This is a genomic window from Humibacillus xanthopallidus, from assembly GCF_006717145.1.
Taxonomy (GTDB): domain Bacteria; phylum Actinomycetota; class Actinomycetes; order Actinomycetales; family Dermatophilaceae; genus Humibacillus; species Humibacillus xanthopallidus.
The window spans coordinates 1,781,426-1,838,220 of sequence record NZ_VFQF01000001.1; the positions used below are offsets into that span (position 1 = coordinate 1,781,426).

53 protein-coding genes and 3 tRNA genes (1 of these 56 cut by a window edge) are annotated in these 56,795 nt (G+C 70.6%); 29 read left to right on the forward strand and 27 right to left on the reverse strand.

What is annotated here, in order from left to right; translation table 11 throughout:
- The 4 genes from FHX52_RS07895 to FHX52_RS07910 form a co-directional block, all read left to right on the forward strand.
- Positions 1-448, forward strand: the 3' portion of a protein-coding gene (locus FHX52_RS07895) for a TetR/AcrR family transcriptional regulator (protein WP_141821391.1). It extends 152 nt beyond the left edge of the window; only the last 448 of its 600 coding nucleotides appear in the window; its start codon lies beyond the left edge, outside the window; its stop codon occupies positions 446-448.
- Positions 399-1,064, forward strand: coding sequence for a 2'-5' RNA ligase family protein (locus FHX52_RS07900; protein WP_246069670.1), 666 nt, complete (start codon positions 399-401; stop codon positions 1,062-1,064). The genes FHX52_RS07895 and FHX52_RS07900 overlap by 50 nt, the downstream gene beginning before the upstream one ends.
- 57 nt (positions 1,065-1,121) lie before the next feature.
- The gene (locus FHX52_RS07905) at positions 1,122-3,251 is read left to right on the forward strand and encodes an NAD(P)-binding protein (RefSeq protein WP_141821392.1); all 2,130 of its coding nucleotides are present in this window, start codon (positions 1,122-1,124) and stop codon (positions 3,249-3,251) included.
- A gap of 70 nt (positions 3,252-3,321) precedes the next feature.
- Complete coding sequence (locus FHX52_RS07910; RefSeq protein WP_185747115.1) at positions 3,322-3,774, forward strand: SRPBCC family protein; 453 nt, start codon at positions 3,322-3,324, stop codon at positions 3,772-3,774.
- Between the two features lie 4 nt (positions 3,775-3,778).
- Here the strand turns inward: FHX52_RS07910 and yczE are convergent, their stop codons facing one another.
- The gene (yczE, locus tag FHX52_RS07915; RefSeq protein ID WP_141821394.1) at positions 3,779-4,474 is read right to left on the reverse strand and encodes a membrane protein YczE; all 696 of its coding nucleotides are present in this window, start codon (positions 4,472-4,474) and stop codon (positions 3,779-3,781) included.
- Positions 4,475-4,535: 61 nt separating this feature from the next.
- Here yczE and yczR point away from each other — a divergent pair, with 61 nt between their 5' ends.
- Positions 4,536-6,023, forward strand: a complete 1,488-nt coding sequence (gene yczR, locus FHX52_RS07920; protein ID WP_141821395.1) for a MocR-like transcription factor YczR — start codon at positions 4,536-4,538, stop codon at positions 6,021-6,023.
- 30 nt (positions 6,024-6,053) lie between these two features.
- On the forward strand, positions 6,054-7,106 hold the full coding sequence (locus FHX52_RS07925; RefSeq protein ID WP_246069671.1) for a magnesium transporter CorA family protein: 1,053 nt from the start codon (positions 6,054-6,056) through the stop codon (positions 7,104-7,106).
- Positions 7,107-7,152: 46 nt separating this feature from the next.
- On the opposite strand, the gene ettA is transcribed toward FHX52_RS07925, so the two are convergent.
- The 8 genes from ettA to FHX52_RS07965 form a co-directional block, all read right to left on the reverse strand.
- Complete coding sequence (gene ettA, locus FHX52_RS07930; protein WP_141821396.1) at positions 7,153-8,835, reverse strand: energy-dependent translational throttle protein EttA; 1,683 nt, start codon at positions 8,833-8,835, stop codon at positions 7,153-7,155.
- Between the two features lie 90 nt (positions 8,836-8,925).
- A complete protein-coding gene (locus tag FHX52_RS07935; protein WP_141821397.1) occupies positions 8,926-9,867 on the reverse strand; it encodes a GNAT family N-acetyltransferase in 942 nt (313 codons plus the stop codon).
- Between the two features lie 67 nt (positions 9,868-9,934).
- Complete coding sequence (locus FHX52_RS07940; RefSeq protein ID WP_141821398.1) at positions 9,935-10,570, reverse strand: single-stranded DNA-binding protein; 636 nt, start codon at positions 10,568-10,570, stop codon at positions 9,935-9,937.
- A 170-nt stretch (positions 10,571-10,740) separates the two neighbouring features.
- On the reverse strand, positions 10,741-12,432 hold the full coding sequence (locus tag FHX52_RS07945; protein ID WP_141821399.1) for a YfjP family GTPase: 1,692 nt from the start codon (positions 12,430-12,432) through the stop codon (positions 10,741-10,743).
- A complete protein-coding gene (locus tag FHX52_RS07950; RefSeq protein ID WP_141821400.1) occupies positions 12,429-14,135 on the reverse strand; it encodes a dynamin family protein in 1,707 nt (568 codons plus the stop codon). Before FHX52_RS07950 ends, FHX52_RS07945 begins: the two co-directional genes overlap by 4 nt.
- 89 nt (positions 14,136-14,224) lie before the next feature.
- Positions 14,225-15,460 (reverse strand): glycosyltransferase, encoded by a 1,236-nt coding sequence (locus FHX52_RS07955; RefSeq protein ID WP_185747116.1) that lies wholly within the window; start codon positions 15,458-15,460, stop codon positions 14,225-14,227.
- The gene (locus FHX52_RS07960; protein WP_141821402.1) at positions 15,457-16,488 is read right to left on the reverse strand and encodes a glycosyltransferase; all 1,032 of its coding nucleotides are present in this window, start codon (positions 16,486-16,488) and stop codon (positions 15,457-15,459) included. Before FHX52_RS07960 ends, FHX52_RS07955 begins: the two co-directional genes overlap by 4 nt.
- Positions 16,485-17,474: a WcbI family polysaccharide biosynthesis putative acetyltransferase gene (locus FHX52_RS07965; protein WP_141821403.1), complete on the reverse strand. Its 990-nt coding sequence runs from the start codon at positions 17,472-17,474 to the stop codon at positions 16,485-16,487. The genes FHX52_RS07960 and FHX52_RS07965 overlap by 4 nt, the downstream gene beginning before the upstream one ends.
- Positions 17,475-17,599: 125 nt before the next feature.
- Here FHX52_RS07965 and FHX52_RS07970 point away from each other — a divergent pair, with 125 nt between their 5' ends.
- Positions 17,600-18,886 carry a glycosyltransferase gene (locus FHX52_RS07970; protein WP_246069673.1) on the forward strand — a complete coding sequence of 429 codons (1,287 nt, stop codon included), beginning with the start codon at positions 17,600-17,602 and terminating at the stop codon, positions 18,884-18,886.
- Here FHX52_RS07970 and FHX52_RS07975 read toward each other — a convergent pair.
- The 4 genes from FHX52_RS07975 to FHX52_RS07990 all read right to left on the reverse strand — a co-directional run bounded on the left by FHX52_RS07975 (position 18,816) and on the right by FHX52_RS07990 (position 22,634).
- Positions 18,816-19,745, reverse strand: a complete 930-nt coding sequence (locus FHX52_RS07975) for a glycosyltransferase family 2 protein (RefSeq protein ID WP_141821404.1) — start codon at positions 19,743-19,745, stop codon at positions 18,816-18,818. The two genes, FHX52_RS07970 and FHX52_RS07975, sit on opposite strands and share 71 nt — an antisense overlap.
- Complete coding sequence (locus FHX52_RS07980; protein ID WP_141821405.1) at positions 19,742-20,794, reverse strand: hypothetical protein; 1,053 nt, start codon at positions 20,792-20,794, stop codon at positions 19,742-19,744. Before FHX52_RS07980 ends, FHX52_RS07975 begins: the two co-directional genes overlap by 4 nt.
- Complete coding sequence (locus tag FHX52_RS07985) at positions 20,770-21,942, reverse strand: glycosyltransferase (protein ID WP_141821406.1); 1,173 nt, start codon at positions 21,940-21,942, stop codon at positions 20,770-20,772. Before FHX52_RS07985 ends, FHX52_RS07980 begins: the two co-directional genes overlap by 25 nt.
- Positions 21,943-22,160: 218 nt before the next feature.
- The gene (locus FHX52_RS07990) at positions 22,161-22,634 is read right to left on the reverse strand and encodes a VOC family protein (protein ID WP_141821407.1); all 474 of its coding nucleotides are present in this window, start codon (positions 22,632-22,634) and stop codon (positions 22,161-22,163) included.
- A 361-nt stretch (positions 22,635-22,995) separates the two neighbouring features.
- Between FHX52_RS07990 and FHX52_RS07995 the strand changes: the two genes are divergently transcribed.
- Both FHX52_RS07995 and FHX52_RS08000 read left to right on the forward strand, forming a co-directional pair.
- Positions 22,996-24,018 (forward strand): sugar phosphate isomerase/epimerase family protein, encoded by a 1,023-nt coding sequence (locus tag FHX52_RS07995; RefSeq protein WP_185747117.1) that lies wholly within the window; start codon positions 22,996-22,998, stop codon positions 24,016-24,018.
- Between the two features lie 451 nt (positions 24,019-24,469).
- The gene (locus tag FHX52_RS08000; protein WP_141821409.1) at positions 24,470-25,327 is read left to right on the forward strand and encodes a phosphotransferase family protein; all 858 of its coding nucleotides are present in this window, start codon (positions 24,470-24,472) and stop codon (positions 25,325-25,327) included.
- A gap of 129 nt (positions 25,328-25,456) precedes the next feature.
- Here the strand turns inward: FHX52_RS08000 and FHX52_RS08005 are convergent, their stop codons facing one another.
- The 5 genes from FHX52_RS08005 to FHX52_RS08025 form a co-directional block, all read right to left on the reverse strand.
- Positions 25,457-26,116, reverse strand: coding sequence for a LuxR C-terminal-related transcriptional regulator (locus FHX52_RS08005; protein WP_141821410.1), 660 nt, complete (start codon positions 26,114-26,116; stop codon positions 25,457-25,459).
- Complete coding sequence (locus tag FHX52_RS08010; protein ID WP_141821411.1) at positions 26,107-27,333, reverse strand: sensor histidine kinase; 1,227 nt, start codon at positions 27,331-27,333, stop codon at positions 26,107-26,109. Before FHX52_RS08010 ends, FHX52_RS08005 begins: the two co-directional genes overlap by 10 nt.
- The gene (dctP, locus tag FHX52_RS08015; RefSeq protein WP_141821412.1) at positions 27,326-28,765 is read right to left on the reverse strand and encodes a TRAP transporter substrate-binding protein DctP; all 1,440 of its coding nucleotides are present in this window, start codon (positions 28,763-28,765) and stop codon (positions 27,326-27,328) included. Before dctP ends, FHX52_RS08010 begins: the two co-directional genes overlap by 8 nt.
- Positions 28,762-30,018, reverse strand: a complete 1,257-nt coding sequence (locus FHX52_RS08020; RefSeq protein WP_141821413.1) for a sensor histidine kinase — start codon at positions 30,016-30,018, stop codon at positions 28,762-28,764. Before FHX52_RS08020 ends, dctP begins: the two co-directional genes overlap by 4 nt.
- A gap of 661 nt (positions 30,019-30,679) precedes the next feature.
- Positions 30,680-31,471, reverse strand: coding sequence for an IclR family transcriptional regulator (locus FHX52_RS08025; protein WP_141821414.1), 792 nt, complete (start codon positions 31,469-31,471; stop codon positions 30,680-30,682).
- A gap of 60 nt (positions 31,472-31,531) precedes the next feature.
- Between FHX52_RS08025 and FHX52_RS08030 the strand changes: the two genes are divergently transcribed.
- The 5 genes from FHX52_RS08030 to FHX52_RS08050 are packed head-to-tail and all read left to right on the forward strand — an operon-like array spanning position 31,532 to position 36,964.
- A complete protein-coding gene (locus FHX52_RS08030; protein WP_141821415.1) occupies positions 31,532-32,884 on the forward strand; it encodes an MFS transporter in 1,353 nt (450 codons plus the stop codon).
- A 38-nt stretch (positions 32,885-32,922) separates the two neighbouring features.
- Positions 32,923-34,083 (forward strand): cupin domain-containing protein, encoded by a 1,161-nt coding sequence (locus FHX52_RS08035; RefSeq protein ID WP_141821416.1) that lies wholly within the window; start codon positions 32,923-32,925, stop codon positions 34,081-34,083.
- A complete protein-coding gene (locus FHX52_RS08040) occupies positions 34,080-34,922 on the forward strand; it encodes a fumarylacetoacetate hydrolase family protein (RefSeq protein WP_141821417.1) in 843 nt (280 codons plus the stop codon). Before FHX52_RS08035 ends, FHX52_RS08040 begins: the two co-directional genes overlap by 4 nt.
- The gene (locus tag FHX52_RS08045) at positions 34,922-35,632 is read left to right on the forward strand and encodes a maleylpyruvate isomerase family mycothiol-dependent enzyme (protein WP_141821418.1); all 711 of its coding nucleotides are present in this window, start codon (positions 34,922-34,924) and stop codon (positions 35,630-35,632) included. The genes FHX52_RS08040 and FHX52_RS08045 overlap by 1 nt, the downstream gene beginning before the upstream one ends.
- 27 nt (positions 35,633-35,659) lie before the next feature.
- On the forward strand, positions 35,660-36,964 hold the full coding sequence (locus FHX52_RS08050; RefSeq protein WP_141821419.1) for an FAD-dependent monooxygenase: 1,305 nt from the start codon (positions 35,660-35,662) through the stop codon (positions 36,962-36,964).
- A gap of 509 nt (positions 36,965-37,473) precedes the next feature.
- On the opposite strand, the gene FHX52_RS08055 is transcribed toward FHX52_RS08050, so the two are convergent.
- Positions 37,474-37,546, reverse strand: a tRNA-Arg gene (locus FHX52_RS08055).
- Positions 37,547-37,602: 56 nt separating this feature from the next.
- On the reverse strand, positions 37,603-38,796 hold the full coding sequence (locus FHX52_RS08060; RefSeq protein ID WP_246069675.1) for a PrsW family intramembrane metalloprotease: 1,194 nt from the start codon (positions 38,794-38,796) through the stop codon (positions 37,603-37,605).
- A 102-nt stretch (positions 38,797-38,898) separates the two neighbouring features.
- On the opposite strand from FHX52_RS08060, the gene orn reads away from it, so the two are divergent.
- The 5 genes from orn (at position 38,899) to FHX52_RS08085 (ending at position 42,071) form a co-directional block, all read left to right on the forward strand.
- On the forward strand, positions 38,899-39,498 hold the full coding sequence (gene orn, locus FHX52_RS08065) for an oligoribonuclease (protein WP_141822110.1): 600 nt from the start codon (positions 38,899-38,901) through the stop codon (positions 39,496-39,498).
- 188 nt (positions 39,499-39,686) lie between these two features.
- A tRNA-His gene (locus tag FHX52_RS08070) sits at positions 39,687-39,762 on the forward strand.
- Positions 39,763-39,959: 197 nt separating this feature from the next.
- Complete coding sequence (locus FHX52_RS08075; RefSeq protein WP_221630517.1) at positions 39,960-40,505, forward strand: universal stress protein; 546 nt, start codon at positions 39,960-39,962, stop codon at positions 40,503-40,505.
- Between the two features lie 88 nt (positions 40,506-40,593).
- Positions 40,594-40,666, forward strand: a tRNA-Lys gene (locus tag FHX52_RS08080).
- A gap of 415 nt (positions 40,667-41,081) precedes the next feature.
- Positions 41,082-42,071, forward strand: a complete 990-nt coding sequence (locus FHX52_RS08085; RefSeq protein WP_185747118.1) for a TolB family protein — start codon at positions 41,082-41,084, stop codon at positions 42,069-42,071.
- Between the two features lie 310 nt (positions 42,072-42,381).
- Here the strand turns inward: FHX52_RS08085 and FHX52_RS08090 are convergent, their stop codons facing one another.
- On the reverse strand, positions 42,382-42,912 hold the full coding sequence (locus FHX52_RS08090; protein WP_141821421.1) for a cupin domain-containing protein: 531 nt from the start codon (positions 42,910-42,912) through the stop codon (positions 42,382-42,384).
- Between the two features lie 202 nt (positions 42,913-43,114).
- Between FHX52_RS08090 and FHX52_RS08095 the strand changes: the two genes are divergently transcribed.
- The 3 genes from FHX52_RS08095 to FHX52_RS08105 all read left to right on the forward strand — a co-directional run bounded on the left by FHX52_RS08095 (position 43,115) and on the right by FHX52_RS08105 (position 45,398).
- The gene (locus FHX52_RS08095; RefSeq protein WP_141821422.1) at positions 43,115-43,927 is read left to right on the forward strand and encodes a CPBP family intramembrane glutamic endopeptidase; all 813 of its coding nucleotides are present in this window, start codon (positions 43,115-43,117) and stop codon (positions 43,925-43,927) included.
- A 299-nt stretch (positions 43,928-44,226) separates the two neighbouring features.
- Entirely contained in the window at positions 44,227-44,709 is a 483-nt protein-coding gene (locus FHX52_RS23785; RefSeq protein WP_185747119.1) for a hypothetical protein, read from the forward strand.
- A 188-nt stretch (positions 44,710-44,897) separates the two neighbouring features.
- A complete protein-coding gene (locus tag FHX52_RS08105; protein ID WP_141821423.1) occupies positions 44,898-45,398 on the forward strand; it encodes a GNAT family N-acetyltransferase in 501 nt (166 codons plus the stop codon).
- A gap of 179 nt (positions 45,399-45,577) precedes the next feature.
- On the opposite strand, the gene FHX52_RS08110 is transcribed toward FHX52_RS08105, so the two are convergent.
- From FHX52_RS08110 to FHX52_RS08120, 3 genes are all read right to left on the reverse strand, one after another.
- A complete protein-coding gene (locus FHX52_RS08110) occupies positions 45,578-46,216 on the reverse strand; it encodes a hypothetical protein (RefSeq protein ID WP_141821424.1) in 639 nt (212 codons plus the stop codon).
- Positions 46,217-46,508: 292 nt separating this feature from the next.
- A complete protein-coding gene (locus FHX52_RS08115; protein ID WP_221630518.1) occupies positions 46,509-47,195 on the reverse strand; it encodes a maleylpyruvate isomerase family mycothiol-dependent enzyme in 687 nt (228 codons plus the stop codon).
- A 12-nt stretch (positions 47,196-47,207) separates the two neighbouring features.
- The gene (locus FHX52_RS08120) at positions 47,208-47,840 is read right to left on the reverse strand and encodes a mycothiol-dependent nitroreductase Rv2466c family protein (protein WP_141821425.1); all 633 of its coding nucleotides are present in this window, start codon (positions 47,838-47,840) and stop codon (positions 47,208-47,210) included.
- A gap of 81 nt (positions 47,841-47,921) precedes the next feature.
- Here FHX52_RS08120 and FHX52_RS08125 point away from each other — a divergent pair, with 81 nt between their 5' ends.
- Both FHX52_RS08125 and FHX52_RS08130 read left to right on the forward strand, forming a co-directional pair.
- Positions 47,922-48,356 (forward strand): MarR family winged helix-turn-helix transcriptional regulator, encoded by a 435-nt coding sequence (locus tag FHX52_RS08125; RefSeq protein ID WP_141821426.1) that lies wholly within the window; start codon positions 47,922-47,924, stop codon positions 48,354-48,356.
- A gap of 223 nt (positions 48,357-48,579) precedes the next feature.
- Complete coding sequence (locus FHX52_RS08130) at positions 48,580-49,152, forward strand: mycothiol transferase (protein ID WP_141821427.1); 573 nt, start codon at positions 48,580-48,582, stop codon at positions 49,150-49,152.
- Between the two features lie 294 nt (positions 49,153-49,446).
- Here FHX52_RS08130 and FHX52_RS08135 read toward each other — a convergent pair whose 3' ends face one another.
- The 3 genes from FHX52_RS08135 to FHX52_RS08145 all read right to left on the reverse strand — a co-directional run bounded on the left by FHX52_RS08135 (position 49,447) and on the right by FHX52_RS08145 (position 51,966).
- Positions 49,447-50,193 carry a hypothetical protein gene (locus FHX52_RS08135; protein ID WP_141821428.1) on the reverse strand — a complete coding sequence of 249 codons (747 nt, stop codon included), beginning with the start codon at positions 50,191-50,193 and terminating at the stop codon, positions 49,447-49,449.
- A gap of 177 nt (positions 50,194-50,370) precedes the next feature.
- Complete coding sequence (locus FHX52_RS08140; protein ID WP_185747120.1) at positions 50,371-50,808, reverse strand: nitroreductase/quinone reductase family protein; 438 nt, start codon at positions 50,806-50,808, stop codon at positions 50,371-50,373.
- Positions 50,809-50,985: 177 nt separating this feature from the next.
- Entirely contained in the window at positions 50,986-51,966 is a 981-nt protein-coding gene (locus FHX52_RS08145; RefSeq protein WP_221630519.1) for a transposase, read from the reverse strand.
- Positions 51,967-52,439: 473 nt separating this feature from the next.
- Between FHX52_RS08145 and FHX52_RS23790 the strand changes: the two genes are divergently transcribed.
- The 5 genes from FHX52_RS23790 (at position 52,440) to FHX52_RS08165 (ending at position 56,739) form a co-directional block, all read left to right on the forward strand.
- Positions 52,440-52,586, forward strand: coding sequence for a hypothetical protein (locus tag FHX52_RS23790; protein ID WP_185747121.1), 147 nt, complete (start codon positions 52,440-52,442; stop codon positions 52,584-52,586).
- A gap of 62 nt (positions 52,587-52,648) precedes the next feature.
- Positions 52,649-54,475, forward strand: coding sequence for a CHAT domain-containing protein (locus FHX52_RS08150; RefSeq protein ID WP_185747122.1), 1,827 nt, complete (start codon positions 52,649-52,651; stop codon positions 54,473-54,475).
- Positions 54,476-54,807: 332 nt separating this feature from the next.
- Complete coding sequence (locus FHX52_RS08155) at positions 54,808-55,707, forward strand: NADP-dependent oxidoreductase (RefSeq protein WP_141821431.1); 900 nt, start codon at positions 54,808-54,810, stop codon at positions 55,705-55,707.
- A 143-nt stretch (positions 55,708-55,850) separates the two neighbouring features.
- Positions 55,851-56,321: a UPF0158 family protein gene (locus FHX52_RS08160; RefSeq protein ID WP_141821432.1), complete on the forward strand. Its 471-nt coding sequence runs from the start codon at positions 55,851-55,853 to the stop codon at positions 56,319-56,321.
- 157 nt (positions 56,322-56,478) lie between these two features.
- Entirely contained in the window at positions 56,479-56,739 is a 261-nt protein-coding gene (locus tag FHX52_RS08165; RefSeq protein ID WP_141821433.1) for a hypothetical protein, read from the forward strand.
- The last annotated feature ends 56 nt before the right edge of the window (positions 56,740-56,795 follow it).

Here is a 56,795-nt window from a genome sequence, read left to right on the forward strand (position 1 = left end):
GCACTTCGGCTCCAAGGAGGAGCTGCTCTTCAACCTCAGCCGCAGCGGCCACGAGTCAGCCCTGCGCCTGCTGCGACGTGCGATCAGCGAGGGCTCGACGCCGACCGAGCAGCTCGAGACGCTGATGGCCCGCTTCACCGAGTGGCACGTCGAGCAGTACCAGGTGGCGCGCGTCGTGCAGTACGAGCACCACCACCTCACGCCCGAGCACCATGCCGAGGTGCTGGCGCTGCGCAAGGAGATGGACTCCCTCGTGCGCGACGTGCTCGACCGGGGCGTCGCCGACGGCACCTTCTCGGTCGACGACAGCGCCGACACCGCTCTCGCCCTGCTCTCCATCGCCGTCGACGTCGCCCGGTGGTACTCCCCCACCATCAAGCGCACCCCGACCGAGATCGGTGCGACGAACGCCGCGCTCGCGCTCCGCCTCGTCGGCGCCGGGCGCTGACGGCATCGACGGCGGTGCCGGCATCGACGGCGGTGCCGGGGTCGGCGGCGGTGCCGGAGTGACCGGCCACACCGGCCACACTGTCCTCCTCGTGCCCGTGCCCGAGCTCGAGCCGTTCGTGCGGGCCCGGACCGAGCACTACGACCGCGACTACGTCTCGCCCGACCCACGTTTCGTGCACGCCCACGTCACCGCTCTCGGCCCCTTCCTCCACCCCGACGACCTCGACACCGAGAGCCTCGCCAGGGTTGCCGAGATCGCCACTGACACAACGGCATTCGACTTCACCTTGGACGAGGTTGGCGTCTTCCCCAACGGCATCGTCCACCTGCTCCCCCGACCGCTGCGTCCCTTCGAGGCGCTCACCGAGCGCCTGTGGCGGGCCTTCCCCCACTGCCCGCCGTATGCCGGGGAGTTCGGTCGCGTCGTGCCGCACCTGACGCTCGACGCCCTCTCGCACTCGGTGACGCAGGAGTCGACGCGCTCCCTCGTCGCGCAGCACCTGCCCGCGCACTGCCGGGCGGAGCGTCTCGACCTCGCTTGGTATGCGCCCGGTGACTGCCGGGTCCTGCACTCCTGGCCCCTCACGAGCAGATCGGTGTTGACGAAGTCGTGACGGAACGCCCCTAGCCTGCGCCGGGAACGACGACGTTCACAGACAGAGGGAGAGACCGTGTCCGACAACGAGCACCAGCAACCACCTCCCGGCCGGCCCGCCGGCCGGCGCAAGGGCATCACCCGCCGACAGTTCCTCGACGGCGTCGCCATCAGCGGTGCCGGCCTCGCCTTCGCCGCCGCCTCGCCGGGCATGACGGGCGCCGAGGCCGCGACTCTCGCCCGGCGCTCCGCCTCAGGGGCGCTCCCGTCCGGCTACTACCCGCCCCGCTCCACCGGCATCACCGGGGAGCCGGATGCCGTCATCCAGCGGGTCATCCAGGTCGACGGCCTTCCGCAGCCGACCGACGTGCACAGTGCCGTGGGTGGCCCCGGCATCAAGCGACCGAGCAAGAACGTCAAGGAGACCTACGACTGCGTCATCGTCGGCGCCGGCGTCAGCGGCCTCGCAGCCGCCAAGTACTACCGCGACCGCTTCGGTGCGAGCTCCACGATCCTGCTCCTCGACCCTCTTGCGGACTTCGGCGGGCACGCCCACCGCAACGAGTTCCACGTCGAGGACGCCACCAACGGCGCCGACGTCATGATGCTGCGCAACGGCGGCGCCGTGAACTTCGACAGCCCGAACACCTGGGGCAGCACCTCCGGAGCCCAGCTCGACGTGCCGCCCAGCCAAGCGGCGCTCGACCTCATCAACTACCTCGGCGTCGATCTCAAAGCGTTCCCGTCCACTCAGGGCCCGGGGCTGCCGAGCAGCTACGGCCTGACCAACCGCCTGCTCTTCCCCAAGGAGGACTGGGGTGCCGACACGGTGCAGCGCACGCGGTTCGAGCCCAACACCGCCGCCGGGTGGACCGCGTACGTCGCCAGGCTGCCCTACTCGCAGGCCGCGAAGGACGCCATCGTCCGGATCCAGACCGACACGACCACCGACTGGATCGCGGCGAAGCACGGACCGGGCATGACGCCGGCCCAGCGCCTGCACCTGCTGACCACGATCTCCTACACGGGGTGGCTGACCGACTACCTCGGGGCTCCGGCCGAGGCCGTGGTCGAGTACCAGCGTGGCTCTCACGGGCTGCTCGGCGCGGGTGCCCAGTGCACTTCGGCCGCCGACAACTACATGCTCGGCCGGCCCGGGTTCTCCGCAGCAAACCTCCTGCCGGACCCGGAGGAGGTCGCGAACACCGGCTTCCCCGGTCTGGGGCGCACCCCGCAGATGGACAACCAGACCGGCACCGACCTGCCGGGTCGGGCGTGGCCGGACGGCAACGCCTCGCCGGCCCGCATGCTCGTCAGCCGTCTCATCCCGGCGAGCTTCCCCGACGGCACGCCCGACCAGGAGAACGTCGTCACCGCGAGGTGCGACTACTCCCAGCTGGACCGCCCGGGCCAGCCGGTGCGTCTGCGGCTCAACTCGTTCGTCTACCAGGTCAAACCTGCCGAGCGGCGGGGCGACCTGGCAAAGGTCGAGTACGAGGACACCGTCACGGGCGCGGCCTCCTTCGTCCACGCGACGCACGTGGTCATGGCCTGCTGGAACCGCGTGACGGCGCAGGTGGTCAAGGGACTCGGCACGCAGCAGGTGGCCGACCTCTGCTACGCCCGCAAGGTCCCCCTCATCTACGGGCGAGCCTCCCTCAACAACTGGAGGGCGTTCGCCGATGCCAGGGTCAGCAACATCAGCCCGCGAGGCAACAGCCTCTTCTGGGACAGCATCAGCCTCACGGTCGGCTCGCGCTTCGGCTCCGTCTACGGCCCCACACCCAACACCCCCTCTCAGCCGGCCGTCCTCAACTTCCAGGTCGTGGCCACCGGCCACACGACGACGCCACAGCTCGGCGCCTACGAGGTCGGGCGGCAGAAGCTGCTCGGGATGAGCCTCGCCGACCTCGAGTCCTCCCTCTACGACATGATCGGCCGCGTCGTGAACACCCAGGGCGGTGACTTCGACCCGGAGCGCGACATCGACGAGCTCATGGTCAACCGCTGGAACTACGGCTACGCCCACGAGCTCACCTCGCTCTGGGACCCCTCGCTCTACGGGGCGTATGCCGACCAGCCGCAGCGCCGCGGCAAGGCACCGTTCCGCAACGTGGCCATCGCCAACGCCGACTCGCAGGGCTTCGCCTACTTCCACTCAGCGGTCCAGGAGGGCTATCGCGCGGTCAACGACCTGCCCGCCTGAACCCGCCCCGTGCGGCCGGTGCGGCCGGTGGCCGCGACCGGCCTCAACCGGGCTCGGCTACGTTGGGGCGATGGTCTGGGAGCGCACCGCCGGCGAGGACTTCGCCTGCCCGCCGTCCGTGCTGTGGGGTGTCGTCGGGGACCCACGGCGCTGGCCCGAGTGGTGCGACGCCGTCGGACCGGTCGTCATGACCGAGCCGGTGACGGTGGGGGCGCGCCTCAGGTACGAGCCCGCGGGCCGCCTGTCCGGCGCGCTCCACCGCCGCACGGCGCCGCCGATGCGGGTGACCGCGCACGTGCCGGAGCGTCGCCTCGCCATCGAACAGCCGATCCCGTCGGGGGCGATGACCGTCGAGTGGACCGTCGACCCGGCGACGACCGCCGGTGGGGAGCCGGGCTGCCGGCTCGGCCAGCGCATCGTCGTCGACGGGTTGCTCTCACCTGCCGTCGTCCTCGGCGTCGCCTCCGGTCTCGCGGCGTCGTGGCCGAGGTCGGTCGCGCGGTTGCACGCGCTGGTGGCCTGACGGCTCAGGCGCGGTCCTCGAGCAGGATCATCCCGCGGTCCGTGACGGCCGGGGTGATGTCCGGTCCGAGGTCGACGGTCAGCCGGGGCAGGAAGAACTGGACGAGCGGGCCGATGGTCACGGCATACAGCACGGTGCCGAGGCCCACGGGCCCACCGAGCAGCCAGCCCACCCCGAGCACGACGACCTCGATCGTCGTGCGCACGAGACGGATCGACAGCCCGGCACGGCGGGCGAAGCCCGTCATCAGGCCGTCGCGGGGGCCGGGGCCGAGCTGGCTGCCGATGTAGAGCCCGCCGGCGACACCGTTGAGCACGATCCCCGACCCCAGCATGAGCGCTCGCGACCACAGCGCCTCCGGCGGTGCGATGAGGGCGAGCCCGGCATCGGCCGCGAGCCCGATGACGACGACGTTGGCGATGGTGCCGAGGCCGGGCCACTGGCGCAGGGGCACCCAGAGGAGCAGCACGAGGACACCGACGATGATCGTCACCTGGCCGAAGCTCAGCGGCACGTGCGTCGCGATGCCGGCGTGGAAGACGTCCCACGGGTCGAGCCCCAGCGTCGAGCGGATCATCATCGCCATCGAGACGCCGTAGAGCGTCAGCCCGACGAGCAGCTGCACGAGCCGCCGCGGCAGCCGCCCGGCACGGAGCTGCTGGCGTGGCGAGAGGTTGCGCAGGGGGACGTGGCGTCGCATGACGACCAGTCTGACGCGGAGTGGTCTCGGAATTAAGGGCCAATCGTGCGACAGTGGTCTGGTGCGCACCGTCTCCGCCCGCTCACTGGCCCTCCTCCTCGGGGCCGACCCCTTGCCTCGTCCGGCCTACCGCGGCCTCGCCGACGGCATCCGGCGCCTCGTCTCCGACGGGCGGCTCCTCGTAGGCACCCGGCTGCCGAGCGAACGCACCCTGACGACCGAGCTCGGCCTGTCCCGCACGACCGTCGGCGCGGCGCTCGACGCCCTGCGCGACGAGGGCTTCGTCGTGACCCGGCGCGGCTCCGGCAGCGTCGTCTGCCTGCCGGCGGGCCCGTCCGGACTCGCACTGTCGCAGGCAGGCCTCATCCCCACCGACGTGCCCCCCGACGTCATCGACCTCACGTATGCCGCCCTCCCGGCCGCAGCGGGAGTCACCGCGGCCTACGAGCGCGCCCTCTCGGAGCTGCCGCGCCACCTCGCGACGGCGGGCTACCACCCCCACGGCCTGCCGGAGGCGCGCGCCGCCGTCGCTGCGTGGTTCGAGGGCCGCGGGCTGCCGACCACCCCCGAGCAGGTGGTCATGACGTCCGGCGCGCACGCGGGTCTCTCCGCGGTGCTGCGGGCCGAGCTGGAGGTGGGTGACCGGGTGCTCATCGAGAGCCCCACCTACCCCAATGCCATTGTGGGAGTGCGGCGTTCGTCCTACCGAGCGGTGCCCACCCAGCTGACGCCTCGGGGGTGGGACGTCGGCTCCATCGAGCTCGGCCTGCGTCAGAGCGGGGCGCGGGCGGCATACCTCATCCCCGACCACCAGAACCCCACGGGACTGCTGATGCCGGCCACCACCAGGCGGGCGGTCGGCGACGTCCTGCGAGCGGCGCGAGCCGTGCCGATCATCGACGAGACCTTCGTCGAGCTGAGCCTCGACCCGGGCATCGACGAGGGCGCTGACGACGGCGGTGCCGCCGCGGCGGCGAACGGGCAGGGACGGGAGCTGCCCTTCGCGACCGCCGCCCCCGAGGCCTACACGCTCGGCAGCGCCGGCAAGACGTGGTGGGGCGGGCTGCGGGTCGGCTGGGTCCGTGCTCCGCTCGGCTCCGTGGAGCGGGTCATCGAGGCGCGGCACAGCCTCGACCTCGGCACGGCAGTCCTCGAGCAGCTCGTCATCGTCGACCTGCTGCGTCAGGGTGAGGCCCTGCTCGTCGAACGGCGCCGCGAGGCGCGGGCCCGCCGCGACGCGATCGTCGATGCGCTGCGGAAGCACGTGCCGCAGTGGCGCTTCACGGTGCCGGGCGGCGGTCTCAACCTCTGGTGCGAGCTGCCCGAGGACCGCGGCGACGACCTCGCCCGCGTCGCCGAGTCAGCGGGGGTGCGGCTGGCCCGCGGTGGCCAGTTCGGTGTCGAGGGCGGGCTCGGCCGGTTCGTCCGGGTGCCGTTCTGCGTGGCGCCCGACCAGGCAGACGAGGTCGGGCGTCGCCTCGCCGCGGCCTGGGCCCTGGCGCTCGGCGAGCGGTCCACGACGCGCCAGGTCACCCCCCTCATCGCGTGACGCGCCCGGCCCTGGGTGTAGGACTGGGGCGTGGGCACGAGCAGCGGCACGGAGACGGGCGCGACGGACGGGCGGCCAGGCATCACGACACGTCGCTGGGAGGACGGCAAGGTCGTCGAGCAGGACTTCGCGCTGGACGAGGTGTCGGAGCTGTTGGAGCGCGAGGGCTCGCTCGTCTGGGTCGATCTCTGCGAGCCCGACCACGGCGACCTGCTGACGCTCGCCCGCGAGCTCGACCTCGACCCGCACGCCGTCGAGGACGCCATCAGCAGCGGCGAGCGGCCCAAGGCGACGCGCCACGCCAAGCACACCTTCCTCACCGTCTATGCGACCGAGCTCCAGCCGGACGACGAGGTCGACGTCCTGGGCTCGCGCGAGTCCCGGCTGCACACGAGCCGCATCTCGGCCTTCGTGCTGCCGCGCGGCGTCATCACCGTGCGCAGCACGGCACGCTTCGACATGGACCCCGTGCTCGAGCGCTGGAACGACGACCCCGAGCTGCTCCGGCTCGGCGTCGGCGCCCTCGTCCACGGCCTGCTCGACACCGTGGTCGACGGACACTTCGAGACGATCCAACGCCTCGACGACGCCATCGAGAGCCTCGAGGACCAGCTCTTCGACGAGCGCGGCCAGACCCATGCCGTCCAGGTGCGCACCTACCGGCTGCGCAAGGAGCTCGTCGAGCTGCGCCGGGTCGTGCTGCCCATGCGCGATGTCGTCAACGCCGTGCTGCGCCACCGGGGCGAGCTCGCCGAGCGGCGCACGGAGCTCGACGGCTTCTACGACGACCTCTACGACCACGTGCTGCGGGCATCGGAGTGGACCGAGTCGCTGCGCGACATGATCACGACGATCTTCGAGACCAACCTGTCGCTGCAGGACGCGCGCCTCAACACGGTGATGAAGAAGCTGACGGGGTGGGCGGCCATCATCGCCGTGCCGACGGCTGTCACCGGGTGGTTCGGCCAGAACGTGCCCTACCCCGGCTTCGGCCAGCCGACCGGGGTGCTGCTCAGCTCTGCCGTCATCCTCGGCGGCGGAGGCCTGCTCTACGTCGTCTTCCGCCGCAAGGGCTGGATCTGACGGCGCAGGGCCCCGGCCGAAGCCGGGGCCCTGCGAGGTCCACCACTCAGTCGCGCGTCAGCTTGCGGTAAGTGACCCGGTGCGGACGGGCCGCCTCGGGGCCGAGCCGCTCGACCTTGTTGGCCTCGTAGGACTCGAAGTTGCCCTCGAACCAGTACCACCTGGCCGGGTCGGCCTCAGTGCCCTCGTAGGCGAGGATGTGCGTCGCGATGCGGTCGAGGAACCACCGGTCGTGGGTGATGACGACGGCGCAGCCCGGGAACTCGAGCAGGGCGTTCTCGAGCGACCCGAGCGTCTCGACGTCGAGGTCGTTGGTCGGCTCGTCGAGCAGCAGCAGGTTGCCGCCCTGCTTGAGGGTCAGGGCGAGGTTGAGGCGGTTGCGCTCGCCGCCGGAGAGCACGCCGGCCAGCTTCTGCTGGTCGGGGCCCTTGAAGCCGAACTGCGAGACGTAGGCGCGCGACGGGATCTCGACGTGGCCGACCTTCATGTAGTCGAGCCCGTCGGAGACGATCTCCCAGAGGTTCTTCTTCGGGTCGAGGCCCTCTCGGCCCTGGTCGACGTAGGAGATCTTGACGGTGTCGCCGATCTTCACCTCGCCGGAGTCGGGCTGCTCGAAGCCGACGATCGTCTTGAAGAGGGTCGACTTGCCGACACCGTTGGGGCCGATGACGCCGACGATGCCGTTGCGCGGCAGCGAGAACGACAGGTTGTCGATGAGGACGCGGTCGCCGAAGCCCTTCTTGAGGTTCTTCACCTCGATGACAGTGGACCCGAGCCGCGGACCCGGCGGGATCTGCAGCTCCTCGAAGTCGAGCTTGCGGGTGCGGTCGGCCTCGGCCGCCATCTCCTCGTAGCGAGCGAGGCGCGCCTTGCTCTTGACCTGTCGGCCCTTGGCGTTGCTGCGCACCCACTCGAGCTCGGTCTTGAGGCGCTTGGCGAGCTTCGCGTCCTTCTTGCCCTGGATCGTCAGACGCTCGGACTTCTTCTCGAGGTAGGTCGAGTAGTTGCCCTCGTAGGGGTAGAGGCGGCCGCGGTCGACCTCGGCGATCCACTGGGCGACGTTGTCGAGGAAGTAGCGGTCGTGGGTGACGGCGATGACGGCGCCCGGGTAGGACTCGAGGTGCTGCTCGAGCCACAGCACCGACTCGGCGTCGAGGTGGTTGGTGGGCTCGTCGAGCAGGAGCAGGTCGGGCTTCTGCAGGAGCAGCTTGCACAGCGCCACGCGGCGGCGCTCACCACCGGAGAGGTTGGTGACCGGCGAGTCCGGCGGCGGGCAGCGCAGGGCGTCCATCGCCTGCTCGAGCTGGCTGTCGAGGTCCCACGCGTCGGCGTGGTCGATGTCCTCCTGGAGCTTGCCCATCTCGTTGAGCAGCGCGTCGTAGTCGGCATCGGGGTCGGCCATCTCGGCCGAGATCTCGTTATAGCGGTCGAGCTTGGCCTTGATGACGCCGGCGCCCTCCTCCACGTTGCCGAGGACGGTCTTCTCCTCGTTGAGCGGTGGCTCCTGCAGGAGGATGCCGACCGTCGCACCGACAGCCAGGCGAGCCTCGCCGTTGGACGGCTGGTCGAGGCCGGCCATGATCTTGAGGATGGTCGACTTGCCGGCGCCATTGGGGCCGACCATGCCGATCTTGGCGCCCGGGTAGAACGACATCGAGACGTCATCGAGGATGACCTTCTCGTTGTGCGCCTTGCGGGCACGGGTCATGGTGTAGATGTACTCGGCCATGTCCCGAAGGCTATCGGCCCCGGCGTGTCACACCGAATCCGCACGTTGCCTGCGCGGTCGGCCTCCCCGCTCGTCGCGTGGGGCGGAGGGCTACCACGCCCGTCGCCACGACGCGCCGCTGTAGGACTCGGTGAAGCCCACGGAGTCATAGAGCTCACCAGCCGGGTTCTGGTCGCCCGTCGAGACGTAGACATCGGCGGCTCCCAGCGCCCTCACCCGCCGGATCCCCTCGAGCATGAGAGCGCGCGCCAGGCCGCGGCGCTGGTGACGAGGATCGGTGCACACCGGCTCGAAGATGCCCCGTCGGTTGATGCTGTCGTAGGTCACGCCGGCGTAGGCGGCGAAGGATCCGTCCGGCCCTTCTGCGACCAGATCGAGATCATGTCGGAAGGACGGTGAGCTCGAGGTGAACGCCTGATACTCGGCCGCAGTGTGGATGGTGCGGTCGAAGGCGGCGTTGAGGAGGTCTGCGATGCGCTGGGCGTCTCCGACCCCCGGCCGCGTCGTGCGCAGGTTGTAGCCGAGGGGCAGCTGCGCTGTCGGCACGGAGCGGTTGCCGAGTCGCAGGCGCCGCGTCACCGCTCCCCCCGGGAGCCTCTCGAACCCCCGACGTTCCAGGATCCTTCGACGGACAACGTCGTAGTCGAAGGCGAAGACGTTCAGCTGCCTGCCCGCCCCATCGCCCGTGGTCACGGCGAGGTGCTCCTCGGCCCACACGATCATCTCCTCCTCGATGTGGCGGTAGTCCGGGTGCAGCTCGAGAAAGGCGTTGCCGGCATCCTCCTCGTGAACCGCGCCGACGAGCCGCCCGCCATCGCCCTCCCAGAGATGAATACGTGCAGCTGCATCGGGGTCCGGGTCCTGGTGCTCGCGATAGAAGCGCTGTCCGTCCCAGCGCCGGATCTCCCAGTTGAAGTCCACGGGAGTGATCGGGTAGGTGTCGAGCAGCAGGCCACGCACGAGCCAGAAGTCGTCATCACCGCGATACGAACGGTCATGCACACGTGCGAGCAGGTCCGGGCCGCTGCCCACGTGAGATCTGCTTCGGTCCACGGGAGCAGTCTGGCCCACATCGGCCGGACACGCTTCGCACAGGACATCAGGCCGACAGGGGTGGCACCACCTCGTAGTCGTCGGTCTCGGGGTCTCCGAGCCCGGGGTCGCCCGCCCGGTCGTCGTCGTCGTCGGCACGGTCGTTCGCGTCGTCGCCGGTGGGCTCGTCCGAGTCACGGGACGGGTCGTAGTCGTCGCTGACGACGCCGTCGGCGTCGACGTGGGCGGGTCGGTGCTCGGGCCGTGCCTCCCCCGCCGCGATCGCGCGCACGGTCGCCTGGACGTCGGGGTCGGCCGTGCGGTCGTGGCCGAGAGCGGCTGCGCGGCTCACCCGCTCGAACGTGGCCCTGCCCCACGAGAGGTCGTGGCCGAGGTGGGCGGCCTCGATCTCGGCGGAGGTGCGCGGCTGGCCGTCGGGGCCGGCGTACTGCTTCACCGTCAGGTTGCCCTCGACGACGACCGGCTGCCCCTTGTGCAGGGCGACCGCTGAGTTGGCAGCGAGCGCGCTGAAGGCGATGACGCTGAAGTAGCTCGTCTCACCGTCGTAGTAGCGGCCGTCGGCGCCACGCCGGTAGGGCGTGTGCGCGAGCCGGAACGTCGTGAAGATGCTGCCGGTGCGGCCCGTGCGCTGCACCGGGTCGGACACGACGTTGCCGTGCACGGTGATGCGGGTCTCGTTCATGCGCAGTGCTCCTCGTCTCAGGTGGCGACGTGTCCCGTCGCCGGATGAGGACCACTCTCGGCCGGCCGCCGCGTCGGCAGAAGCCTGCGTTGCGAGGTTGTGGACGACGACGCCCTGCGCCTGGGGAGGTGTGGACGACCAGCTCCCCGCAGACCCGCGCAGCAACAGCCTCAGCGCGCGGCGATGTCGAGGTGCTGCCGGGTCTCGCGATGACGGGCGAGCACCTCGTCGACGGGGATGAGGATGCGCTCGTCGGCCACGGCCGCCACGGACTCGGTGAGCCGCCGGCCCACGACCGCACGTCGACGCCGTGCGCCGATGCGCGCCCACCAGCGCGAGACCAGTCCCAGCCCGAGCCCGAGCAGGACGCCGCCGAGGAGCATCAGCGACGGCACGGGCAGGATGCCGACCGAGGGGGTCTCGGGTCGCGGCACCCCGAGCAGGCCCACGACCCAGAGCACCGCCAGCCACACGAGGCCGGCGACGGCGATGAGCCCGAGGACCCACTGCACGATGTTGACGACCAGCCACCAGATCGGGCGCCGCGCCCGCAGCGACGTCGTGAGCATCGCCTGGTCGAGAGCATCCGCAAGGCCTCCGTCGCCCCCCTCCACGGCGTCCTCGACCGACTGCCGCCAGCGCACCGGCAGACCGTCTGACGCGTCGCGCACGAAGGAGCGGGTGGCGAGGTCGACGGCCGAGGCGGTCGCCGCGGTCGGGGTCGGGATGGAGGAGCGTCCGAGCACCGCACGCACGTCGGCACCCTCGATGTCGACGGGGATCGGCGGGCGTCCCCCGGTGCGGTCGAGGCGCAGGCGGCGCAGCGGGTCGGCCGCGAAACCCTTCGTCCAGCGGGCGAAGAGCCAGCCGGTGTGCGCGAAGGCCTCGCGGCGGTAGTCGCGCGCCACCGCGTCGAGCACGATCGGCACACCGGCCGAGCGGGCCAGGGCCGTGTCGAGCGCGGCCCGGTCGAGGCGGCCGACGTCGGGCTCGGTGTCGGCGATGCCACGACGCAGAGAGGACGCCGCGACCACGAGGTCCGAGCGCAGACGCTGACGGGACGCCGCATGTCCTGCAACGGCATTCGCCAGACGCTGGCGCAGGGTGTCGAGGCCTTCGCCGGTCACTGCCGACGTGGGCAGCACCGTGGCCTTCGTGACTCCGTCGGCCTCGAGCAGCGCACCGAGGTCACTGACGACGGCTTTCAGTCCTGCCGGCGACAGCCGGTCGCACTGGTTCAGCACCGCCAGGGTGACTGCCCCGTGCTGCGACAGGAGGGCGACGAAGTCGTCGTGGAGCCGGGCGTCCGCGTACTTCTGCGGGTCGGTGACCCAGACGAAGACGTCGACGAGCTCGAGGATGCGCTCGGCCTCGACCCGGTGCGCCACCTCGCGCGAGTCGAAGTCGGGTAGGTCGAGCAGCACGAGTCCGTCCAGCGCCCCGACCGATCCGCCCGAGCCCTCCTCGTCCGCCGCCGCGGTGTCGTCGACGACGTGCCGGGTGGCCACGCCGAGCCAGTCGAGCAGCTGGCTGGCGTCGGCGTCACCCCAGACGGCGGCCGACGGCAGCGCGGTCGTAGGCCGGCGCGCGCCGATCGTCGCGATGTCGGCGCCCACGAGGGCGTTGAAGAGCGAGGACTTGCCACTGCCCGTGGCGCCGGCGAGGGCGACGACGGTGTGGTCTCCGGCGATGCCGCCTCGCTCGCCCGCCTTGTCGACGGCGCGACGGGCCCGGTCGACCATCGCCGGCTCGAGCTCCGCGGCGCCGGTCAGCAGGGCCATCGAGAGCGCGCTCGTGCGCTCGCCCACCTCGGCCGACGACGCCGGCTTGACCTTGGCGCGGCCCTTCGTGATGGGGCTCATCGCGCGGCCCGCACGGCAGCAGCCGCCTTCTCGAGGTGTGCGGTCTTCTCGGCGTCGACGTGCACCGTCGTCACGGCTCCTTCGTAGCGCTCGCGCTCGGCGGCATACAGCTCCTCGACACGCGTCAGCAGCCGCTCACGGGCCTGGCGCGCGAGCTCGCGCACGGCCTGGTCGCCGAAGACGGCCTCGAGGAGCTTCTGCCCCACGACGGCCGTGCCGCCGGCGATGCCGATCTCGGCACCGGTGACACCGGCGGTGCTCGCGAACGTCACGAGCATGAGGACGACCCCGAGGCCGTTGACGCCGTAGGCCATGATGCGGGCGGTCGTCCGGCGGTCCCTGCCCTCACTGCGCACCATCTCGAGGATGTCGCCCTGCCAGTCACGCACGACACGCTCGGCCTTCGCTGCGGCCGCGTCGCTCGACCTCGCGAGACCCGGGTCGGCCGCGAGGAGCTGGTCGCCGCCGGGCAGGACCCGCCAGGCGCGGGCGGTCGCCGAGGCGGCCAGCTCTCCCCGGTTGGAGATGAGGGCCTCGACGCCGGACTGCAGCGCCTCGCCGAGGTTGTCGGCGCGAGCGGGCTCACCCTTGATGAAGGACGTGAAGCGGTCGCGGACGCGCGACACGGTCGACTCGACTTGGCGGAAGAACTCCCCCGTGCCGACGAACTCCTGCCAGCGCGCGAGCACCTCGCCGCGGAGCAGGCTGCCGTCCTCCATGCCTTCGTGCACCTGCGTCGTCGCGTCGGCGTATGCCGTCCGGGCGGCTTCGACGAGCGCGTTGCCCGCCGCTGCCTGGTCGGCGCCGGCGGCCAGCAGTGACCGGGTGCGCGCGTCGAGCGAGGTGAGCGCACCCTCGAGGGTCTGGCGCACCACGACGGCCCTCGCCTGGGCGTCGCCGGCGAGCGCGGTGAGCCACGCGCGGAGGCGCTCGACCTGGTCGTCCGGCAGGAGCCCGTCGACGAGCTCGGACTCGAGCACGGTGAAGATCGGCGCCTGCTCGAGTCCCTGCTCGCGCAGCATCGACGCGAGGTGGGTGCGGATCTCGTCGACAGCGGGGGCCGGCACCCGGTCGAGGACGACGGCGACGGCGGTGCCGCGCTCGCTCGCCTCGCGCAACAGGTCCCACGGCACGGCGTCGGCATACCGCGCCGCGGTGGTGACGAAGATCCAGAGGTCGGCAGCGGCAAGGAGCTGGCCCGCGAGCTCGCGGTTCGCCTCGACGACGCTGTCGATGTCGGGGGCGTCGAGCAGCGCGAGGCCTGCTGCGACCGACTCGCTCGAGACGAGGCGCACGGCGCCGGGGCCGTCGGACGAGGAGTGTCGCCCGGTGATCCGGGCGAGGCCGGGGAGGATGCGCTGGCCGGAGAACCAGGCGCCGTCCGAGGGATGGTGGACGAGGACCGGTGAGCGCGTCGTCGGGCGGAGGACACCGGAGAGCGAGACCTCGCCCCCGACGACCGAGTTGACGAGCGTCGACTTGCCGGCGCCCGTCGAGCCGCCGACGACGGCGAGCAGGGGTGCGTCGATCGAGGTGAGGCGAGGGATGACGTAGTCGTCGAGCTGGTCGAGCAGACGCGACCTCGTCGACCGGCCGGAAGCGGCCCCGGGGAGGTCGAGCGGGAGGGTGACCTCGGAGACGGCGGACCTCAGGTCCTGAACCGCCCCGAGCAGCCGGGCATTGCCCGCCCCTGATTCACCCACGTCGGCAATCCTCTCCTGTCAGCACGAACTCACCAAACCGAAACGCCCCTGCGCGGCGCCCGGTCCGGATCGGGGTCACGGGGCGACCCTCACCGGGGCGAGCGCGACTGCCAGTGCCGCTCGAGCACCGGTGTCTCGACCAGCCGCTCGATGCACACGCCTGCAGGAAGTTCCCGCGGCCGCAGCGGGTCCAGGCCCCGCCGGTGCCGGTTGGCGTCGCGGGTCGAGCGGAGGTGCAGATGCGGGCTCCGGACCGGTGCGGAGCGCGTCAGGTCGCGCAGCGTCGTGCCGTGCAGCAGGACGGCGTCGCAGTCGACGAGCCACCGCGCGCGGGCCAGTACGTCGCGCCCCGGCTCACCGGAGTGCACCCGCGGGTCCTCGATCGGGCTCGTGACGCCGTCGCCCAGCCACGCGTGCGCGTCGGTGCCTGCGAGCAGCGACTCGAGGCTCGCGACGAGCACGGCGTCGTCGGCTCCAGCAGCGTCGACGCGGACGACGACCTCCGGGATCGCCCACACGAGGTGGGTGCCACGCACGTCGGAGTCGGGCAGGCGGCGCGCGAGAGCCACCGTCTCGACGTTCTTGACGGACGTGAGGTCACCCCGGCCGGGCAGGTCGTGCCCGTCGTGCCACACGACGGCGTCGGCGAGCCAGCGCATCTCCGCCCCCGCCACGTGCGCCCGGTGGCCGTAGTCCCAGTCCTCGCCACCGTAGGCGCGCAGCGACTCGTCGAAGCCACCGAGCTCCTCGTGGAGGTGGCGGCTCACGCTGACCGCCGCCCCGAGCACGAGCTGGTAGGCACGGTCGTCGGGGCGGGTGAGATCGGCGGTGCGCTCGTAGCCGTCGAGGAGCCAGGCCGGCTCGTCGATGAGCGAGGGCGCCGGTCCGTCGCCTCCGAGCCACCCCCGCACGGCCGCGGGTGTCCAGCCGTCGAGCTCGGCGTGCAACCGGTGCCCCACCGTGAGATCCCACGCCGACGTCGTCACCGAGGCCACCCTCGCGAGGTAGTCGGGCGCGGGCACGCAGTCCTGGTCGATGAAGACGAGCACGTCTCCCCCGGCGGCCAAGGCCCCGAGGTTGCGGGCCGCAGCCGGGCGGAAGCCCTCGTCCGGCTGCCGCACGACCGAGGTCGCGTAGTCGTGCCCGCCGACCCGCGGCTCGACGCGCGACCCGTCATCGGCGACGACGACCTCGAAGTGGGAGGCCGGCAGCGTCTGCAGGTCGAGCCCGGCGAGCAGTCGGTCGAGCTGGTCCTGTCTCTCGAAGTAGGGCACGACGACACTCACCCGGTTCTCCGGGAGTGACTGTGGGTCAACGGGTTTCACGAGATGCTCCTCAGGACTTCTTCGTGCGCCTCGGCGCTCTCGGCCCACGACGGACCGAGCTCGACGTCATCGCCCACCCACGTGCTGTCGGGCGACTCCAGCGCTCTCTCGATCGCCGGGGCGAGCGCGTCCACGTCGTCGACGACGGTGACCGCACCGGGGAGGCGAGCGGCGAGCTCGCGGGTGTACGCACCGGCGAGCACGATCGGTCTGCGCCCCAAGGAGATCCACGAGTTGATCGACCCCGAGGCAGACACGTGCAGGTGAGCCGCGACGGGCACGTCCACGGCCCGCAGAACGTGGGCCAGGTCGGGCTCGGGCACGTAGCCGGTGACCGCGAACGTCGTGCCGGCCTGCCGCGCGCGAAGAGCGAGCTCCTCGACGAGGCTCGCGTGCCCGGTCGAGACCCCTCCGACGTTGACCACCTCGACCCCGTGGCCGCGCGCCACGACGAGACCGGCGGCATCGATGACGTGCTCCAGCCCCTTGCCGGGATAGAGGAAGCCGAGCACCGCAACCTGCGCCGGCTCGGCGCGTGGCGAATACCGTTCTGGCGCAGGCGTTTCCACCCGCTCGACGGGTAGTGGCAGCACGACCACCCGCGTGCTCATCTCGTGGTCGTCGAGGCACCGCCCGAGGAGCGCGCGCTCGTGCTCGCTCGCCACGACGACGACCGATGCGCTGTCGACGAAGCGCCGGTATGCCGTCCGGCGCCTGTCATGGCGAGCCTGCCCCTCCTCGGGCTGGGGGATGTCGTGCAGGCACAGCGCGAGGGAGGTGGAGCGAGCGAGGTCCTCGACGAGATCCGCGGCGTCATGTGCGGTGGTGCCGAGGAGGTGGTCGGTGACGTGGATCATCGCCCGGTCGTGGCGCGCTAGGGCACGACGCAGGTCGGTGGCGGCCGTCGCGACGTCGGGCGCGTCGATGCGGACGAGCGCTGCACCGAGACCCGGCGACGACGCTGCGAGACGGAGGGCGTGGATGACGACGCCGTGGCGGTCGGGCCCCACGACGGCATACGCGCTCATCGGGAAGGAGCGCCGGGGGCGCGCCCGGCGAGGAGGTCGAGCTGGGCACGGTGGCGGCGCACGATGTCGGCGACGACCCGGGGCCGGTCGACGAGCCAGGCCAGCTGGGCGCGTGCGACCTCGTCGGCGGGCACAGCCTCGCCGGAGACGAGCCAGTCCTCGCGGGCCGCGGCGGGGTCGAGACCGAGCTCGACGAGCACGTCAGCTGAGACGGGGGCGTGCAGGACGTCGAGGAAGCGACGGCCCGGGTCGACGGCGGTCGCCGGCAGGCCGAGCGCCTCCTGGAGCCGGCGGGCCAGGGCGACGAGGACCGGGTTGGCGGGGTGGTTGATCGTGCGCATCGCTCCCGCGCCGGCTGAGAGCACGAGGTCACTCACGGGCACGGCGCCGGCGGCCTTCTCGCGTCGGCGCAACTCGTCGACCGACCATGACGACACGGCGGCTGCCGCGCGGGCGTCGGTGGCCAGCTCGCTCCCCGCGGCTCGGAGCACCGTGCGCGCGTCGTGGTAGGGCACGAGCGGTGGGTCGCCGGCCTCGGCATCGTGGTGCACGATCTGCCACGGGTGCAGGCCGGCATAGAAGACGACCGGCCACACCACGGTGCGGGCACTGCTCGCGGCCTCGGCCACCTGTGCGGCGCCGAGCGGCATACCGCCGTAGTCGTCGGCGATCGGCTGGGTGAGCACGACGTCGGCACGCTCGAGCAGACGCTGCAGGAGGGATATCTCGTCGGCGGCGAGCTCGTGGACCGGGGGGATGCGCACGCTCGACCACGGGGATCCAGGAGCCTGCTGGAGCAGCTGGCGCAGCGACTCCGCCTGGCAGTTGCCGTGCACGACGAACAGGGGCCGGTCGTCGCCGGGCAACGGGTCGAGGCCGTAGAACTGGCCGTAGTGCCGCGCCCGGTCGGGGTCTGCGTCGATGGCTGCCACCGGGCGGGCGCCGTCCGGCGCGGGTGCAGCTGGGTCCGACGGGTCGCGAGTCACAGGGGTCACCTACCCGTCCGGGGCCACGGTCGCTCACCCCGTCCGTCCGGGGCCGTCCCCGGTTTCACCACCCGGGTGCGCGGGTAGGAGTGTGGGGTGACAGGCACCGACCAGAGTCCGGCAGGGTGATCGGCGACCCCTCGGTCCTCGCGCGCTCCGACGGTGCGGTGCGGGCCGGCAGCCAGCGGACCAGCACGCACCCCCGCTCCGTCAGCGTCGTTCGCGACCTCGTCAACGGGCGAGCGTCGGTGCCGCTGCGGATCGCCCTCATCGCTCCGTGCGACCACCCCATCCGCCAGCCCTTCGCCGGTGGGCTCGAGTCGCTCGTGTGGCAGCTGCGCCGCGCGCTCGTGGCTCGCGGTCACGACGTCACCCTCTTCGCCGCCGACGGCTCGGACGCGCTCGACGAGGAGCACGTGCTGCCCGCCGGCCCCTGGGCGCCATCGCGCACGGCGTCGGAGGACGTGTCGATGCCTGCCCCGGGCTTCATGGCCGCACACCACGCCTACCTGCGCCTCCTGATGTCGCTCGCGGGTCCCCGCGGCGACGACTTCGACCTCGTGCACAACCACGCCCTGCACCACCTCCCCGTGGCCATGAGCCCGCTCGTGGTACCGCCCATGCTCACGACGCTGCACACCCCACCCACCCCGTGGCTCGAGTCCGCGATCGAGCTGACGCGCGGTGATAGCGGTCGCGGTGAGTTCGCCGCCGTCAGCCGCTTCGTCGCGCGGCAGTGGCGCGTGCTGCAGCCCGACGACGAGGCCCACGTCGTGCCCAACGGCGTCGACCTCGACACGTGGAAGGCAGGCTCCGGCGGCAGCGCCCTCGTCTGGTCGGGTCGCCTCGTGCCGGAGAAGGCGCCCCACCTCGCGATCGAGGCAGCGAGGCGGGCTGGCTTGCCGCTCGTGCTCGCCGGGCCGGTCAACGACCCTGAGTACTTCGAGGCCATGGTGCGTCCGCGCCTCGGACGAGACGTCTCGTATGCCGGTCACCTCGCGACCCCCGATCTCGTCACCCTCATCGGGTCGTCGGCAGCCGCCCTCGTGACGCCCGTGTGGGACGAGCCCTACGGCCTCGTCGTCGCCGAGGCCCTCGCCTGCGGCACGCCGGTCGTCGCCTTCGCGCGCGGCGGCATACCGGAGGTTCTGCACGACCCGAGCGGCCCGCCTGACGGGGAGGCGGTGGGTTGGCCCGGTGACCAATCAACTTCAGAGGTGGGCCGGCTCGCGCGTCCGGGCGACGTGGGGGCACTGGCCGCGGCGGCCGCCGACGCGGTCCAGCTCGACCGCCGGAAGGTCCGACGGCATGCCCGTCAGCACCTGTCGCTCGACCGGATGGTCACGGCGTACGAGCAGCTCTATGACCGGCTGCGGTCAGGTGCCACCTGGGAGTCCGGCCAGCCAGCGTGATGAGCCCCTCGTCGGCGAACGCCGCGAGCCAGCCCTCCATGGGGAACCAGCCCCAACGCGCCGCGAAGCGGTTGCTGTTGCGCACGATGTCGACGAGGTGGCGCCGTGGCGGACTCTCCACCTCGTGGTGCTGGTGGTATGCCGGGGCGCCACCGACCCACCACAGCCGCCCACCCGCTCGCGCCAGCCCCATCGCGAAGTCGGTGTCCTCGCCGCCGTAGCCGTCGTAGCCCTCGTCGAAGCCCCCGACGCGATGCCACGTCGACGCCGTCACGGCGAAGGAGAGCGACCAGAAGAGCCGCAGGTCGTCGGCTGCGAGCAGGCCATCAGCCGGCGCGACCGGGCGCGCGGCGTGCGGCTGCGAGCGCTCGAGATCGCCTGCGGTGTAAGGCCTTCCGTGAGCTCGCGGCGAGAGGTAGTGCACGGCTCCCGACCACACGTCGGTGGCACCGCCGGTCGAGGACCGGGCGGCCTCGCAGTAGCGCTCGACGAGGCGCGTGCCCGGGATGCAGTCGACGTCGAGGAAGACGAGCAGCTCGGCTCCGGCCGCGATCGCGTGCTCGGCGGCCCGGTTGCGCGCCGTCGCGAGCGGCAGCCCCCACCGGTGCGCGCCGACGGAGAGGACCTCGGCGGGGAGCCCGGCAGGGGTGTGCTCAGCCACGACATCAGCCAACTGCGGGTCGTCCATCGCTGCCACGACGAGCAGGTCGGGTAGGACCGTCCCGGCGCCCAGTCCCCGCAGCAGCCACTCGAGATGGTGGTGCCGGCCGTGCGCCAGTGTCAGCAGGGCCGTGCGAGGTCGCTCGTGGCCGGAGGTGCTCGTGCCGGCCGCGGTGGCCGTGCTCGCTGTGCGCGTCATCGGGGGTCGCCGAGGGCGAGGGAGTCGATCAGGGCGGCGCACCGGTCGGCTCCCGCACCGTCCGTCCAGCGGCTCCAGCGGCCCACATCGATGCGGGCGGCGGACTCGAGCAGGTGCGGCCAGGCCTCCGGCTCGGGCCAGACGGGCAAGCCCTGGCTCACCCCGGCCGCCTCGAGCCCGCGGACGGTGAAGTGCTGCTCGTCGTGGGGCCGGCGCTGGGCGATGATGACCGAGCCACGCCGCGCGGCCGCGACCTCCGAGACGACGTTCTGGCCGGCGTGGCCGACGACGACGGCGGCGTCCTGCAGGCTCTCCCACAGGGCGTCGGGGCCCACGTCACGGCACACCGTCCAGCTCCAGCCGGCCGTCGCCCGACGGGCCTCCTCGATCTGCTGCTCGGTCACGTCGGTGCCGCCCGCGCCCCAGACGAGCGCGACGCTGCGGGCCTGCGGCGGCGAGACCGGCTCGCGGTCGTCGAAGCGTGAGAAGGACCCGAGCCAGGTCGTCTTGGGATCCCACCGGGGCTGCCAACCCCCGACGATGTCCGCCTCCTGCGGCCACGTCGCGATGAGCGCGGTGGCGCTGTCGTAGGCGAGCTGGTGCTGCCGGTCACCGCGGTCGCCAGGCTTGACGAAGGTCGCCACCGGCACACCGAGCAGTCGAACGAGAAGCGCGACCTCCACCGACACATCCGTCACGAAGACCGCGGGATCGTGCGCCGCGACCCACGCGGCAATCATCTGCATGCGCTCCTGAAAACCACTGTGCCGCAATGGCGCCCAGTGCAGGACACCGCCCGCGGTGTGGTCGTGACCTTGCGCGGCGTCGTCGCGCGGGAGCTCGACCCACCGGTCTTCAGGCCAGTCGTCCGGCCGGGCCGCCGAGCTGAGGATCGTCACGTCGGCCGCCATCCGGGAGCCCACGACGCGAGCCCGGGCGACGTGCCCGGCACCGAGGTGGTGGGCGTACCACCCGACGACAGCGCCGGATGCGCCGTCACCGTGACAGCCGCCCGCCACCGGCGTCACAGCGCCGTGGCCGGCTCGCACAGCGCACCGGTGGACGCCGCCACACCCTCGCACGGCACGAACGGCGCGGTGGCCGCGCGAGCAAGCAGGTCGGCATACAGCTGCTCGTGGCGCTGGCTGATGACGGCCTGCTGCTCGGCACGCGTCTGGGGGTCGGCCTGCCAGTGCGGGCGGTCCCAGAAGGCGAGCTGAACGGCCGAGAAGACCTGGCCCTCGTCGGGGTCCTCCCCCGCCCGCCAGCCGAAGGTGAGCATCGGCTCCTGCTCGACCCAGTAGCCCGTGCGCGGAGCGAGGACGGTCGTGCCGAGGTCGTAGCACGCCTCGACCCAGCCGGAGTGGGTACCGAAGGCATAGGGCAGCACGGCGAGGTCGAGCCCGCGCAGGTGCTCCCAGAGCTCCGCGTCGGAGCGGCGTTCGTGCACCGTGAGACGCAGGCGGCCGCGGCGCTCGAGGTCGTAGAGCGTCTGCAGGAGGAAGTGGTCGTGGCGCGGGTGGCGCGGGTCGAGCACGTCCGGGTGGAGGTCGACGACGAGCTCGGCGTGGGGCAGCGTCGACACGGCGTCCGACACGATGCGCACGACGGGCTCGGCGAGGACGTTGGCGCGCAGGCTCTTGAGGTCGATGCCGACGACGAAGGGCCGCCCGTCGTCGTGCGCCTCCGGCTTCGGTGCGCCGACGAGCTCGATCGGGGCGACGTGCGGGTGCGCGAGCACCTCGGCAGTCCGGCCCCAGCGCTGCTCGATCTCGGTCGCCGCACCGGGCGTCAGTGTGATGACGGCGTCGGCGGCCGGCACGAGCACGTCGAGGCGCGCCGCGTGGTCCCGTTGGTCGGTGAAGTGCGGGTTGACGAGGTCGTGGACGGTGAGGACGAGCGGGATGCCCTCCTCGCGCAGCGCGCAGACCCACCGGCCAAGGTCGTCCGGCGAGGCAGTGTCGAAGCCGAAGTGCAGGTGCACGACGTCGAGCTCACGAGCGTTGCGACGGACCCAGCCCGCGTCGAGAGCCGTCGGGGGCCACCACTGCCCTGACGGGGCGCCGGGCACGGCGGGATCGTCGAGGTGGACGACGCGGCTCGTGGCGGGTGTCGTGGAGCGCAGCCGCTCCGGGTACGGATGGGCGCTCGGAATGGCGAGCACGCGCAGCGCTGGGGTGAGTCGGACCGATGGCAACCGAGGCTCCTGGGTGAAGGGGTATGCCCGTCAGTACCCGTTCGCGGCCCACCCGCAACACGACCGGCTCACGAGCAGCTCGCGCGTTGCGCTGGGTGGATCCGGTCGCCACGGTCGTTGACTGGGTGGCGTCAGCCGACCGAGACGGCCTCGCTGCCGGGAACATCTCCGTGAATGCCTTGCGCGCCGCGCGACCCCCTCCCACCGACAGACTGGGGTCAGGCGCCGTCGTAGGCCGCCCGAAGCTCGGCCACGTCGATCTTGCCCATCTTCAGCATCGCCTGGCAGACCCGTTGGTTGGCCGCGGTGGTGTAGTCGCCCGACAGCTCCTCGAGCTCCCGCGGAATGACCTTCCACGAGACACCGAACTTGTCCTTGCACCAGCCACAGGGCCCGGGCTCGCCGCCGTCGGCCGTGAGAATCTCCCAGTACCGGTCCACCTCATCCTGCCCGTCGACGCGCAGATAGAACGAGAAGGCCTCGTTGAGCTGAAACTCCGGTCCTGCGTTGAGGCCGGTCACCTCGTGCCCGGCCACCGTGAACTCCACGACCTCGGCGACCTGCCTGTCAGGCTCCGCGCGCGGTGTGAACACTCTCGTCACGGCCGAGTTCGGTAAGTGCTCGGCATAGAACTGCGCCGCTTCGACGGCCATGCCGTTTCCGAACCACAGATGCGTCCGTACCAGAACCATCACATCACCATAGGTCCGAGCGACTCCACCCGACCCCAACGCTCGTCACCGCATACTCCGTGGGCGGCCCGCAGACTGCGATCGCTGGACCGAGGCGAGGCAACAAGGATCCTCAGTACCTCGGGCGGAGCGATTGGGTGCTGGAAAGCGACGGGCACCAGCCGTGCCGGTTCTGCACGGCAGTTGTTCGACTTTCACTTATACGCCATCCAACTTGTGTCTCACACTTGTCAGAAGTCCCTTCTCATGGTTACCGTCACGGGCAGGCAGTGGTCTGCCGTCCGCGGTAATGGCGCCGGGATCTCCAGGTGTCGTGCCGCCCAGCGCGGTTGCAGCCGCGTCGATACGAAGGAGACCGACCATGAGCGGTAAGCAGAGTCGTCGGATGATCTTGGGCGCCGGGGCTGGGGCCCTGGCCAGTGGCGCCCTCGCCACCCTCACGGGCCCGGCCGCGGCGTTCGGCGCCTCAGCCGCCTCGCAGCCGGCCGGAGGCCCCAACGTCATCCCCGCCGACCGCATCGGCCTGCAGATCTTCACCGTCCGCACCCTCATCGGCGCGGACTACAAGAACCTCGAGCTTGCCCTCGAGGCCGTCCACGACGCCGGGGTCCGTGAGCTGGAACTTGCCGGCACGTACTACGACAAGACGACCCCGGAGCTCAAGCGGATCGTCGAGGCCCACGGGCTGCGGATCGTCAGCAACCACTTCGGGCCGCGGACCCTCACCGGCGCCAACCCGTGGATGACCTACGAGGGCCGCATGCAGATCTTCGAAGAGGCCCAGAGCCTTGGGCGCTTCCCGTACGTCGGCACCGGCAGCCTCATCGGCTTCACCGGCCGGAACGAGGCGACTGTCGACGGCTACAAGCGCACCGCCGAGGAGTTCAACACCGCCGGCGAACACGCGGTCAGCCAAGGGTTCGGCGGTTTCTTCTTCCACAACCATGACAGCGAGTTCGCCCTCGTCAACGGCCGTCCGCTCTTCCACACCCTGCTGGAGAACACCAACCCCCGGTTCGTGAAGTTCGAGGTCGACCTCGGCTGGGTCTCGGTCGCCGGCGAGGACCCCTACTGGTGGGTGAAGAACTTCGGCCACCGCTTCGTCGGGTTCCACATCAAGGACCTCGTGTGGGACCCGAACGGCAACCGCACCGTCGCCGCAGGCACCCGGGCCGCCGGGCGGAAGTACCGATTCGCCGACGTCGGCAAGGGCGTCGTCGACTGGACGCGCACCCTCTCGGCCATCAAGGACCTGCGTGACTACCGCTTCTTCCTCGAGCACGACGACACGGGCAACCCCGACCTCAACCCCCTCGGCTCACCCAACACCGTCTGGCGCGGCTGCAGCCACCTCGGCTCGATCAACACCTCCGGCCGGAAGTAGCCCAAGCCAGGGAACCCCTCGAAGCATGGTCCGAACCCTCGACCGGACAGACAACTGACAGGGGAGGCACCGACGACGCATCGTCGGCGCCTCCCCTGTGCCAAAGACGCCACGAGAGGGCGCCCGACAGCCGGGTGTTTGCCCGGCCAACTACGAACGCTCGCCGCTCGGGGTCTTGTCGTGACTCATCCTCCGTAGCGCAGCTGAGAGGGTTACTCGGGCCTACGCCGAATATCACCCTCACGGCAAAGTCACAACGGCCGATGACCCGGGCTGGATCGACCGTCGCTTCACGTGTCGTGGCCCGATTTCCGGGAGGTCTGAGACGTGTCGATTGATCTGGGAACGAACGCACCAGAGAATTGGGTGACGACGCTGCGTCATACCGCCGTCTGACGGACGCGAAACACTGCCGGGTGTCGGTGAGCGAGTGAATGCGAGAATCCACGTCGTGGAGGCGGATGTCGTTCGGCGCGCGATGGCTGCGGCCACGGCGCTGGCCAAGGCTGCAGGGCTGCGGGTCGACGACATCGCCGTACTGCACAACTCGAACAAGCTCGCCCTCCGTCTGATCCCGTGTGAGGTCTTCGCCCGAGTGGCACCGTCGGGGCACCAGGTGGCCGCGCTCGAGGTCGAGCTCGCCCAGCAACTCGCAGCAACGTCAAGCCCCGTCGCGGTGCCCGAGCCCAAGGTGGCGCGCCGCGTCTACGAGCGCGACGGCTTCATCGTGACATTCTGGACCTTCTACGAGTCGGTGCATGCCGACTGGGGCTCCCCTTCCACCTACGCCGACGCGCTGCACCGCCTGCACGCGGGTCTGCGCAGCGTCGACATCGAGACGCCACACTTCCTGGACCGCGTCACCGAGGCTGAACGTCTGCTCGCCCACCGAGACAACACCCCCACACTTGGGGAGAGCGACCGGCAGCTCCTCCTGAACACGCTCCAGGACGCGAGTGAACGGATCCGGCGACGTGGTGCTACCGAGCAGCTGCTGCACGGCGAACCGCATCCCGGCAATGTCCTGCACACCCCCGGCGGCCTGCTGTTCATCGACTTCGAGACCTGCTGCCGCGGGCCCATCGAGTTCGACGTCGCGCACGTACCCATCGAGGTCAGCGCGCACTATCCGAACCTCGACCGCGTGCTGCTCGCAGAGTGTCGTCGGCTCGTTCTTGCCATGGTCGCCGCATGGCGCTGGGACGTCCGCGATGAGTTCCCGGATGGGCACCGACACGGCCGCGACATCCTGACCCTGCTGCGCCAAGGTCCGCCGTGGCCCGTACTCGGCGCTCTCGCCGCCGAGTAGTGGAACCCACCAACCAAGCCGTAACCGACTCGCCACCGCGTGGCGGCGCCGACTCTGAGCTTGCCCGCGCGTGACCCTCGTACGGCCGTTGATCTCGCCAGCTCGCTGGGTCGTGCTCTTGCAGGTGATTCACCTTGGACCTGCCACCGCAGACAGGTAGGCGATCGCCGCCGAGACACGACGGTTCACGTCCGGATCGTCACGGATGCCGAGCTTGGCGAAGACGTGCTGGGCGTGGACCTCGACCGTGCGGTCGGAGATGAAGAGTCGTTGCGCGATCGCGGCATTCGTCAGGCCTTCGCCGATGCCGCGGAGCACCTCGACCTCACGACCGGTGAGGTCATCGAGGACACCGTGCGACTCGCGCCGGGCGAGGAGCTCGGCGACGAGGGAGGGATCGATGACGCAGTCGCCTCGGGTGACGCGGCGTAGGCCGTCGACGAGGGTGGCTGGGTCGAGAAGCCGGTCCTTGAGCAGGTAGCCGATGCCGCCTCCGAACTCGGTGACGAGCCGGGTCGCGAACTCTGCCTCGACGTACTGTGAGAGGACGAGGACCGCCATCGGCGGCTGCCTGCGGCGCATCTGTTCGGCGGCCTCGATCCCTTCGCCGGTGAAGGTCGGCGGCAACCGCACATCGAGGACGACAGCGTCTGGTGCGTCGAGGGTGAGGGAGCGCTCGAGGCCGATCAGGTCACCGACGGCCGCGACGACTTCGATCCCGGCCGTGGAGAGGGTGCGGACGATGCCCTCCCGGGTGAGGAGCTGGTCCTCGACGATGGTCACGCGCACGGCAGGGTCACCTCTGTCAGGTCGCCGTCGCTGGTCATGGTGCCACCCAGCGCGGCGACGCGGTCGTGGATCGTGGCATCCAGGGGCGGGGCCGGGCCGGTGACAGCCAGCTCGAGCCGCCCGTCGCACAGTCGACCTGTCACCGTGAGGGGTGTGCTCGCCCGGCGATGCACCTCGGCGATGACGAGGTAGGCCGTCCGCTCGGCGACTGGGTCGAAGCGACCGGGGGGCAGGTCGACAGTCGCGAGCCGGCCGCTGGTCAGCGCGATGACGGCGGGACCGAGGCCGGCGGACTGGAGGACGGGCGGAAAGGCACTGCGCGCGACGGCTCTGAGCTCGTCGATGCACGTGCGAGTGTCCGCGAGGGCTGCCTCCTGGGCGGGGCTCGGGTGCGCGTCCTGGCGGTCTGCCACTGCGAGACCGAGGTCGAGCAGGAGCGGTTGGGCGCCGTCGTGGAGGTCCCGTTCGAGCCGTCGAGCCTCCTCGTCGGCTCGTTCGACGATCCGCCGGCGGGACTGCGCAAGCTCGTCGGTGTGTCGGTCGAGGTCGATCCGGAGCCGGGCCTGCTCAAGGCCTAGCCGTACTTCGGGCGCGATCCAGGGCCGGCGTGCAGCGTCGCGCTCTGCCGCCGCGAGCCCGGTGGCGTCGGGTGCCGCCTGCAGGCCAGCGACGAGCCGCTCGAGACGACGGCGGGACCACCAGCGGCCGGCGAGCCCGCCAGCGATCGCGACGGCCGCGCAGAGAACAGCGATACGGGCCATTACGAGTGGTGACGGGCCGGGCAGACCGGTGACTCCGAGCAGCCCGGTGACCGCGACGACGGCGAGCAGCATGCTCGCCGGGTCCCGCCGTCGGGCGCTGGCGCCGAGGCCGGCGGCAACGATGGCGGCGCCGACGATGGCGAGGACGCGGGCGGAGCCGATGTCTGCGAACGACCCGAAGGCACCCTCGAAGCACCCGGAGCAGTCAGGGTCGCGCAGCGGGTCGTAGATGATGCTCCGGACGGGTCCGGCGAGCAGCCCGCCGACAAGTGCGACGAAGACCGCGCGGCTCCCCGCGAGCGCCAAACGTGCCACCGGAAGGACGAGCGGCAGCGCCGCGATCGTGACGGTCCGGCTCACGGCGGTGCCGTTGGTCGGCGCGGACCAGTCGCCGAGGAGCAGGAGCCCCACGGCGACGGCCAGCCACGCGGCCCGTGGCGCTGTCCGGTCAGCCACCCTGGACCTTGACGAAGTGACCGAAGAGCGCCGTGTCGAGCTTGTTCAGATAGACGGCGTCGGGGTCCTTAGGCTTCGGGTTCTCCCAGACGAACGTCACGACGTCGCCCGACCGGGACCACGTGCCGAACATCTTGCCGCCGCAGTGCGAGTCTGTGCCCAGGTCGACGAGGACCCGGTTCCCGGCGAAGGTGAAGGTCCACTCGCACGTGGCCCGGTCTGGGAGCCGGACGTGGGCCGAGGCGCCGTCGATCTCCAGCTCCCAGATCCCTGCGTTTCCGATCGCGTCACTGGGGGTCACGCCCGCCGCTTCCAGGTCGGCTGACGTGCCGCCCGCGCGCCACCGCCCGTCGAGGACGTGCTGGTTCCCGACCGGCTGGATCGGCGGCGTCGCATCCGGGTCGTTCCCGGCTGCGTCACCACAGGCCAACACTGGGTCTGTGGTGCCCTGGCGGAGGGCGCGCATCCAGTCGACCGACGCCGTGTGCTTCGCAGTGATCTGCTCGACGATGGGGTCGAGTTTTGCGTGGAGGGTGGCGAGCTCGGCGTCGGTCGCGGTGACGACCGAGGCGCCGGGCAGCATGCACCATTCGGCCATAGCGGCCTCCTCGCTCCTGGTCGCTGCGATGCTCGCCGAGTTGGCTTTCGCTACCGAGGCCTTGAGGGCGTCGCGCTGGCTCGCGGTCAGCGCCTCCCACGTCGCCTTTCGGACGACGATGACGTCGAAGCGGGCATACAGGTCGACATTGCTGGTGAGGACGGCTGGCAGATCGACTGCGCCGAAGGTCTGCACGGAGGCCTCGATGCCGCGCAGCGCACCGGCCTTCACCTTGCTCGCCCGTTCCTCGTTGGCACTGTGGTCGACGTTGGCTCCCAGGGCTCTGAGGATCTTCGTGGAGGTCGCGTCGACCCGGTTGTTGATCGTCTTGCCGGCGTAGTCCGCGGCCCCCAGGAGAGGAGTGGTGTAGCCGAACGGGTGACGGACCCCGACCGGGACGAGCCCGATCCCGACGAGGCCGATGTCCGGCAGCCCGGCATAGAGATCCGCGGCGCGCGGGTCGGCCGCGATCCTCTTGGCCTGGTCGTCGTTCGTCACGAGGAAGGGCGTGCCGAGCGGGGCGAGCGAGCGGGCTCCCTCCTCCTCGAGCCGCCCGGCGCGGACGAGGGCGAGGTCGAACAGGCCGCTCTTGAGGCGGTCGAGGGTGACGGTGTCCTCGGTCCCGTCGTTGGTCGCGGCGGGAGTCAGGGTGACCTTGACTGCCGCGCTGGCCGTGTCGGTCGCGAGCTTGCCGAGCAGCGCGTCGGAGGCGGCCTCGGGCGCTTTGAGCGTGACCGGGTCCGGCCCGGTGCCGGTGCGGCCGGTGGGTTCGGCGCAGGCAGAGAGCGCGAATGCGGTGAGGGTGGCGGCCAGTGCCGCGATCGTCCTGTTCATACGGACGACGCTAGGAATGCACGGGGCGTCCGGGGATCCGCTCCAGCCCGCGAATCGACTACGGGTGTGCCCGTACTCGACGCGCACGGCAGCCTCCCCTCCACGACTGTCCCGGTGTGGTCAGAGCGAACAGTGAGCGTCCCGTCGACGACGGCGGCACGGTCGGTGACGCCGAGAAGGCCCCGGCCGGCTGGGTCGGCCCCACCGGGTCCGTCGTCGGTCACCCGCACGATGAGCTGCTGCTCGTCGCGGGATGCCGAGACGACCACGCGCGCTCCGGGGGCGTGCTTACGGGCATTCGCGACCGACTCCGACGCGATCCACCACGCTACGCGGGCGATCTCGGCAGGGGCGTCGAGGTCGGGTGCCACCACAACGTCGAGGCCGCTCCCGAGCGTCCGGAGCGCCTCGCCGAGGGTGCGACCGCGCAGCGGGTCCAGACCCGCTACCAGCACGCCCAGCTCGTCGCGCAACCGACCCAGTCGGTCGGCGATGCCAGCATCGTCGCCGAGACACTCCTCGATGCGGTCGAGGCGTGCGAGGACGGTTCGGGTCAGGGCGTCCTCGGCGCGGGCGCGCTCGCCCTCGGCGGCCACGGCGAGCCGGCGGCGCGATGCGGCAATCTCGGTGCCGAGCTCGCGCCGCTCGTGGCTGAGAGCCGCGATCGCCGCGACCGGTGCGAGGTCGCGGGCGAGAACCGGATCGAGCGCATCGGGCACGTCCGCAGCCGGGGAGAAGCGGGCCACCTCGCGACCGTGCTCCAAGATTCTGCTGGAGTCCTCGTCGGGGTACGCCGGCAGCCCGGTCACGTCGACGTAGCCCGCACCGAGCGGGAAGTGGACGACGACGGGTCCGGTCCCGAGCACGGCACCGACCCGCCGGCCGAGTTCGTCGGCCACCGTGCCCTTCAGCTGGCCTGTGAGGCGCTCGATCGCCGAAACCATCAGGGCGGACAGGACCAGGAGGAGGTCGATGAGGTCGGCGAGCACGCGGACCCCGACAGCGCCGACGAGCAGGGGCACGGCCATCCATCCGGCACCGATGACGAGTTGTGTCCCGACCGTCCACCGCACCGGTACCGCTTTGATTCCTGGCCACCACGTCGCGGCGGCCGCGACAAGCACCAAACCGAGGAACGCGAACACAGGGACGCCTACCCCGAGAGACCCGAGCACCGCCACGACTCCGGCGGCCGCTGCCAAGAACCTGCGGGTCCTCCCGACCGTGCCGAACGGCAAGAAGAGCACCGCCACGACGACAGCCGAGTGCGGCCAGGTTGCAGCCCGCTCGACGAGCGCCCCGAGCCACGAGGGCAGATGTCCGCTCAGCCCGGTCCCGGACCAGATGGCGGCAGCCGCAGCGAGGAGCACGGCCGGGACCGGCCAGCGGGCGATGCCCACGGCCACCACGAGAAGGACGACAGGCACCGCGAGGTCGAGCAGGGAAGGGGTCGGCGCACCCGCCGCCCGCGGCACCGCGAACGACGCCGCGGTGAGCATGCCACCGAGCCCGGCGACGGCAATCACCAGGCGAGTCGCCGTCCCACCCGCGTGATGAGCGAATGCGGTCACGAGCCGATCGTGCACCCGGGACGGACCGCGCGTGGCCGCATTCGCGCGGACGCGAGCGGTTCGTCACAGCGACTTGCCTCGGGAAAGGGCCGGCGCAGCGGATCGGTGCTGCCGGTGGCCGGTCAGCACCATCGACCCGAGGTCGCCTGTCACCTCATCTGACATCCGATCGCCACGACGCAGCATCCCCGGGCGCATTGGCGTAGGGGCGCACTCGACGCTCGGAAGCTCTGAAGCGGCGCAGACGCAATGACTTTCGCCGTCAAGGAGTAGACCGATCCGCGGTCCCCGCTCGGGCCCGCTCGGGTCACAGACGACCGCATACCGCTGTATACCGTGGGGCTCAGACCTCGGCGCGCAGCGCGGCCTGCAGGTCGTGCTCGATGTCACGCGAGGCGAGGGCCAGCGCGCTGACGATGTCGACGAGCCTGGACTCGTCGAAGCGCACCGTCGGCATCGAGACCGTGACGGCCGCGGCGACCCGGTCGCCGACCCGCACGCCCCGGCCGACCGCCGTGACACCCGTCTCGGTGCGGTCCTTGTTGATCGCGAAGCCGCGGTCGCGCACGACGGCCAGCTCCTGCTCGAGGGCGGCCAGATCGGGCCGCTCCCCCTCGCGCCCGTCCCAGCGCTGGGCGGCATACAGCTCCTCACGCTCGGCGGGAGTGAGGTCGGCCAGGACGAGCTTGCCGCCCGAGGTGAGGTGGGCCGGGAAGACCATGCCCTCTCGGTTGCCCACGCGCAGGGCCTGGGCGCTCTCGACGGAGCCGATGAAGCGGGCGTAGTCGCCGGCGAGGACGAGCAGGTTGGCCGACTCGCCGAGCCGGCCGACGAGCGCGTGCAGGTGCGGCATCGCGACCGTGCGCAGCAGCGCCGTGCGCGACTGGGAGTCGGCGGTCAGCGAGGTGACGGGGCCGGCGTGGTAGCGACGGTCCTCCCCCTGCCGCGCGAAGTCTCGGTAGACGAGCATCGAGAGAAGGCGGTGGGCCGTCGAGCGGGCGACCCCGAGCCGTTCCGCCGCGTCGGAGACGCTGAGCGGGCCCTCGACCTGGAGCATGACCGCGAGGCGCAGCGCGTGGTCGACGCTCGCCAGGGCGTAGTGCGGGCGGTTCTTCTGGGCGCGGTCCTGGGCCATCTATTCCTCATAGCAGAATTGTCTGTTCCGTCATGGCGAACCTAGTCCACAGTCGTCCCCATGGCAACGACGCCCCCCACCCAGAACCGGCCCCTGGCCGCCACGAGCCCACGCCGCGCGAGCCGCCCCGCCTGGCTCGTCACGCTCCTCTGCTGGCTCATCGTCGTCTTCGACGGCTATGACCTCATCGTCTACGGGACGACCCTCCCCAGCCTCCTCAAGGAGAAGGGCTGGGACCTCACCCCGACCACCGCTGGCTTCATCGGCAGCCTCGCCTTCGCCGGCATGCTCGTCGGCGCGCTCGGTGCGGGCCTGCTCTCCGACCGGCTCGGCCGCCGCCGCACGATCCTCTGGGCCACCCTGTGGTTCTCGGCCTTCACGGCCCTCTGCGCCGTCGCCCCGAGCGCCGAGGTCTTCGGCGCCTTCCGCTTCCTCGCCGGGCTCGGCCTCGGCGGCCTCGTGCCGTCGGCCAACGCTCTCACCGCCGAGTTCGTCTCGCGCAAGCACCGCTCGGCCGTCTCGACGATGATGATGTCGGGCGTGCCGATCGGCGGCTCCATCGCCGCGCTGCTCGGCCTCTGGCTGCTGCCGACCTACGGCTGGCGCTCGATGTATGCCGTCGCCTTCGCCGCCGTGCTCGTCCTCCTCCCGCTCTGCTACCTCCTGCTCCCCGAGTCGCCGACGTGGCTGCGGGCACACGGGCGGGTGGCCGAGGGCAAGGCGGTCGAGGCGCAGTTCGGCCTCGTGCACGACCCGAGCGAACACTTCGGCGAGACGCACGCCCCCGGCTTCCGCACCATCCTGCGCGGGAGTTTCCTGCGCCCCACCGTCCTCTTCGCCGCCGCCACCGTCGCGACGCTCTTCGCGTGGTACGGCCTCGGCACGTGGCTACCGAAGCTCATGGGCTCCGACCCGCGCTTCGACATGGGCCAGCCGCTCGCCTTCCTCCTCGCCCTCAACCTCGGCGCAGTGCTCGGCTCCGTCGTCACCGCCTGGGCCGGCGTGCGCTTCGGCCCGCTGCGCAGCGCGGTCGTCGCGGCGGCAGTCGCCTGCGTCGCCCTCGCCATCCTGCTCACCTACCCGACCGACGCCACGCCGATCTACGCCGCGCTCATCCTCGCCGGCGTGGGCACCCACGGCACGCAGTGCCTCATCATCGCCGCGGTCGCGAGCCATTACCCGCCCACACTGCGGGGCACGTCGCTCGGCTTCGCTCTTGGCGTTGGCCGGCTCGGAGCCGTGCTCGCCCCGCAGGTCGGTGGCCTGCTCCTCGACGCCGGGCTCGGCGTCGGCAGCAACTTCCTCGCCTTCTCCGTCGCAGCCGGTCTCGCCGCCGTCCTGCTCGCCGTCACTGCGGTCGTCACGAAGCCCGCCGTCTCGGCGCGGCCCGCCGTCGACGTCCTCGTCCACTGACATCGCTTGACCCACAGACTCGCCCGAAAGGAACGACCATGACCCAGGCAGCCACCTCGCCCGTGCGGATCGAGGCCGTCGACTCCCCCGACCAGCCCACCCCCAGCCCCGAGCTCGAGGCGCTCTACCGCGGCTTCGAGGACGAGCTCCTCGTGCCGCTGTGGACCGAGATCGGCGACCTCATGCCAGCCCACCCGCAGAGCAAGGCCACCCCGCACCGCTGGCAGTGGCAGACGTTGCTCGACCTCGCCGACCGGGCCTGCCACCTCGTGCCCGTCGGTCGTGGCGGTGAACGCCGGGCGATCGCCCTGGCGAACCCCTCGCTCGGCGGCCGGCCCTTCGCGACGCCGACGCTCTGGGCCGCGATCCAGTACCTCATGCCCGGCGAGGACGCCCCCGAGCACCGGCACACGCAGAACGCGTTCCGCTTCGTCGTCGAGGGCGAGGGCGTGTGGACCGTCGTCGGCCAGGACCCCGTGCCGATGAACCGCGGAGACTTCCTGCCCCAGTCCGGCTGGAACCTGCACGCGCACCACAACGCGGCCGCGAAGCCGATGGCGTGGATCGACGGGCTCGACATCCCCTTCCAGTACTACACGGAGTCCCAGTTCTTCGAGTTCGGCCGCGACGAGATCTCCGACGCCGAGCGCGCCACCCCCGAGCGCTCCCGCTCGCAGCGGCTGTGGGGCCACCCGGGCCTGCGCCCCGTCTCCGTCCCCGGACCGATGCCGGCCAGCCCGCTGCTCGCCTACCGCTGGGCAGACACCGACCTCGCGCTCCAGGACCAGCTCGACCTCGAGGACGAGGGGTATGCCGCCACCGTCGAGCCGGGGCACGCCGCGGTCCGCTTCACCAACCCCACGAACGGCGGCGACGTCCTGCCGACCATCCGCACGGAGTTCCACCGGGTGCGCAGCGGCACCGAGACCGCGCCGCGCAAGGAGGTCGGCTCCTCCGTCTTCCAGGTCTTCGACGGCTCCGGCACCGTGACCGTCGCTGACACGACGTGGAGCGTCAGCCGCGGCGACCTCTTCGTCGTGCCGTCGTGGCAGCCGCTGTCGGTCCGCTCCGATGCGTCCGCCTCCGACTCCGACTCCGGCGCCCTCGACCTCTTCCGCTTCAGCGACTCGCCGATCTTCGAGGCGCTGAACCTCGCCCGCACCTCTGTCACCGCACCGCACGAAGGACCCTCCCGATGAAGCTCGCCACCCTCCGCAACGCCGACGGCACGACCGAGGCCGTCCGCGTCGACGGCACGACCGCAACCCCTCTCGGCGCACCTGACGTGGGTTCGCTTCTGGCCCAGCCGAACTGGCGCGAGCACGCCGAAGCGGCAGCCGGCGCGACGGTCGACCTCGGCGCGGCGGCATACGCCCCCGTCGTGACCCGGCCCGGCAAGGTCGTCTGCGTCGGGCTCAACTACCGCACCCACATCCTCGAGATGGGTCGGGACCTGCCGCAGTTCCCGACCCTCTTCAGCAAGTACGCCGAGACCCTCATCGGTGCGCACGACGACATCCAGCGGCCCGTCGAGACCGACGAGCTCGACTGGGAGTGCGAGCTCGCCGTCATCATCGGTGCACCCGTGCGGCGCGCGACGACCGCGGAGGCAGAGGCGGCGATCGCCGGCTTCGCGACCCTCAACGACATCACCGCGCGCGACTGGCAGTTCCGCACCAAGGAGTGGCTCCAGGGCAAGAACTGGGAGGCGACGACCCCGGTCGGCCCCTGGCTCGTCACGCCCGACGAGCTGCCCGGCGGCGTGCGGCCGACGCTGGCCATCCGCACCGAGGTCGACGGCGAGGTCGTGCAGGACGACACCACGAGCGACCTGCTCTTCGACCCCGTCGCGCTCGTCGAGTACATCTCGACGATGATCACGCTCCAGCCCGGCGACCTCATCGCCTCCGGGACCCCCGGCGGGGTCGGGCACGCCCGCAAGCCCGCGCGCTACCTCACGGCCGGCCAGAAGGTCGTCACCGAGGTCGAGGGCCTCGGCCGCTGCGAGAACCTCGTCGTGGACGACGGGCGAGACTGATGTCCCCCTCGCACGCGCAGGCCCTCGGCTGGATGCACGAGGGCACGGAGCTCTTCCTCAAGGCGCTCGAGAGCCTCGACGACGAGACGCTCGGCGCTCCCGGACCCCTGCCCGGCTGGACGGGAAAGCACGTCGTCGCCCACGTGGCCGCGAACGCCGAAGCGCTCGGCAACCTCGTGCACTGGGCGAGCACGGGCGAGGAGACGCCGATGTACTCCTCCCCCGAGCAGCGGAACGCCGACATCGACGCGGGGTCGCAGCGGCCTGTGGACGACCTGCGACGCTGGCCGGCCGCATCGGCCGGCAGACTGGCAGAGTCCCTCAACACGCTCGCCCCGGAGCAGTGGGCGCGTGAGGTCCGCACCGCCCAGGGCCGCACCGTCCCGGCGACGGAGATCGCGTGGATGCGCTCCCGCGAGGTCATGGTCCACGCCGTCGACCTCGGCGGGGCGGTGACCTTCGCCGACCTGCCCGCCGCCTTCGACGCGGCCCTGCTCGACGACGTCGCCGCGAAGCGCTCGACGGGTGCGGACGGCCCCGCCCTCGTGCTCGCGCCGGTCGACGACGACCGCACGTGGGCCGTCGCGGGAGCCGGCCGGCCGGCGACCGTCCGTGGCCCGCTCGCGCAGCTCACGGCATACCTCAGCGGCCGACCGGCCACCGGACTGCACGCCGACGACGGCGTGCCCACCCTCCCCCGCTGGCTCTGACCGCGGTTGTTCTCGAAAGGACTTGTCATGACCATTCTCAGCACGGACGTCGCCGAGGTCGCCGACGTCACGAACGGCGCCGGCGCCCCTGACGTCATCGTCGTCGGCGGCGGCATCGGCGGACTCGCCAACGCCCTCGCCCTCACCCAGAAGGGCCTGCGCGTGCGGGTCCTCGAGCGGGCGGCCGAGTTCGGCGAGGTCGGCGCCGGCCTCCAGATCGCCCCGAACTGCACCCGCATCCTCGAGCACTGGGGACTGCTCGACGAGGCGAAGAGCCTCGGCGTCCTCCCGGAGAACATCGTCATGAAGGACGCGGTCGACGGCTCCGAGCTCACCCGGCTCGACCTCAAAGATGTCGAGGCGAGGTATGGCGCGCCCTACATGGTCATCCACCGCAGCGACCTGCACGGGACGCTCCTGCGAGCCTGCCAGCGTGCCGGGGTCGACCTCGTGACCGACGTCGCGGTGACGGGCTACGACCAGCAGGACGGGCGCGCCTCGGCGATCCACGCCGGCGGCCGCGAGACGGCTGCCGTCGTCATTGCAGCGGACGGGATCCGCTCTGTCGCAAGGCCGCTCCTCGCCGACGACGAGCCGGTCAGCTCGTCCTACGTCGCATACCGCGGAGCGGTGCCCGCGCCGCAGGTCGAGGCGCTCGGCGTCTCGATGCGCGACGTCGTCGTCTACGTCGGGCCCAAGTGCCACTTCGTGCAGTACCCCCTGCGCGGCGGCGAGATGTTCAACCAGGTCGCAGTCTTCGAGTCGCCCAAGGCCCTTGCGGGAGAGTCGGACTGGGGCACCCCCGACGAGCTCGACCACGCCTTCGCCGACACGTGCGAAGAGGTGCGAGCCGGGCTGCCCCTCATGTGGCGCGACCGCTGGTGGCGGATGTTCGACCGTGAACCGATCCCGACATGGGTCACCGGGCGCATCGCGCTCTCGGGCGACTCCGCCCACGCACCGCTGCAGTACCTCGCCCAGGGTGCGGTCATGGCGATGGAGGACGCCTACGTCCTCTCGGAGCACATCGGCTCACAGCTCGCAGCCGGCGCGACAGCCGAGACCCTCGACTGGGACGCCGCCCTCGCGGCCTACGACGCCGTACGCCCCGAACACTGCCGCCGGGTCCTTACGACCGCCCGCGCCTGGGGCGAGCTGTGGCACCACGTGGGCGACCAGCGGCTCTGGCGCAACGAGGTGATGCGCTCACGCGACGTGCAGGACTACTCCTTCGTCGACTGGCTCTACGGGCCGACCGCCCTCACCCCCGAGCAAGAGCCCGCGATGTTCGAGCCGCTCGTCGCCCGCGACTCCGTTCCGTCCGGCGTCTGAGCCCGGGACCGACGCCCGTCCGACGTCGGGGGGCCTCCGATCCTGCGCCAGTCGGCACAACCGGCGAAGCGCCACTCGGTTCGCCTGGGCGGGGACCGGCCAAGTGACGTCGGATCAGAACGGCTCGGGTCGGCTTCCGGGTCATGAAGTCGGTCTTGACGAGTATGCGGAACTCAATCGGCGTGCCCCCGAGGACAGGGTCGCATCGAGATAAGCGCGCCCTCCTGGGCCTCCGGCTCGTGGCCCCGGCGCTTCAGACGGCGGCCTCTCCTGACGAGCTCGCCACATCACCGTCTACAGCCGTCACTGGGAGTCACGCCTGATCCGCCGGGCCGCAACCCCCACACATACTCCGCAGTGCAGCTCCTCCGATGCCGAACCACATGGTCGCTCATCCGGGACCAGCAGGTACCAGTTCGCGGAGTCACTTGAGTGGCCTTGGTGCAGGTCTGGTGCATGCGCGTCGACGCCGTGGTGCATTTCCGGAGGTCAGCGGCACAGTTGATGGGCGCCCCCGGCAGGACTCGAACCTGCGACCAAGAGATTAGAAGGCTCTTGCTCTATCCGCTGAGCTACAGGGGCTCGCCACCCGTGGCGGGCGACGTCCCATGATAGGCAAGCGGGGCGGCTGCGCCCGCTCAGGTCACGGGAGAGCCGACGAAGTCGCGACGGTGCGCCGTGATCGACTCGAGCAGGACCAGCTCTCGCTGGGAGGCGTCGCCCTCGGCGGTGCCGTGGACCAGCCTCGAGCGCAGCAGGGCGAGATCGCTCGCGCTGTCCTGGAAGGCCTGCATCGAGCGCTTCGCGGCGGTGCCGCCGGCCCTGCGGGCCCACGCCCGGGCGTCGCGTCGCTGGGCGAGCGAGGAGAGCATCGCCACCTCGCCGTGCGTGAGCCAGCCCGCATCGGCATAGGGCGAGAGGTACTGCCCGATCAGGCGACCCTCCCGGCGGCGCAGCCACACGACGAAGCCGATGAAGGCGAGGAAGAGCGGCACCTGGTAGGTGAGGTAGGCCTCGACGAAGCCCTCGAGGCCCGCGAGGGTGGAGAAGTTCCACAGCCCGTGCAGGAGCATCGCGCAGAACCAGCCGCCGAGCACCGCGAGGACCCGCACGAGCGGCCGTCGTGCGGTGACGGCGATGCCGATGCCGATGCCGGTGAGGGCTGTGAAGAGCGGGTGCCCGAACGGGCCCATGATCCCGCGCACGATGAAGGTGCCGGTGAGGCCCTCGTCTCCGTAGAGGTCGTAGGCACGTCCGAGGTAGAGGATGTTCTCGCTGAAGGCGAAGCCGGCACCGATGATGCCGCCGTAGACGATCCCGTCGATGATCCCGTCGAACTCGCGGCGCCGCAGCAGGTAGATGAGCAGGATCCCGAGCCCCTTGAGGGTCTCCTCGGTGAACGGCGCGAGGTAGACGGCGCCGGTCGCGAAGGGGTCGGTCCAGCGGGACTCGACGAGCAGGCGCAGCCCGTAGGTGTTGAGGAAGAAGGCGCCGACGACAGCGACGAGCGCGCCCCACAGGAACGCGAAGACGAGGTAGCGGGCCGGCTCGGCCTCGTAGCGGTCGAGCCAGAGCAGGGTCGGCACGATGATGAGGAGCGGGATGACCGACAGGAGCGCGGCCGTCACGATGGTCTGCGCCGTCAGCCGGTCACCGAGGATGATGAGCAGGACGAGCAGGGCGACAAGGAAGACCGCGCCGACGACACCGATGGTGATCGCCGTGCGCAGCATCGGTCGTCGGGTCGGGTTGGGCAGCGGACTCCATTGCGGCTGCTGGGCATTCGCTCCCCCGCCGCTCGGCTGACCGGTCGTCACGTCCCCTGAGGTCATCCCCGCAGGCTAGTGCAGTCCTGCGCGCCCCGGGTCGAGCCGACCGGCGATGGCACCGGGTGCCTTTATGGTGGAGCCGTGAGCGACTCCAACCACAGGGCCATGGCAGACCGGATCGTCTGGATCGACTGCGAGATGACTGGTCTCTCTCTGCGCGCAGACGCGCTGGTCGAGGTCGCGGCGCTCGTCACGGACTTCGAGCTCAACCAGCTCGGAGACGGCATCGACGTCGTCATCAAGCCGCCGGCCGAGGCGCTCGAGCAGATGGACCCCTTCGTCCGCGACATGCACACGACTTCAGGCCTCATCACCGAGTTCGACTCGGGGGTGACGCTGCAGGAGGCCGAGCACATCGTGCTCGACTACATCCGCACCTTCGTGCCCGAGCCGCGCAAGGCCCCCCTCGGCGGCAACACGGTCGCCACCGACCGCGGCTTCCTCCTGCGCGACATGCCCGACCTCGAGGCCTACCTCCACTACCGCATCATCGACGTCAGCTCGATCAAGGAGCTGTCGCGCCGGTGGTATCCGCGGGTCTACTTCAACGCTCCCAAGAAGTCGGGCGGCCACCGGGCGCTCGCCGACATCCGTGAGTCGATCGCCGAGCTGCGTTACTACCGCCAGGCCGTCTTCGTGCCCCAGCCCGGTCCGGACAGCGCGACCGCGAAGGCGCTCGCGCAGCCCCACGTCATCGAGCACTGACCCGGCCGGACGGCATACGGGCGGGTTGCGGAGGCTGACGGGCGGCCTGGCGGGCGGCTCGGGAGGGCTTCCGAGAAGCCCGTATGCCGTCCGGCCCGGGGTGGTCATCACCACCCTCGGGCAGCCTGTACGATTGTCGACGCAGTCCCACGACGCCGAGCCTCCAGGCCCGGCTCGTCCTGTGCATGGTGGGTGTAGCTCAGCTGGTAGAGCACCTGGTTGTGGTCCAGGTGGCCGCGGGTTCAAGTCCCGTCACTCACCCCATGGTTCCTGTTCGGTCAGGACGAATCTGTGGCCCGCCACCCTCTCTGACGAGGGTGGCGGGCCACAGACGTCTCCGGCCCGGGTGCTGTGTCTGCCGGCCTTCTCTGCGGCGGCCCAGGGCTAGGCTGGTGCTCAGCGGAGGCTCGCGCCGGGCGCTCGGGACGGGCGCCGGCGCCTCCGTCCGGAGAGGGAGTGCGATGACCCGTCACGAGACGCCGCCGCAGCCCGCGCCGTCGCGCATGACCGAGTTCCAAGGCCACCCGCTGGTCGTGGCCGTCACCGAGAAGCCGGAGCCTCTCGTCGTGCTCACGGCCGCGTCGCTGGCGCGAGCGACCGGCGCAGACGCGCTCTACCTCGCCTTCGCCGACCCCTCGCGCTACGTCGACGAGGAGCTCCCCGACGGGTCGGTCCGCCACCACTCCATCGACTCGGACCTCGGCGACGAGCTGTGGCCGGACCGGGAGCGCCGGATCATCCACTGGGTGAGCGAGGCGATGAGTGGCTCCGAGACGCCGTGGCACTTCCGCTACCTCGCCGGGCGGGCGGACCGCGCCCTGACGCACCTCGCGCGTGCCGTCGACGCCGCCGCCTTCGTCGTCGGCACGCAGACGCGGCCGCACCGGCGGGCCCGCGACTTCGTGGCGCAGTCCCTGTCGATGCAGCTCGCTCACCGCCAGCACCGGCCGGTCCTCGTCGTGCCGCTCGTCGTCGTGGACTGGCACGCACCGGCGCCGTGGGAGTGAGGGTCTCGTCGGGTCCGGCGCGCGGCTCCGCCCGGGGCCTAGACGATTTTGTGACGGCCCGTGGCGGCTGCTAACGTTTCCCCTCGTTGCGCCGCTAGCTCAATTGGCAGAGCAAGTGACTCTTAATCACTGGGTTCGGGGTTCGAGTCCCTGGCGGCGCACTCGTCAAGGCTGGCCACAGCCTCGTCGTTGCCCGAGAGTGCTCGTCGCTCTCGGGCTTCGGCGTTCCAAGCACACTTTTACCGTCCGCCTTTGCCTCCAACCGAGGTGACAACGGGCACCCACGGGCAGTCGCAACCCAGCACCGATGCTTCGTTTCCGCCCTCACCGGGCGCTTGCAGGCGGAGACGCGCCGTGTGACTCGTATCGCGAAGGTTCGGGCTGACGTCCGGGTCGCAGCCTGAACCCCACAGCTGAATGCTGCGCCAGCACGCACGGCATCCACCCTCGGCTGGGCGCGGCAGGTGCTGTCCCATCTGGTCATTTCCGCGGAAGTCCGCGCCCTGACGGGTGGACACTGGTGCCATTCGGGGTCGGGCAGGAGTCCGCGTGAGGCGCAGGTTGGGATGCTGGGGCGTGTGGCTGGTCGCGGCCGCGGCGTCGCTGACGTCCGCGTGTTCGGGTACGACTGCCGTGACCCCGACCCCGACATCGTCGTCGCCCGCTGTCACATCGAGCGCGTCTGTCGTTCCTGGGGCGCCGTACCACTGGATCGTCTACCAGCCGGCGCGGGAGGAGGGGCTGCGGATCGCCCGAACGGACGGCGGCGGCGCCTACTACCAGGTCGACGGGCCTGCCGGTGTGCTGACGAACCCCGACTGGTCACCGGACGGTTCATCTGTCATCTTCGCTGTGCAGCGGGGCGGCTCGTCGGCCGCGTGGCAGGCCGATGCGGACGGCGGTAACGCGCGCCCCCTTCTGGAGTGTGCTGCCCCGTGCCAGGGGATCTTCGACCCTTCCTTCTCTCCCTCCGGCTCGGAGATCGCCGTCGCGGCCATGGACCGGACCGGCGCGGCAACCATAGACATCTACCAGCCGGCGACGGGCCACCGTCGCATGATCGCCACCCCGGCACGCAACGACTTCTTCGCGCAGCCGCGGTACGCCCCGGGCGGCGATCGGCTGGTGGCGGAGCTGTTCCACCGCGACGGCGGCCGTGAGGGGTCCCCGGTGACCGGGTCGAGTCTCGTCATCGTCGATCTGGCCACGGGGACGGCCGGCAGGCCACTGACCGACCCGCTGCTCCTTGCCGAACACTCCGACTGGGGCGACGGCGGACTCATCGTCTTCGACCAGCGTCTGAAGCCGTCCTCCGACACGACAGACGTGTTCACCATCAAGCCCGACGGGTCCGGGCTCACCCGGCTGACTCGGTTCGCGGACACAGGTGGCAGTGCAGGCCAACCGTCCTGGACCCCGGACGGACGAGTGCTGTTCACGGTGCAGTCGACGCCGACGGCCGAGTACACACTGATGACCATCGACCTGACCGGCCGCCACCTGACACCAGCCATCGACGGCCGCACGGTTGCCGGTGTCCACGCCCGGATGGCCGCCAGAAACTAGGACCAGCGGGTTGCTCGACCACCACCGGACGAGCACAGCGGCCGGCACCCGTGAGCCGCCGCGAGTGACAGCAACGTCTCCTCAGGCTGCGCTCGCCGAGTCGCGCCAGAACGGCGAGCACACTGCGACACCTGCCCCACTCATCGCAGTCGAGCAGCGGTGGGTCGTCTGGCCCGACACCACCCAGTCTGAGAGCGGCGGGGCTGGCATCGTCCTCGGCGGGAGGGTCGTACGTGCCCTCGACCGAGGCCCTGGCGCCTGCGGCACACCGGCCACGAAGCGGCAGTGTCCGGGCAGCCGCGGGTCGGCCTCAGGAACCAGAACGGTGGAGCAGTCTGTCTGTAGTGGCCAACACCCGGAAGGCAGCACGTTGCAGGGGGACGGGCGGCCCGGCCAAGTACATGTCGTGAGCGAGACCCAGCCGGGCCGAGACCGGCAGCGAGGGCATGCCCTTGGAGTTCACGCGACCCTCGCGGGCGAGACGGAAGAACTCATCGAAGAACTGCTCGATGCCATCGCCTGGCGTGAAGGTGATGCGCACTCTGGCCGCCGCGCCACCGTACGGAGCCCACGCGTGCGGGTTGCCAGCAGGCACGACGACGGTCTCACCCGGGCCGCACATCGATTCCTCACCTCGGCATCGCAGCAGGATGCGGCCTTCGAGGACCTGGAACTTCTCCTCTTGGGAACGATGAATGTGCTCGGCCGCCAAGAATGCAGTGGGGCTCAGCTCGAGGTCCATTTCGGCGAGCGCACCGCCGGTCTGTTCGCTCGTCCGCACGAACGTGATTCGCTCCCCGGTGACCGGGTTCTCAATCACATCACCGACGTTGAACATCATCGGAACCTAACAGAGCTCGGCCCGGCTCGTCCCATATGCGCTGATTTCACGCGCCGCAAGCGAGACGCCGAGCCGAGAAGCTGAGCACGCCCCTGACTGGGACTGCGCGACTTACCGCCGCCAGCCGGGCGCACATCCCGAATCCCACGCCCGGGGGTCGGGGGTCCGGGCGACGGTCTACTCGTCTGCATATAGTCACGGAATGACAAGAACGACTGTGTCGGGGGCAGTTGGTCAGGGCACGGGCCGTCGGCTTTCGTACGTCGCCTTTGCCGCCGTCATCGTGGTCTACCTGGCAATCATTCAGGTCGGTGGCCTCATCGTCAGGAACGCCTTCGGTGCAGAGCGCGACACGATGACCACGACGTACGGCGTCCTCGTATCCATGGTGCTGCCCCTAGGGGTCGCCTTGCTCTTCGTGTACGGCGTCGTGGCCTATCTGGGCTGGTGGCAACCTGTGCTGCGCGACGACCGTCCGGTCCGCCTCTGGGTCATGATCGTGCCTGCCATCTTGGTGGTCGCGATCCTCCTGGCGATCAACTATGGGGCGCTGCTCGGCAAGGGATTCGCCTTCATCTTGGTGTTCCTGCTTGCTACTCAGCTCGTCGGCTGGGGCGAGGAGGGGCTCTTCCGCGGTATCGGGGTTACCGTCCTTCGACAGCACGGGCTGCGAGAGGGACAGGTCGCGCTGTGGTCCAGCCTCATCTTTGGAGCGGCGCACCTGAGCAACGCGATCGGATCAGGCGTGTCGGCGCTGCCTCAAGCCCTCGTCGTCAGCTTCGCCGGCTACTTCTTCTACCTGACCCGCCGAGTGTCGGGCGGCAACATCCTGAACTCCGTTCTGCACGGCCTCTTCGACTTCTCCCTTCTCACAGGCACCGCGATTCTGGCTAACCAGGGGTCCTACCCGGGCACGCTCGCGCCGATCCTTGTCTACATCGTCCTTGCCGTGCTCCTTCTGGTCCGACGCCGCAAGATCGAGCCGGCGGGTGACCCGACCGGCGGGACTGCCTGACACCCCGCACCGGAGAGCTGCAACCACCCTCTTGATTCGCAAGCCCCATCGGCTAGAGCCACAGGCCCCCACGATGAGCAGTCTGCTCGACAAGCCGCACATCTGCCTCGCTGCCCGCGTCGACCAGCTGCGTCTCCCCCGCCGCCTGACGGGCGCGTGCGTTTCACCCGCATAGTGCCACCCAGCCTCCAACGAGGGGAGAGCGCTGCCGTCACGGCGAACCGGTATGTCATCCCGAGCGCGCACGACGTGTGCTCCCGAGCACAGACGCGGTCCGGTGCACGTAAGCACACTGAGGCATGACCACGACCAAGCACCCGCAGCACCGCGACAGCAAGAGAAGGAATCGCGCCAAGCGGTCGTTCAAGAAGTGGGCCCCGGCGAAGTCCCCGGCGCAGCGAGCCGCGGCGAAGGCGGCGGCGGAGCAGCTCGCGGCCGAGGAAGCGACCGCCGCGTCAAACCCGCCCGAGCAGGCTCATCGCCGCAAGAGCCTCGCGTGCCGCTTGGGTTGGCATCACTGGGAGTCCACACGCGCCAAGGCCCAGAGGTTCCGTGAGTGCACCCAGTGCGGTCGACGCGGGTACTACGGGTGGCATGGCGACGGGGGCGGCCGTGACGACGAGGGCGACGACAATGAGAGCTGGCAGGACTATGACCCCGGAGCCGGACACGCGGGGCACAGCGGGTGGTTCGACGGAGGCGACGGAGGCGACGCGGGCGACGGAGGCGACGGAGGCGACGCGGGCGACGGAGGCGACGGAGGCGACTGGGGTGGGGAGTGAGTCCCGCCGGCGGCCCGCCCGACACGTTCTCGACAACGACGCCGCATGCGTCATGTCAGTCGATGGGCGCGTAGCCCATTCCGCCGCGAGACGGTCTCATCGGCCTCGATGGGGACGGAACTGGCGATAGTGTTCTTGGCTGTCGGAGCGAGGCGTCTCGTGAGCTGCCGGTGAGGATGTGAGGGGCCGTGTCGACAGACTTCGAGGTAGTGGCGCCGCACCCCGCTGACGCCGACGAGCTGGCCGCGGTCCACGTTCAGGCGTGGCAGGAAGCCTACGGTGAGCTGCTCCCGGAGCGTTTCTACGATGACGCCGCGCGCGCGAGTCGGCGGGTGATGTGGTCGGGTCGGCTCTCGGCGGAGGATGCCGGCGAGCGGGTCCGTGTCGCCCGGCACGAGGGCCGAATCGTGGGGTTCGTCGTGCACGGTCCGTCCGCCGAGCATCAAGGTCACCCGCCGGTGCGCGATGAGCAGCTGTACGCGCTCTACGTGTTGTCCAGCTGCTACGGCCACGGGGTGGGTCAGGCTCTGCTTGACCAGGCTCTCGGTGAGCGGCCCGCCCAGCTGTGGGTGGCCAAGGACAACGCGCGGGCTCGAGGGTTCTACGAGAAGAACGGATTCACCGCCGACGGGACCGAGCAGGTCGATCCAGATCTTGACGGGCTGGCCGAGATACGTATGGTGCGGTAGGCGGACGCTGCCGCCTTCACGACAGCGATGTCGGACATCCCGCGCGACGCCAAGTACTTCCGGCGCCTCCGCGCCTGCCGGGAGGATGCGCCTCACCATCTGGCCGATGAGCGGGTGGCTGCCGAACGGCTCTGCCCGTCAGCGGCCCCCTGGGGGTTGGACTTTCCTGGGTCGGCGCCTCAGGGGCCGACGGAATCGACGACCTCGCCCAGCGGCATACGGTGAACGTGGGCGGATGCTGGCGCTTCGGGCACGAACCCGAGCTGCACCTGGTACCGCGTTTCACCCGGCTGCGCGAGGCCGACCGACCAACGGCCCTCGGTCTGGTGGTGCTCCTCGTCGGTGAGGGAAAGACCCTGAGGGTCGACACCCGGGAACGCGTGCGCCACCGCAGCCCGTGCTCCGCTGATGGCATCGCCCCTCGAGAGCGCGCCTTGAGCCGGTGGCGACGATCGCGCCAACACGGCGAAGGCAGCCCGCACAACACCAGTGAGATCTCTGACAGGTGAGTCGATGGGCGCGTTCTCGTCGTCGGCGAGGAGTATCGACAGGTGCGCCTCACCCAGGCCGTTGTGGTCGCTGCGGTGCGATCGGGCGACGTCGACCACCCACGAGGGCGGACCGCCGGCTGCATCGAGAACCGGCTCCAGGCACTCCAGGAGGGACACCTCGTCGAATCGACCACCCCCGCCCGCCGCGTCGCTGGCGGGCGTGAGGTCCACGAGGTAAACGTCGTGCGGCATCTCGTCGAGAGATCGCGCGCGGGCGACGGTGACTCGGAGGCTGGCGACATGTCCCTGACGAAGCGAGGTGAGCATGACCCCAGCCTTCACCCGTCGCGCCTTGCGGACAACGACGGCCCGCGGGCGTCCTTACGCCGCATGATGACCTTTCTGACGGTCGGCCGGCGGGACGTCGGGTGGAGCGGCAGAGGAAACCTCCCGTGGGCAGCGTCGATTCGGCGTGGCCGGAGAGGTCGCGTGACGCGGGCTCGTTCGCGCCGCCGAGGGATTGGTTTGCCTGGAGGCCACGTCGACGTTCGGTGTTGAAGCCCGCCCCGCGTGGATCCGTCTGGACGCATGGTGCACCGCTGCGTCTAGGGCCGTCTCCCTACACAGATCTGGAGAGGGTCGAGCGCAGAGCGTCGGCGCCATCGCCGGTGAGGTGGTCGAGGGCGGCGTCGCGGCCGGTGAGCAGGAGCAGGAGTGCGCCGATGGGCCCGGCAATCTCGGGTCCATGGCCACGGGTCCAGTCTGTGTCGGTGGCGGTGAGTCGGGAGTCGTCGATCGGGATGCGGCGGTTGACGCCCGCGAGCCACGTGTGCCGAGTGTCCCACCGGCGAGTGGCGGCAACAGCGGCCGCGGTCGCTCGCATCGGGAGCTCGAGCCCGAGCGGGATCGCGATGTCCTGGCTGTGGACGAGGATGTCGGTCAGTGTCTCCAAGGGTGTGACGAAGGCGTTGTGACGCCGGGACCCGATCCCCGCCCTGATCCGCGCGATGATCTCGGCGGTGGGCAGCAGCTGCGCTTGAAGCACGGCCGAATCGTGGATGGTCGCGTTGAGCGTCACGCTGCGCAGCATTCGGGGGTTGCGCAGGACGAAAGCGACGGCATCACGGATGCTCTGCTGCTGCATGGTCAGGTGGGCGGCGACGTCGCGAACGGTCCAGCCCTCGCACAGGGACCCCTGCCCCCATTGGTCATCCGCGAGCTCCTCGAGCAGGTCCGCGGTGCGTGCTCGCTGGTCGTCGATCGCGGACCACACGGCGTCCGCTTCGGCTGATGTCAGCATGGTCATGGGTTGTCCTCCTCAGGTGAAGATCGGGGGGTGCGTTCGGGTGCGCTTGAGCTCGAAGAACTGTGGGTAGCCGGCCAGCAGCCGCGCCCCGTCGAAGACCTGGACCGCTTCCTCGCCGCGAGGGATCGCGTTCAAGACCGGCCCGAAGAACGCTGCGCCGTCGATCGAGGTGATCGGGGTGCCCGCCTCGCCACCCACCAGGGAGACACCCTTCTCGTGGCTTCGGCGCATCTGCCCGTCGTGCTCGTCGGAGTCCATGACATCCTCGAGGCCGTCCGGCAGGTCCACCCGTGCGAGCGTTGTTCTGATGACCTCGTGGTACTCGGCGGCGGATGGTCGCCGCCAGTGGTCGAAGACGATCTCGCCGAACGCGGTATAGAACCGTTCGAGCAGCTCGTTGCCGTACATCGACGCCACGGCGGCCGCGACGCGGGCCGGTCCGCGCGAGGCCTCGACGTTGCGTCGGTACGCCGGGGCGACGTCGGTCCGGTGCTCGTTGAGCAGGTACAGGCTCATCACGTGGTGGCGCACCGTCAGTCGCCGGAGGTGCCCGGCTTCGTGCAGCCATCGCGACGCAGTCCACGAGTACGGACACACCGGGTCGAACCAGAACTCGACGACACTCGGGTGCACCGGCGCACTCATGAGGTCTCCTCAGCTCGCTACGATGGTCCCATGATCGAACCACTATAGTTCGATTGTGGGACTATGAGAAGAGGTCCGCGGATGGCACGGCAACTGCCGAGCAGCCTGCTGATGTTCATCGCCTCACGCGCCGCTGCGAAGCGGATCCTTGATGCCCTGCATGACGCCGGGTTCGACGACGTGACCATCGCACAGAGCCGGCTCATGATGGGCATCGATCCCGACGGAACCCGTCTGAGCGTCCTGGCCGACCGCGCCCAGATCGCCAAGCAGACAGCGACCGCCCTCGTTGACAAGCTCGAGAAGGCCGGCTACGTCGAGCGGGTGCCAGACCCCTCCGACGGGCGGGCACGACTGGTGCGAATGACTTCTCGCGCGGAGGCCGCACTGCCACTGGCGCGCGCCGAGGAGGATCGCATCGAGGCCGAGTGGCGCGCTCACCTCGGCCCCGAGCTCATGGACCACCTCCGGGACGCCTTGAGCGCGTTGCGAGACATCACCGACCCCTACCAGTAGCCCAAGCCCCAGCATCAAGGACGAAACCACCGCGGACCTTCCGCCGTCACCGCACCTCGTGCCTCGCCCGCGGCTGCTCGTCGGGGCGACGGCCCGAGATGCCGAAGACCGAAGCCATGTGTTCCCGCCGCGAGCCGACCACGCTTGTGTCGGCGTCACGTCGTCTCGCCGCTGCTGCACCAGCAGGACGCGTGAGGGGGTAGACCATTCCTATAGTGGGCTGATGACGAGCGCCTTCGGCTTCACGCCCGGCCAACCACCAGAGTGGGACATCGAGCGCTTCATGCGCGGCGACGAGGTCGATACGGCTGTGATCACCCTGGAGCGCAACCGGCGCGCCTTCGCGTGGAAGTGCGCCGATCTGGGTGCTGAGGGGCTGGCTCTGCGACTCGGCGCGTCGTCGGTGACGCTGGGAGGCCTGCTCAAACACCTCGCATGGGTCGAGGAGCTCTATTTCCAGAACCGGCTTTCCGGTCGACAGTTCATGGCGCCCTTCGACCAGCTGGATCTCGAAAGGGACTGGGAGACCTGGGCCTGGATCACGGCGGCCGACGACCCGCCCGATGCTCTGCGTGCCCTCTGGACCGAGACCTTGTACCGCTCGCGCGAGGCGCTAGCGGAAGTGCTGGCCCGCGGCGGGCTGGAGCAGAAGACCGCGGACGGTATGAGCGTGCGCCGGCTGCTCGCCGACATCATCGAGGAGTACGCCCGGCACACCGGGCATGCCGACCTGCTGCGTGAACACGTCGACGGGGCCACGGGAGAAGGCCCTCCGAAGGACTTCCCGGTGCCCTGATTCCTCGCGACCTGGGATGTCTGCCGCGAACAGGCCGCGGAGTGGCTGCCTCGGATGACCGGCTCCGGCGAGGATCTGGCGCCTGAGCGGTGGGATGAGATGGTGCGGTCAGCTGGTTCGGTGCGGCTGCTGGCCTCGGGGGCCAGGATCACCGCCCCTGTCATCGAGTAGAGCTCAAGGAGCGGCTCGCCCTGGCGCGAGCGCCAGCGGACGAAGCGGACCGTGGGCGGGCGGCTCCCGAGGAACCTCGGGGTTCCCGCAGCTGCCGAAAGGCCCGCGCCGACGCCGGGTGCGCTACAGGACCAAGAGCCCGCTGGCCAGGTCCCTCTTGATGGCCCATTGGCGATCGCCCGGAACAGCGGCAGGGAAGCCACCGTGCCGGAACACCAGGTTCAGGTACGCCACGAACGGCATCGCCACCTCCCCGACGAACACGCCCTCGGCGGTCCCGTCCGGAAGGCGGACGCCGTAGGGGTCATCGCCGCTCACATTGGCTTTGTGCAGCCGGTCCGGGGCCACCGGGAGGACGAATCCGTCGGCGTCCTCGTTCTCGCCGCTCCATTCCTGCCAGGCCTGGTACTCGCCCTCGAAGTGGTCACGGATCGACACGTCCGGGTACCGGGCGCCCTCGAGCTCGATCACCAAAGGATCGGCGTCCTGGGACTCCGGCCAGCTCGGGTGCGTGCCCACGAGCCACACGTCTCCCACGATCCGAAGCCAGGACGACACGGCCATCGGCACCGGGCCGAACCGGTCTTGGAGCCAGGCGTCAAGAGCCGGAGCCTCAGCTGACGGGAGGTGGTGTGGCGTCACGGGCTTGCGCGCGTCGTCGTTGGTGTGGAAGACGTAGCCCTGCGACCGCAGCCGCCCCACCAGGACCTCGATGTTGTGCCGAGCCCGAGCGGCCATCTCGTCGCAGACCGCTTGGGCCTCAGTGGCCAGGTCTTCCGTGCGCACGCTGTCGCCGCACTGCCGCAGCTCGTGCCACACCTGTTCCCGCTGTCCGCGGCGATACCGCTCCAGCCACCCCTTCGCTGCCATACATCGATCCTGTCGCAGTTGCGCCCTGAGGGCGCGCACAGGCGCTTCGATCAGCACAAGGCGAATACCGCACGTGTCGCTGGTCGCGCGTCGCGGACTGCGTGACTTCGCCGCGTGCCGACCGCTCTGGCCGGGTCTACCTGGGAGAAGCGCCAAACGCTCGGCGAGGTGGAGCCACTACGCAGTCGGAGTCAGACGCGCGACCGCAATCTTGCGGCCCGACTTCGCCTCGTAGGGGGCGAAGGACGGGTAGGTCGCGACAATGACGTCCTTCCACGCGGCTTCAGACTCGGCCCCTGCCAGCACCTCGACCGACACCGCCTTTCGCTCGCGACCGACCTCGACGGTCGCGGTCGCGGTCGCACGCAGATTGCGGACCCACTGCGGCTCCGTCGGCTGGCCCCCGGCGGTCGCTGCGAGGTAGTAGGCGCCGTCGCGCTCGACGTACGCCACCGGCACCGTGTGCGCCACGCCGGACTTGCGGCCCGCCACGGTGAGCAGCAGCACGCGGCTGCCGCCCTTGGCCCTGCCACCGACCTTCCCGCCGGTGCGCCGGTACATCCACGCGGCCGCAGCGTTGCCGGCCTTCCACAACCGCTGTGCCATCGACGCCATGTCATCCTCGCTCGCTCCGGCGGAGGTCCTACACAACGAGTCAACCACGGTGCGTGCCCCACGGCTCATGTGTCAGACGATGATTCGCCGATCACGGTGCGTCAAACCGCCGCCTATCGCCCACCGTTCGGTCGGCGTCACAGCGCCGCGAAGCGGCAGTGACGCTCCTATGCTTCGTCAAGCAGCTGCGGAGCCATTTTCAAGCAGACGGTAGAGGTCGCGCGCGACGTAGCGGGCGAGGCAGCGTTTGATCTCTCGGCTGGTCTTGCCTTCGGCAGTGCGGCGGGCGGCGTAGTCGCGAGTGGCTGGCTGGTACTGGATCCGGCTCTGGACCACAGTGTGCAGCGCGTTGTTGAGCTGGCGGTCGCCATACCGGTTGAGCCGATAGCGGGTGGTGACTTGACCACTGTTCGCCGGGATGGGTGCCACGCCGGCGAGCATCGCGAACGCCGCCTCGGAGTGGATACGGCCGGGGTGGGACCAGGCACATAACACCGTCGCAGCCACGATCGGTCCGACGCCGAACTGTTCGAGCAGGTCAGGACGCCAGCTGCGGATGATGGCCACGAGCGCCTTCTGCAGCTCCCGCGCCTCCTTCAGCATCGCGTGCGCGCGGCGAGCCAAGGTCCGCAACGCCACCACGGTGCTGATCGTCTCCGTGTCCCAGGAGGCGTGCACGCGCAGGTTCGCGGCGGTGTTGAGCATCGCGGCAAGCTTCTGGCCGCGGAACCTGGCCCGGATCGGTTCGGGTGCTGCGATGACCAGGCTGAAGACCTGCTGCTGTGCCTCGGTGGAGGCATTGACCGCGGAGCGGCGAGCAGCCAATAGCACTGACAGTGCTTGGCGTTCACCCCCAGTGCGGGGTGTTCCCAACCGCGGTCGAGCCATCGCTTCACGCGCAGCGCGGATCGCGTCGAGCGGATCCGACTTCGCGCCGTTGCGGCGCGCAGCTCGCTTCGGACGATCCAACTCGAGGACGAGCTCCGAGCCCTGCAGCAGGTGACGACTCAGACCGGCGCCATGACCGCCGGTCCCCTCGATCGCCCACGCCCGCAACGTCGCGTGGTTGTTGGCGAACTCCACCAGCTCGGTATAGCCCTCGGTTGTCGCCTCGACGGTGATCTCCTCGAGGACACCACCGGTCGCAGCATCGACCACGGCCAGACCACCGCATCGGAGTGGGTGTGGACGTGGGTGTCGACGCCGATGACGAGATCGACCACCTCGCGCAGATCGGTCAGACTGTGCATGCGTTCTCTCCTTCGCCGGACGGGACGTGGTTCCGGTCCGGGACGGAGGCTCGGCAGGACTGTGATGAGACACGCCAGGCGCTGCTAACGCCAGACGGTCAAGCTCCTGATCAGGCCAGCTCCTCCAACCGGGCCGGGGGCCGGCGACCACGAGCGGACAGGTCACAACAAGGCACGAAGCCAGTCCTTTCCGGGGGTCACACTCGCGGTCACCAACCACAGCCCAGCGCCATCAGGCTGCAAAAGCGATCCTCACAGTCCTTCCGCCGCCCGCGGACGCGACAAGTGCTGCGGATCTAGCGTCGATGCATTCCACGTGACCGGACGCGTTCTCGGCGCGAGGGGTCTGGTCCGACAGGCAGACGCTCCTGGGGTGACCCCATGTCCGCTCCAACGACGCTTCTACCGTTCCACCTCGCCACGATGACCAGCGCCCGGCTTGCCGCGGTCTGGTACCTGGCCCGCTACTGCCGTCGCACCCACGCCCTCGACGGTTCCAGCTGCGGGTGCGAGTTGGGTCTGGGCTGACACCGTGACGAATCCGAGGGATCATCGAGAGGGCATCGGCGAGGCGGCGTATGGATTCGGTGATGGAGCTCGAGATCGGGCCGGCGAGCGAGGCCGGTCGGTTCACCGTGCGGGTGCTCCGCTCGGTCGGCGCCGGGGAGCCCACCACGTCGTGCGCGCTCGATGTGGGGCGGCTGCTCGCGCAGCGGCACGGACTGGAGGACAGCGTTCTCGCCTCGTCGATCGCGGCTCGTCGTGTCACGCCGCCGCACGAGTCGTCGCTGGAGGCGGTCGGCACCCTGCTCTTCGACTCTGTCTTCGTCGGGCCGGTGCGCGAGGCGTACCGGACAAGTGTCGCCGTCGCGGACGACCGTGGTGAGGGGGTGCGCCTGCTGCTTCGGCTCGCAGCGCCTGGGCTCGCCGCGCTGCCCTGGGAGGCCCTCTACGACCGTGAGGAGCGCAACTACCTGTGTCGCAAGGAGCCGCTGCTGCGGCAGATCGGTACGACGCCCTCCGCGCCAACTCTGCCCCTCGAGCCACCACTGCGGGTGCTCGCACTCATCGCATCGCCGAGCACGCTGCCCTCGCTGGACGTTGCCGGCGAACGGGCACGTGTGGAAGAAGCCCTGGGCGAGCAGATCGATACCGGATGGATCCACCTCGAGTGGCTGCTCGATGCAAGCTGGCAGCGTCTGCACCAGAAGCTGCTCGACGAGACGTGGCACGTGCTGCACTTCATCGGGCACGGCGCGTACGACCACACGCGTGACGAGGGCGTGCTCGCGTTCGTCGGACCCGACGGGCGGGCCGATCTTGTCAACGCGAGCAGCCTGGCCGATCTGCTGCACGAGGCCAGACAGCGGCCGCGGCTGGTCGTGCTAAACGCGTGCCTCACGGCGGCCGAGAGCGCGGACGACCTCTTCTCGGGTACGGCGGCAGCGTTGGTACGCAGCGGGATCCACGCTGTCGCTGCGATGCAGTTCGCCATCAGTGACAAGGCGGCCATCGCCTTCGCGCGCGGCTTCTACATGTCGCTCGCGCACGGTCGCGCCATCGACGAGGCAATGCGCAGCGGGAGGATCGGCATCCTCGGTGTCACCCGAGACACGCTCGAGTGGGTGACACCGGTTCTCAGTGTGCGCGGCGCCGACACACGACTCTTCGATCTCAAGCCCGACGCCGTGCCCGTCCCTCCAACGGGAAGCTCCGTGTCGCAGACGGCTGAGCCGGACCCGCCGACCATCAAGCGCGCTGCTCCGGCTGGACCACGGGATGCGGGCCGCGCCCGGCAAGCGTGGCCGCGGCGGCGGCGGGTCTACGGCGGGGCGGCTGCGCTGGCCCTCGCGGCCGCCGGGATCGCGGGCACCCTGCTGGTCCTGGACCGCGTCAACTCGCCCAGCGACACCGGGGGTCCAACAGGCGGCCAGATCACGGCGGCAGGCCCGTGGCGGATCCAGATCACCGACGAGAACAACAAAGGCTGCACCGTCACCGTGACCGACAATGACACCGGCAATCCGCGCGTATTCAAGAATGTCTGGGCGACCAAGACGTTCCAGATGCCCACCGCAGGCACGTTCCGGTGGGAAGCCAGCGACCCGGGCTGCCGGGTGGTCAAGCTCTCCGGATCCGGTGACGCCGTGCTCCCATTCACCCAGGCAGCCAACACGGGTGACACCGATGTCTTCACGGCACCGACGCCTCCCGGCACCGTGCTTGTGCACGTCGACACGTTCAACGGCTACGCCCAATGCAAATTCGAACTCCGTGATGCCGCGGACGCACGCCCTGTAGCCTCCGGCACGTTGCTCAAAGGCACCAGCCCGCTGCGCCTCGAGCCGAGCGGACGCTCCCACGTCTACCTCGCCGACGTCGTGGGATGCGACATCCGGGTATCCGCTGACCCCTAGAGACTTCCAACCGATCAGGACCCTGACGGAGCCGCCCAAGACGGATGGGCCCCACAGCCGGTGCGAGTGTGGCGCCCGCCCAGGGATCCACCTGGCTCGGATGGGGGCACAACGCCTGAGGCCGGTGTCGTGGTTGGTGCAGCTGCGAGCCACGTCCTTCCGCCGGCTGCCGCGCGCGGGCTCAGGCCAGTCAGCTCGCCGGCGTGTCCCAGGAACACGAGAGGGTTGTCGGTGTCCCAGACATGGCATCCGAACCCGAGCAGAATTGGATCCGCAGGAGACACGGAAGGGGCCGGCCGGCTCGACGATCCTCGACACTCGAAGGAGTCCCGATGCGTGCAGTGCGATTCCACCAGTACGGCGGCCCGGAGGTCCTGACCCTTGAGGACGCCTCGGAGCCTCATGCCGCCCCGGGGCAGGTCCGCATCCGGGTCGCGGCGAGCAGTGTGAACCCGGTCGACTGGAAGATCCGTGAGGGCTACTTGCACGAGATGATGCCGCTCACCTTCCCGGCGATCCCGGGCACCGATGCCGCCGGGGTCGTCGACGAGGTCGGCGAGGGCGTCATCGACGTGACGGTCGGTGACGCCGTGTTCGGTCTCGCGCAGGGCGGCGCCGCAGAGTCGGCCGTGCTGACGGCGTGGGCTCGCGTGCCGTCGGTCTGGACGATGGAGCAGGCCGCCGCCGCCGGCCTGGCCTCCTCGACCGCGATCGCGGGCCTGGACGCCCTCGGTGACGCGTCCGGCAAGACCATCCTCATCGAGGGCGCCTCGGGCGGTGTCGGCTCGGCGGCTGTCGAGATCGCGACCGCCCGTGGGGCCTCCGTGATCGGGACCGCGAGCGAGGTCAACCACGAGTTCCTGCGCTCGCTGGGCGCCACGCCCGTGACCTACGGTCCCGGTCTGGCCGACCGAGTCGCGGCGGTCGCGCCAGGCGGGGTCGACGCCGCCCTCGACCTCGCCGGCTCGGGATCGCTGGCCGAGCTCGTCGCGATCGTCGGAGACCCCTCCAAGGTCGCGTCGGCGGCAGACTTCAGTGCCCCCGCCCTCGGCGTCACCATGGTCGCGGGGAATGCGGACGCCGCGGCGAGCCTGACCGCCGCGGCCGAGCTCGGCGCGGCCGGCTCCTACACCCCACGCATCCAGGCCACCTACCCGCTCGAGCAGCTCGCCGAGGCGCAGTCCCACGTCCAGAACGGGCACACCCAAGGCAAGGTCGTCATCACCGTCTGACCCACCGACGGCACCGACAGGAGCCAGCCGTAGCGCCGTCGGGCGAGCGACAGTCGCCAATCGCGTCTCTGCGCCGCGAATTCGGGGCTAAGAGCCGACTGCGCCACCCCAGACGAGCCAGTCTCGAGTTCTACGCTGAATAGGTGCTCAACTTGGACAGCATCGACGTCGAGGAGATCGCCACCGCGCTGGCGGACCAGACGGACTACGACCATCGCTGGCTGATTGATCCGCGCACGGGCGAGGTCGTGTTGTGGACCAGCGACACCGGCATCGACGGTGAGAACCCGGTCGAGATCGACGAGCTGGACCTGACTCTCATCGATCCCCTGCCGTCCTACGTGTGGTACCAGGACATGGTCGACTTCGCCGAGGGCATCAGCGACGGGGCTGCTGGTCGACGCTTGAGCGCGTCGTTGCAGGGGAAGGGAGCGTTCCGGCGGTTCAGGAACGAGGTGTACGGCCACCATGCCGAGCTGATCTCGGTCTGGCAGGCGATGCGTGATGTCAGGACCCGGGTTCGGGCTGTCCAGTGGCTGGTGGACGAGGGACTCGTCGACGAGGAGGCCGGCCAGCGGTTCATCAGCGACAACCCGGAGCCCGACCTCCCCTGAGTGCCACTGCACGCAGATGCGGCTACGAGCCCCGGCTGCCCCGTGGCCACCGTCAGTCGCTTCGCCGCCTATCGCCAGCCCGTGCCCTTCGCGACCTGTTGAGCACGCGTCTCGGGGTTCGGCAGTCCGAGTGCTCACACCGTCCTACGGTGGGGAAATGGCACGCATGACCCCCGCCGAGGCGACCGCCGTCAACAATGTCATCAGCTACATCGTCGCCAAGGACCCCACGCCCCCAGCGGAACTGGTCCGCTCGCTCTACATCCTTGCCAGTCGTGCCCACAACCGGCTTCAGGGAGGATGGCACGAAGACGCGGTCAGGCGTCAGTGGCCGTACGCCTTCGCGGATGGAGCACCGGTCGCTGCAGCGAGTCCGACGGACGCGCCGACACCAAGCGGTCCGGTGAACCCGGCGTAGACGTTCCCCTCGCGTGCGTCCTTCCGCCCCTGTATAGCAATCGCGCGGTAGGGCGG

Coding starts and splice junctions, on each gene's coding strand:
- FHX52_RS08150 (WP_185747122.1), top strand. CDS start 52,649: ATGGAGCTCGAGATCGGGCCGGCGAGCGAGGCCGGTCGGTTCACCGTG.
- FHX52_RS08120 (WP_141821425.1), bottom strand. CDS start 47,840: ATGAGTGCGCCGGTGCACCCGAGTGTCGTCGAGTTCTGGTTCGACCCG.
- FHX52_RS08090 (WP_141821421.1), bottom strand. CDS start 42,912: ATGATGTTCAACGTCGGTGATGTGATTGAGAACCCGGTCACCGGGGAG.
- FHX52_RS07910 (WP_185747115.1), top strand. CDS start 3,322: ATGGTCTGGGAGCGCACCGCCGGCGAGGACTTCGCCTGCCCGCCGTCC.
- FHX52_RS08030 (WP_141821415.1), top strand. CDS start 31,532: ATGGCAACGACGCCCCCCACCCAGAACCGGCCCCTGGCCGCCACGAGC.
- FHX52_RS08165 (WP_141821433.1), top strand. CDS start 56,479: ATGGCACGCATGACCCCCGCCGAGGCGACCGCCGTCAACAATGTCATC.
- FHX52_RS08050 (WP_141821419.1), top strand. CDS start 35,660: ATGACCATTCTCAGCACGGACGTCGCCGAGGTCGCCGACGTCACGAAC.
- FHX52_RS08135 (WP_141821428.1), bottom strand. CDS start 50,193: ATGGCAGCGAAGGGGTGGCTGGAGCGGTATCGCCGCGGACAGCGGGAA.
- FHX52_RS08115 (WP_221630518.1), bottom strand. CDS start 47,195: ATGACCATGCTGACATCAGCCGAAGCGGACGCCGTGTGGTCCGCGATC.
- dctP (WP_141821412.1), bottom strand. CDS start 28,765: ATGAACAGGACGATCGCGGCACTGGCCGCCACCCTCACCGCATTCGCG.
- FHX52_RS07960 (WP_141821402.1), bottom strand. CDS start 16,488: ATGAGCGCGTATGCCGTCGTGGGGCCCGACCGCCACGGCGTCGTCATC.
- FHX52_RS08110 (WP_141821424.1), bottom strand. CDS start 46,216: ATGCTCACCTCGCTTCGTCAGGGACATGTCGCCAGCCTCCGAGTCACC.
- FHX52_RS08095 (WP_141821422.1), top strand. CDS start 43,115: ATGACAAGAACGACTGTGTCGGGGGCAGTTGGTCAGGGCACGGGCCGT.
- yczE (WP_141821394.1), bottom strand. CDS start 4,474: ATGCGACGCCACGTCCCCCTGCGCAACCTCTCGCCACGCCAGCAGCTC.
- FHX52_RS08075 (WP_221630517.1), top strand. CDS start 39,960: ATGACCCGTCACGAGACGCCGCCGCAGCCCGCGCCGTCGCGCATGACC.
- FHX52_RS08155 (WP_141821431.1), top strand. CDS start 54,808: ATGCGTGCAGTGCGATTCCACCAGTACGGCGGCCCGGAGGTCCTGACC.
- FHX52_RS07990 (WP_141821407.1), bottom strand. CDS start 22,634: ATGGTTCTGGTACGGACGCATCTGTGGTTCGGAAACGGCATGGCCGTC.
- FHX52_RS08060 (WP_246069675.1), bottom strand. CDS start 38,796: ATGACCTCAGGGGACGTGACGACCGGTCAGCCGAGCGGCGGGGGAGCG.
- FHX52_RS08125 (WP_141821426.1), top strand. CDS start 47,922: ATGGCACGGCAACTGCCGAGCAGCCTGCTGATGTTCATCGCCTCACGC.
- FHX52_RS08130 (WP_141821427.1), top strand. CDS start 48,580: ATGACGAGCGCCTTCGGCTTCACGCCCGGCCAACCACCAGAGTGGGAC.
- FHX52_RS08045 (WP_141821418.1), top strand. CDS start 34,922: ATGTCCCCCTCGCACGCGCAGGCCCTCGGCTGGATGCACGAGGGCACG.
- orn (WP_141822110.1), top strand. CDS start 38,899: ATGGCAGACCGGATCGTCTGGATCGACTGCGAGATGACTGGTCTCTCT.
- FHX52_RS08025 (WP_141821414.1), bottom strand. CDS start 31,471: ATGGCCCAGGACCGCGCCCAGAAGAACCGCCCGCACTACGCCCTGGCG.
- FHX52_RS07995 (WP_185747117.1), top strand. CDS start 22,996: ATGAGCGGTAAGCAGAGTCGTCGGATGATCTTGGGCGCCGGGGCTGGG.
- ettA (WP_141821396.1), bottom strand. CDS start 8,835: ATGGCCGAGTACATCTACACCATGACCCGTGCCCGCAAGGCGCACAAC.
- FHX52_RS07940 (WP_141821398.1), bottom strand. CDS start 10,570: ATGAACGAGACCCGCATCACCGTGCACGGCAACGTCGTGTCCGACCCG.
- FHX52_RS08040 (WP_141821417.1), top strand. CDS start 34,080: ATGAAGCTCGCCACCCTCCGCAACGCCGACGGCACGACCGAGGCCGTC.
- FHX52_RS08035 (WP_141821416.1), top strand. CDS start 32,923: ATGACCCAGGCAGCCACCTCGCCCGTGCGGATCGAGGCCGTCGACTCC.
- FHX52_RS07945 (WP_141821399.1), bottom strand. CDS start 12,432: ATGAGCCCCATCACGAAGGGCCGCGCCAAGGTCAAGCCGGCGTCGTCG.
- FHX52_RS07975 (WP_141821404.1), bottom strand. CDS start 19,745: ATGACGCGCACAGCGAGCACGGCCACCGCGGCCGGCACGAGCACCTCC.
- FHX52_RS08140 (WP_185747120.1), bottom strand. CDS start 50,808: ATGGCGTCGATGGCACAGCGGTTGTGGAAGGCCGGCAACGCTGCGGCC.
- FHX52_RS23790 (WP_185747121.1), top strand. CDS start 52,440: ATGTCCGCTCCAACGACGCTTCTACCGTTCCACCTCGCCACGATGACC.
- FHX52_RS23785 (WP_185747119.1), top strand. CDS start 44,227: ATGACCACGACCAAGCACCCGCAGCACCGCGACAGCAAGAGAAGGAAT.